At 71.3% G+C, this 55844-nt stretch carries 51 protein-coding genes (2 of these 51 cut by a window edge); 27 read left to right on the plus strand and 24 right to left on the minus strand.

From position 1 onward, the window contains the following. The 16 genes from nuoG to dnaE form a co-directional block, all read left to right on the plus strand. Nucleotides 1-1052: the 3' portion of an NADH-quinone oxidoreductase subunit NuoG gene (gene nuoG, locus ASG51_RS13020; RefSeq protein ID WP_056381239.1), read on the plus strand. The gene continues 1030 nt to the left of window position 1, outside the view; 1052 of the gene's 2082 nt are visible here — the last part of the coding sequence; its start codon lies beyond the left edge, outside the window; the stop codon is at nucleotides 1050-1052. 12 nt (nucleotides 1053-1064) lie between these two features. Then, nucleotides 1065-2087, plus strand: a complete 1023-nt coding sequence (nuoH, locus tag ASG51_RS13025; RefSeq protein WP_056275240.1) for an NADH-quinone oxidoreductase subunit NuoH — start codon at nucleotides 1065-1067, stop codon at nucleotides 2085-2087. Between the two features lie 24 nt (nucleotides 2088-2111). Next, complete coding sequence (nuoI, locus tag ASG51_RS13030; protein WP_056275243.1) at nucleotides 2112-2600, plus strand: NADH-quinone oxidoreductase subunit NuoI; 489 nt, start codon at nucleotides 2112-2114, stop codon at nucleotides 2598-2600. A 217-nt stretch (nucleotides 2601-2817) separates the two neighbouring features. After that, nucleotides 2818-3438, plus strand: coding sequence for an NADH-quinone oxidoreductase subunit J (locus ASG51_RS13035; protein WP_056214617.1), 621 nt, complete (start codon nucleotides 2818-2820; stop codon nucleotides 3436-3438). Nucleotides 3439-3481: 43 nt separating this feature from the next. Then, nucleotides 3482-3787 carry an NADH-quinone oxidoreductase subunit NuoK gene (gene nuoK / locus ASG51_RS13040; RefSeq protein ID WP_055947368.1) on the plus strand — a complete coding sequence of 102 codons (306 nt, stop codon included), beginning with the start codon at nucleotides 3482-3484 and terminating at the stop codon, nucleotides 3785-3787. A 148-nt stretch (nucleotides 3788-3935) separates the two neighbouring features. After that, nucleotides 3936-6029: an NADH-quinone oxidoreductase subunit L gene (nuoL, locus tag ASG51_RS13045; RefSeq protein WP_056275247.1), complete on the plus strand. Its 2094-nt coding sequence runs from the start codon at nucleotides 3936-3938 to the stop codon at nucleotides 6027-6029. Between the two features lie 31 nt (nucleotides 6030-6060). Then, a complete protein-coding gene (locus ASG51_RS13050; protein ID WP_056381241.1) occupies nucleotides 6061-7584 on the plus strand; it encodes an NADH-quinone oxidoreductase subunit M in 1524 nt (507 codons plus the stop codon). Nucleotides 7585-7596: 12 nt separating this feature from the next. Continuing rightward, nucleotides 7597-9039 carry an NADH-quinone oxidoreductase subunit NuoN gene (nuoN, locus tag ASG51_RS13055; protein ID WP_056214627.1) on the plus strand — a complete coding sequence of 481 codons (1443 nt, stop codon included), beginning with the start codon at nucleotides 7597-7599 and terminating at the stop codon, nucleotides 9037-9039. A gap of 4 nt (nucleotides 9040-9043) precedes the next feature. Next, nucleotides 9044-9823 (plus strand): biotin--[acetyl-CoA-carboxylase] ligase, encoded by a 780-nt coding sequence (locus tag ASG51_RS13060; RefSeq protein ID WP_056381243.1) that lies wholly within the window; start codon nucleotides 9044-9046, stop codon nucleotides 9821-9823. Between the two features lie 14 nt (nucleotides 9824-9837). Beyond that, nucleotides 9838-11511 carry a ribonuclease J gene (locus ASG51_RS13065; protein ID WP_056214634.1) on the plus strand — a complete coding sequence of 558 codons (1674 nt, stop codon included), beginning with the start codon at nucleotides 9838-9840 and terminating at the stop codon, nucleotides 11509-11511. Between the two features lie 273 nt (nucleotides 11512-11784). Next, nucleotides 11785-12189: a methylmalonyl-CoA epimerase gene (mce, locus tag ASG51_RS13070; protein ID WP_056214637.1), complete on the plus strand. Its 405-nt coding sequence runs from the start codon at nucleotides 11785-11787 to the stop codon at nucleotides 12187-12189. Continuing rightward, nucleotides 12186-12530 carry a DUF1467 family protein gene (locus ASG51_RS13075; protein ID WP_056214639.1) on the plus strand — a complete coding sequence of 115 codons (345 nt, stop codon included), beginning with the start codon at nucleotides 12186-12188 and terminating at the stop codon, nucleotides 12528-12530. The genes mce and ASG51_RS13075 overlap by 4 nt, the downstream gene beginning before the upstream one ends. Nucleotides 12531-13278: 748 nt before the next feature. After that, a complete protein-coding gene (gene proS, locus ASG51_RS13080; RefSeq protein WP_056381245.1) occupies nucleotides 13279-14604 on the plus strand; it encodes a proline--tRNA ligase in 1326 nt (441 codons plus the stop codon). A gap of 8 nt (nucleotides 14605-14612) precedes the next feature. Next, nucleotides 14613-15917, plus strand: coding sequence for a lipoprotein-releasing ABC transporter permease subunit (locus tag ASG51_RS13085; RefSeq protein ID WP_056214648.1), 1305 nt, complete (start codon nucleotides 14613-14615; stop codon nucleotides 15915-15917). A 13-nt stretch (nucleotides 15918-15930) separates the two neighbouring features. After that, nucleotides 15931-16644 (plus strand): ABC transporter ATP-binding protein, encoded by a 714-nt coding sequence (locus tag ASG51_RS13090; protein WP_056352471.1) that lies wholly within the window; start codon nucleotides 15931-15933, stop codon nucleotides 16642-16644. Nucleotides 16645-17054: 410 nt separating this feature from the next. Continuing rightward, nucleotides 17055-20564: a DNA polymerase III subunit alpha gene (gene dnaE, locus ASG51_RS13095; protein WP_056381247.1), complete on the plus strand. Its 3510-nt coding sequence runs from the start codon at nucleotides 17055-17057 to the stop codon at nucleotides 20562-20564. A 402-nt stretch (nucleotides 20565-20966) separates the two neighbouring features. Here the strand turns inward: dnaE and ASG51_RS13100 are convergent, their stop codons facing one another. The 3 genes from ASG51_RS13100 to ASG51_RS13110 all read right to left on the minus strand — a co-directional run bounded on the left by ASG51_RS13100 (nucleotide 20967) and on the right by ASG51_RS13110 (nucleotide 24475). Then, a complete protein-coding gene (locus ASG51_RS13100; protein ID WP_056381249.1) occupies nucleotides 20967-22964 on the minus strand; it encodes a HAMP domain-containing methyl-accepting chemotaxis protein in 1998 nt (665 codons plus the stop codon). A gap of 270 nt (nucleotides 22965-23234) precedes the next feature. Continuing rightward, nucleotides 23235-23954 carry a gamma-glutamylcyclotransferase gene (locus ASG51_RS13105; RefSeq protein WP_056381251.1) on the minus strand — a complete coding sequence of 240 codons (720 nt, stop codon included), beginning with the start codon at nucleotides 23952-23954 and terminating at the stop codon, nucleotides 23235-23237. A gap of 104 nt (nucleotides 23955-24058) precedes the next feature. Beyond that, entirely contained in the window at nucleotides 24059-24475 is a 417-nt protein-coding gene (locus ASG51_RS13110; protein ID WP_056352479.1) for a hypothetical protein, read from the minus strand. A 129-nt stretch (nucleotides 24476-24604) separates the two neighbouring features. Between ASG51_RS13110 and recO the strand changes: the two genes are divergently transcribed. Continuing rightward, nucleotides 24605-25345: a DNA repair protein RecO gene (recO, locus tag ASG51_RS13115; protein ID WP_056381253.1), complete on the plus strand. Its 741-nt coding sequence runs from the start codon at nucleotides 24605-24607 to the stop codon at nucleotides 25343-25345. Between the two features lie 53 nt (nucleotides 25346-25398). Beyond that, complete coding sequence (gene parC / locus ASG51_RS13120) at nucleotides 25399-27648, plus strand: DNA topoisomerase IV subunit A (RefSeq protein ID WP_056381254.1); 2250 nt, start codon at nucleotides 25399-25401, stop codon at nucleotides 27646-27648. 36 nt (nucleotides 27649-27684) lie between these two features. Here parC and ASG51_RS13125 read toward each other — a convergent pair whose 3' ends face one another. The 3 genes from ASG51_RS13125 to ASG51_RS13135 all read right to left on the minus strand — a co-directional run bounded on the left by ASG51_RS13125 (nucleotide 27685) and on the right by ASG51_RS13135 (nucleotide 30127). After that, nucleotides 27685-27972, minus strand: coding sequence for a helix-turn-helix domain-containing protein (locus ASG51_RS13125; protein ID WP_056381257.1), 288 nt, complete (start codon nucleotides 27970-27972; stop codon nucleotides 27685-27687). Between the two features lie 428 nt (nucleotides 27973-28400). Further along, nucleotides 28401-28673, minus strand: coding sequence for a translation initiation factor IF-1 (infA, locus tag ASG51_RS13130; protein WP_056178999.1), 273 nt, complete (start codon nucleotides 28671-28673; stop codon nucleotides 28401-28403). Between the two features lie 302 nt (nucleotides 28674-28975). After that, on the minus strand, nucleotides 28976-30127 hold the full coding sequence (locus tag ASG51_RS13135) for a branched-chain amino acid ABC transporter substrate-binding protein (protein WP_056381259.1): 1152 nt from the start codon (nucleotides 30125-30127) through the stop codon (nucleotides 28976-28978). 196 nt (nucleotides 30128-30323) lie between these two features. Between ASG51_RS13135 and ASG51_RS13140 the strand changes: the two genes are divergently transcribed. From ASG51_RS13140 to ASG51_RS24205, 4 genes are read left to right on the plus strand one after another with little or no spacing between them, the layout of a single operon-like run. Beyond that, complete coding sequence (locus ASG51_RS13140) at nucleotides 30324-30647, plus strand: XdhC family protein (protein WP_056214682.1); 324 nt, start codon at nucleotides 30324-30326, stop codon at nucleotides 30645-30647. Nucleotides 30648-30656: 9 nt separating this feature from the next. Then, nucleotides 30657-31358, plus strand: coding sequence for an XdhC family protein (locus ASG51_RS13145; protein ID WP_056214685.1), 702 nt, complete (start codon nucleotides 30657-30659; stop codon nucleotides 31356-31358). Further along, nucleotides 31355-32380: a molybdopterin-binding protein gene (locus tag ASG51_RS24200; RefSeq protein ID WP_056381260.1), complete on the plus strand. Its 1026-nt coding sequence runs from the start codon at nucleotides 31355-31357 to the stop codon at nucleotides 32378-32380. The genes ASG51_RS13145 and ASG51_RS24200 overlap by 4 nt, the downstream gene beginning before the upstream one ends. Nucleotides 32381-32385: 5 nt before the next feature. After that, nucleotides 32386-32970 (plus strand): nucleotidyltransferase family protein, encoded by a 585-nt coding sequence (locus tag ASG51_RS24205; protein WP_056275287.1) that lies wholly within the window; start codon nucleotides 32386-32388, stop codon nucleotides 32968-32970. A 111-nt stretch (nucleotides 32971-33081) separates the two neighbouring features. On the opposite strand, the gene ASG51_RS23485 is transcribed toward ASG51_RS24205, so the two are convergent. Together ASG51_RS23485 and ASG51_RS13160 are read right to left on the minus strand one after the other, a co-directional pair. Further along, complete coding sequence (locus ASG51_RS23485) at nucleotides 33082-33252, minus strand: DUF2256 domain-containing protein (RefSeq protein WP_181017229.1); 171 nt, start codon at nucleotides 33250-33252, stop codon at nucleotides 33082-33084. Nucleotides 33253-33302: 50 nt separating this feature from the next. Continuing rightward, the gene (locus tag ASG51_RS13160; protein ID WP_056381262.1) at nucleotides 33303-34169 is read right to left on the minus strand and encodes a formyltransferase family protein; all 867 of its coding nucleotides are present in this window, start codon (nucleotides 34167-34169) and stop codon (nucleotides 33303-33305) included. A 234-nt stretch (nucleotides 34170-34403) separates the two neighbouring features. On the opposite strand from ASG51_RS13160, the gene ASG51_RS13165 reads away from it, so the two are divergent. Further along, nucleotides 34404-36044, plus strand: a complete 1641-nt coding sequence (locus ASG51_RS13165) for a cryptochrome/photolyase family protein (protein ID WP_082514016.1) — start codon at nucleotides 34404-34406, stop codon at nucleotides 36042-36044. Here the strand turns inward: ASG51_RS13165 and bcsS are convergent. After that, nucleotides 36016-36735: a cellulose biosynthesis protein BcsS gene (gene bcsS, locus ASG51_RS13170; protein WP_244480145.1), complete on the minus strand. Its 720-nt coding sequence runs from the start codon at nucleotides 36733-36735 to the stop codon at nucleotides 36016-36018. The two genes, ASG51_RS13165 and bcsS, sit on opposite strands and share 29 nt — an antisense overlap. A gap of 334 nt (nucleotides 36736-37069) precedes the next feature. Here bcsS and ASG51_RS13175 point away from each other — a divergent pair, with 334 nt between their 5' ends. After that, nucleotides 37070-37672 (plus strand): exopolysaccharide biosynthesis protein, encoded by a 603-nt coding sequence (locus ASG51_RS13175; RefSeq protein ID WP_274534725.1) that lies wholly within the window; start codon nucleotides 37070-37072, stop codon nucleotides 37670-37672. Nucleotides 37673-37721: 49 nt separating this feature from the next. On the opposite strand, the gene ASG51_RS13180 is transcribed toward ASG51_RS13175, so the two are convergent. From ASG51_RS13180 to ASG51_RS25365, 3 genes are read right to left on the minus strand one after another with little or no spacing between them, the layout of a single operon-like run. Next, nucleotides 37722-38546, minus strand: a complete 825-nt coding sequence (locus tag ASG51_RS13180; protein WP_156389722.1) for a metal ABC transporter permease — start codon at nucleotides 38544-38546, stop codon at nucleotides 37722-37724. Nucleotides 38547-38584: 38 nt separating this feature from the next. Beyond that, a complete protein-coding gene (locus ASG51_RS13185; protein WP_056275291.1) occupies nucleotides 38585-39469 on the minus strand; it encodes an ABC transporter ATP-binding protein in 885 nt (294 codons plus the stop codon). A gap of 9 nt (nucleotides 39470-39478) precedes the next feature. Next, nucleotides 39479-39610, minus strand: a complete 132-nt coding sequence (locus tag ASG51_RS25365; protein WP_274534726.1) for a hypothetical protein — start codon at nucleotides 39608-39610, stop codon at nucleotides 39479-39481. Nucleotides 39611-39742: 132 nt separating this feature from the next. On the opposite strand from ASG51_RS25365, the gene ASG51_RS13190 reads away from it, so the two are divergent. Further along, nucleotides 39743-40231, plus strand: coding sequence for a Fur family transcriptional regulator (locus ASG51_RS13190; RefSeq protein WP_056214709.1), 489 nt, complete (start codon nucleotides 39743-39745; stop codon nucleotides 40229-40231). Between the two features lie 40 nt (nucleotides 40232-40271). Here the strand turns inward: ASG51_RS13190 and ASG51_RS13195 are convergent, their stop codons facing one another. Next, a complete protein-coding gene (locus ASG51_RS13195; protein WP_056381264.1) occupies nucleotides 40272-41774 on the minus strand; it encodes an exopolysaccharide biosynthesis polyprenyl glycosylphosphotransferase in 1503 nt (500 codons plus the stop codon). A 482-nt stretch (nucleotides 41775-42256) separates the two neighbouring features. Further along, a complete protein-coding gene (locus ASG51_RS13200) occupies nucleotides 42257-42592 on the minus strand; it encodes an antibiotic biosynthesis monooxygenase (RefSeq protein WP_056214716.1) in 336 nt (111 codons plus the stop codon). 481 nt (nucleotides 42593-43073) lie between these two features. On the opposite strand from ASG51_RS13200, the gene ASG51_RS13205 reads away from it, so the two are divergent. Next, on the plus strand, nucleotides 43074-43475 hold the full coding sequence (locus ASG51_RS13205; protein WP_056214719.1) for a helix-turn-helix transcriptional regulator: 402 nt from the start codon (nucleotides 43074-43076) through the stop codon (nucleotides 43473-43475). Nucleotides 43476-43490: 15 nt separating this feature from the next. On the opposite strand, the gene ASG51_RS13210 is transcribed toward ASG51_RS13205, so the two are convergent. From ASG51_RS13210 to ASG51_RS13225, 4 genes are read right to left on the minus strand one after another with little or no spacing between them, the layout of a single operon-like run. Then, entirely contained in the window at nucleotides 43491-44801 is a 1311-nt protein-coding gene (locus ASG51_RS13210; RefSeq protein WP_056381266.1) for a cobyrinate a,c-diamide synthase, read from the minus strand. Then, a complete protein-coding gene (gene cobM, locus ASG51_RS13215) occupies nucleotides 44798-45595 on the minus strand; it encodes a precorrin-4 C(11)-methyltransferase (protein ID WP_056381267.1) in 798 nt (265 codons plus the stop codon). Before cobM ends, ASG51_RS13210 begins: the two co-directional genes overlap by 4 nt. Continuing rightward, complete coding sequence (locus ASG51_RS13220; protein WP_056381578.1) at nucleotides 45592-46032, minus strand: cobalamin biosynthesis protein; 441 nt, start codon at nucleotides 46030-46032, stop codon at nucleotides 45592-45594. The genes cobM and ASG51_RS13220 overlap by 4 nt, the downstream gene beginning before the upstream one ends. Continuing rightward, nucleotides 46029-47267 carry a bifunctional cobalt-precorrin-7 (C(5))-methyltransferase/cobalt-precorrin-6B (C(15))-methyltransferase gene (locus ASG51_RS13225; protein ID WP_056381269.1) on the minus strand — a complete coding sequence of 413 codons (1239 nt, stop codon included), beginning with the start codon at nucleotides 47265-47267 and terminating at the stop codon, nucleotides 46029-46031. Before ASG51_RS13225 ends, ASG51_RS13220 begins: the two co-directional genes overlap by 4 nt. A gap of 28 nt (nucleotides 47268-47295) precedes the next feature. On the opposite strand from ASG51_RS13225, the gene ASG51_RS13230 reads away from it, so the two are divergent. Beyond that, the gene (locus ASG51_RS13230) at nucleotides 47296-48027 is read left to right on the plus strand and encodes a cobalt-precorrin-6A reductase (RefSeq protein ID WP_156389706.1); all 732 of its coding nucleotides are present in this window, start codon (nucleotides 47296-47298) and stop codon (nucleotides 48025-48027) included. 20 nt (nucleotides 48028-48047) lie between these two features. Here ASG51_RS13230 and cobJ read toward each other — a convergent pair whose 3' ends face one another. The 6 genes in view from cobJ to cobW are tightly spaced (at most 9 nt apart) and all read right to left on the minus strand, a layout consistent with a single transcriptional unit that may run on beyond the window. After that, complete coding sequence (cobJ, locus tag ASG51_RS13235) at nucleotides 48048-48824, minus strand: precorrin-3B C(17)-methyltransferase (protein WP_056352516.1); 777 nt, start codon at nucleotides 48822-48824, stop codon at nucleotides 48048-48050. Continuing rightward, a complete protein-coding gene (locus tag ASG51_RS13240) occupies nucleotides 48821-49612 on the minus strand; it encodes a precorrin-2 C(20)-methyltransferase (RefSeq protein WP_056275308.1) in 792 nt (263 codons plus the stop codon). The genes cobJ and ASG51_RS13240 overlap by 4 nt, the downstream gene beginning before the upstream one ends. Then, complete coding sequence (locus ASG51_RS13245; protein ID WP_055947476.1) at nucleotides 49612-50244, minus strand: precorrin-8X methylmutase; 633 nt, start codon at nucleotides 50242-50244, stop codon at nucleotides 49612-49614. Before ASG51_RS13245 ends, ASG51_RS13240 begins: the two co-directional genes overlap by 1 nt. After that, nucleotides 50241-51581 carry a hypothetical protein gene (locus ASG51_RS13250; RefSeq protein WP_056381273.1) on the minus strand — a complete coding sequence of 447 codons (1341 nt, stop codon included), beginning with the start codon at nucleotides 51579-51581 and terminating at the stop codon, nucleotides 50241-50243. Before ASG51_RS13250 ends, ASG51_RS13245 begins: the two co-directional genes overlap by 4 nt. After that, nucleotides 51578-54931: a cobaltochelatase subunit CobN gene (cobN, locus tag ASG51_RS13255; RefSeq protein WP_056381275.1), complete on the minus strand. Its 3354-nt coding sequence runs from the start codon at nucleotides 54929-54931 to the stop codon at nucleotides 51578-51580. The genes ASG51_RS13250 and cobN overlap by 4 nt, the downstream gene beginning before the upstream one ends. Nucleotides 54932-54940: 9 nt before the next feature. After that, nucleotides 54941-55844, minus strand: the 3' portion of a protein-coding gene (gene cobW / locus ASG51_RS13260; RefSeq protein ID WP_056214751.1) for a cobalamin biosynthesis protein CobW. The gene runs 131 nt beyond the window's last position; 904 of the gene's 1035 nt are visible here — the last part of the coding sequence; its start codon lies beyond the right edge, outside the window — the gene reads right to left on this strand; its stop codon occupies nucleotides 54941-54943.

Here is a 55844-nt window from a genome sequence, read left to right on the forward strand (position 1 = left end):
ACTGCCGCCAGACCGGCGAGGCGATCGACCCGGCCTGGGGCCGGGCCGCCTACACCCTCGGCACCGGCATCGCCGGGATCGAGGAGGCGGATGCGATTCTCCTCATCGGCACCAACCCGCGCCTGGAGGCCTCGCTCCTCAACGTGCGCATCCGCAAGCGCTGGCGCATGGGTCCCCTGGCGGTGGGCCTCATCGGCGAGCCCGTCGACCTGACCTATCCGCACACCTACCTGGGCGCCGGGCCGGAGACCCTGGCCGACCTCGCCTCCGGCCAGCACAGCTTCGCCGAGGCGCTGAAGGCGGCGAGCCGGCCGCTCGTCATCATAGGCACCGGCGCGCTGGCGCGGCCGGACGGCGCCGCGATCCTGGCCGCGGCGGCGAAGCTCGCGCGCGACATCGGCGCCGTGACGCCCGAGTGGAGCGGCTTCGGCGTGCTCCAGACCGCGGCGGCCCGGGTCGGTGCCCTCGATCTCGGCTTCGTGCCGGGGGAGGGCGGTCTGGACTTCGCGGGGATCGCGAAGGGCGGAAATCTCGACGTGGTATACAACTTGGGTGCCGACGAGGTCGCGCTGGATCCGGGTGCGTTCGTGATCTACCAGGGCACCCACGGCGACCAGGGCGCCACGCGGGCCGACGTCATCCTGCCGGGGGCGGCCTATACAGAGAAGAGTGCGACCTACGTCAACCTCGAGGGCCGGGTCCAGACTACCAACCGCGCCGGCTTCCCGCCGGGGGATGCCCGCGAGGATTGGGCGATCCTGCGCGCCCTGTCCGACGTGCTGGGCAAGCGCCTGGCCTTCGATTCGCTGGGGGCCCTGCGCCGGGCGCTCTATGCCGAGCATCCGCATTTCGCGGCCCTCGACGCCATCGCCCCGAGCGATGCGGTGGCCACCGTGGAGACCCTGTCGGGTCTCGGCGGCGAGCCGACCCGCACCGCTTTCAGCGCGGCGGTGCCGGACTTCTACCTCAGCAACGCGATCGCCCGCGCCTCGCGGGTGCTCGCCGAGTGTTCGAGCCTCGCCCGGGTGCGCGGCCTCGAAGCGGCCGAATAAGGATCTCCTGCGATGACCTTCTGGGAAGTCCTCGGCACCGTCCTGCTGCTGGCGCTCAAGAGCTTCGTGCTGCTGGCGCTGCTGCTCGTCTTCATCGCCTACGCGCTGCTGGCCGACCGCAAGATCTGGGCGGCGGTGCAGCTCCGGCGCGGCCCGAACGTGGTCGGGCCCTGGGGCCTGTTCCAGTCCTTCGCCGATCTCCTGAAATTCGTCCTGAAGGAACCGGTCATCCCGGCCGGCGCCAACAAGGCGCTGTTCCTGCTGGCGCCCCTGGTCTTCGCCACCCTGGCGCTGGCCGCCTGGGCGGTGATTCCCCTGGCCGAGGGCTGGGCCATCGCCGACCTCAACGTCGGCATCACCTACATCTTCGCGATCTCGTCGCTGGGCGTCTACGGCGTGCTGATGGGCGGCTGGGCCTCGAACTCGAAATACGCCTTCCTGGGTGCCCTCCGGTCTGCCGCGCAGATGATCTCCTACGAGGTCTCCCTCGGCTTCGTCATCATCTGCGTCCTGCTCTGCGCGGGCTCCCTCAACCTCTCGCGCATCGTCATGGCGCAGGACACCAGCCTCGGCATCCTGGGCTGGTACTGGCTCTGGCTGTTCCCGATGTTCGTGGTGTTCTTCATCTCGGCGCTGGCCGAGACGAACCGCCCGCCCTTCGACCTGCCGGAGGCCGAATCTGAACTCGTGGCCGGCTACATGGTCGAGTATTCGTCGACGCCGTACCTGCTGTTCATGCTGGGCGAGTACGTGGCCATCATGACCATGTGCGCGCTCGGCACGGTGCTGTTCCTCGGCGGCTGGCTCTCCCCGATCCCGTTCGCGCCCTTCACCTGGGTGCCGGGCCTGATCTGGTTCGCCCTCAAGGCCAGCTTCCTCTTCTTCATGATCGCCATGGTGAAGGCCATGGTGCCGCGCTACCGCTATGACCAGCTCATGCGCCTCGGCTGGAAGGTGTTCCTGCCGCTCTCGCTGGTCTCGGTCATCGTCGTCGCCTTTGTCCTCAAGCTCACCGGCCTCGCGCCGGGCGCCTGACAACCCCTCACGGAGATCCGAGCCATGAAGCTCGATCAGGTCGCTCAGGGTCTGCTGCTGAAGGAGTTCGCGTCCGGGTTCGTCCTGGCGATGAAGTACTTCTTCAAGCCGAAGGCCACGATCAACTACCCCTTCGAGATGGGCCATCGCGGCCCGCGCTTCCGGGGGGAGCACGCCCTGCGCCGCTACCCCAACGGCGAGGAGCGCTGCATCGCCTGCAAGCTGTGCGAGGCGATCTGCCCCGCCCAGGCCATCACCATCGAGGCGGGCCCGCGCCGCAACGACGGCACCCGCCGCACGACCCGCTACGACCTCGACATGGTCAAGTGCATCTATTGCGGTATGTGCCAGGAGGCCTGCCCGGTGGACGCGATCGTAGAAGGGCCGAATCTCGAGTTCTCGGTCGAGACCCGCGAGGAGCTCCTCTACGACAAGGAGAAGCTCCTCCTGAACGGCGACCGCTGGGAGCGCGAGATCGCCCGCAACCTCGCGGTGGACGCGCCCTACCGCTGAGCGCGCGCTCCCGCCGGGCGGATCCTCTTGCCGGGCGCATCCTTCGCGCGGCCCGCGGACGAGACATCAGGGGCGATTCCGTTCCCACGGAGTCGGCCGGACCCCGCCGAGGCGGTTGTGCGCCGCAGGGGTGGGTTCTATAGACGGGCGGCCGGTGGGCCGTGGCACAATTTCGGCAGAAGGGGCCGTCCTCGGGACGGCTGATCTCTAGAATCGCATGAGCGCAGCCGCTGCCTTCTTCTACCTGTTCGCAGGTGTGACCATCGCCTCGGGCTTCATGGTGATCGCCTCGCGCAATCCCGTGGCCTCCGTGCTCTTCCTCATCCTGGCCTTCGTGAACGCTGCCGGGCTGTTCGTGATGATGGGCGCCGAGTTCCTGGCGATGATCCTGGTGGTCGTCTACGTCGGCGCGGTGGCGGTGCTGTTCCTGTTCGTCGTGATGATGCTCGACGTGGATTTCGCCCAGCTGCGCCAGGGCTTCCAGCAATACCTGCCCATCGGCGCGCTCATCGGCGCGGTCTTCCTGATCGAGCTGCTGCTCGTGGTGGGCTCCTGGACCATCGATCCGGGCCTCGTGCAGGCGCCCCTCGGCCCGGTCGCCAGCGCCGAGGCGGTGACCAACACCCAAGCGCTGGGCCGGGTGCTCTACACGGACTACGTCTTCTTCTTTCAGCTCGCCGGCCTGATCCTGCTCGTCGCGATGATCGGCGCCATCGTGCTGACCCTGCGCGACCGACCGGGCGTCAAGCGCCAGAACATCGCCGTCCAGAACGCGCGCACGCAGACCATGGCGGTGGAAACCCGCAAGGTGCCCTCGCGCCAGGGCGTGGAAGTCTAATGGCCGGCGGACCTCGAACGGCAGAGACCGGGAGCCACATCCGATGATCGGCCTGAGCCATTACCTGACGGTCGCCGCGATCCTGTTCACGCTGGGGGTGCTCGGCATCTTCGTGAACCGCAAGAACGTCATCGTCATCCTGATGTCCGTTGAGCTGATCCTGCTGGCGGTGAACATCAATCTCGTCGCCTTCTCCACCCACCTCAACGACATCACCGGCCAGGTCTTCGCCCTGTTCGTGCTGACGGTCGCGGCGGCGGAGGCGGCCATCGGCCTCGCCATCCTCGTCGTGTTCTTCCGAAACCGCGGTTCGATCGCGGTGGAGGACGTCAACATGATGAAGGGCTGACGCGGGACCGCGACGCCACCCGATTCGACGCCCGGCAGCGCGGTGCGCGCGCCGCCGGGGCGGTGACACGAACCCCACAGGGCGCCGCTCGGGCTCCCCGCGCAGCGCGCGGGGACCGGGCGCACCCAGGAGGCCGGACAAGCCAGCGATGTATCACGCGATCGTCTTCCTCCCGCTCGTCGGCGCGCTGCTCGCCGGCCTGTTCGGCCGCCAGCTCGGCCCGAAGCTCAGCGAGGGCATCACCACCGGCCTCCTCGCCTTCTCGGCGCTTCTGTCCTGGGGCGCCTTCCTGGAGGTGCCGGGCACCGAGCACGCCACCCGCGTGCAGGTGGCCACCTGGTTCACCGCCGGCGACCTCGTGGTCGACTGGGCCTTCCGCATCGACACCCTGACGGTGATCATGCTGGTGGTGGTGACCTCGGTCTCGACCCTCGTGCACCTCTATTCCATCGGCTACATGGAGGAGGATCCGCACCGGCCGCGCTTCTTCGCCTACCTGTCGCTCTTCACCTTCGCCATGCTGATGCTGGTGACGGCCGACAACCTCGTGCAGATGTTCTTCGGCTGGGAGGGCGTCGGCCTCGCCTCCTACCTGCTGATCGGGTTCTGGTACGAGAAGCCTTCCGCCAACGCCGCGGCCATGAAGGCCTTCATCGTCAACCGCGTCGGCGATTTCGGGTTCTCGCTGGGCATCTTCCTCGTCTTCGTGCTGACGGGCTCGATCGCCTTCGACGGCATCTTCGCCCGCGCGCCCGAGATCAAGGACGCGACCTTCCACTTCCTGGGCTACGACTGGAACGCCCTGACCCTCGCCTGCCTGCTGCTGTTCATGGGCGCCATGGGCAAGTCGGCCCAGTTCCTGCTGCACACCTGGCTGCCGGACGCGATGGAGGGGCCGACCCCCGTCTCCGCGCTGATCCACGCCGCCACCATGGTGACGGCCGGTGTCTTCATGGTGGCGCGCCTGTCGCCGCTGTTCGAGCTCGCCCCCAACGCCCTCGTCGTGGTCACGGTCATCGGCGGCATCACGGCGTTCTTCGCGGCCACGATCGGCCTCGTGCAGAACGACATCAAGCGCGTGATCGCCTACTCGACCTGCTCGCAGCTGGGCTACATGTTCGTGGCGCTCGGCGTCGGCGCCTACTCAGCGGCCGTCTTCCACCTCTTCACCCACGCCTTCTTCAAGGCGCTGCTGTTCCTCGGGGCCGGCTCGGTCATCCACGCGATGCACCACGAGCAGGACATGCGGAACATGGGGAACCTGCGCCGCTACATCCCCTTCACCTCGGCGATGATGACCATCGGCACCCTGGCGCTGATCGGCTTCCCCTTCACGGCGGGCTATTATTCGAAGGACGCCATCATCGAGGCGGCCTACGCCTCGACGCGGCCCGGGCACACCCTGGCCTTCATCTGCACCGTCGTCGCCGCCCTGATGACCTCGTTCTATTCCTGGCGCCTGTTCTTCATGACCTTCGAGGGACCGGCCCGCTGGGCCGGCCACGGGGCGCACCACGACGACGCCCACGCGGTGGCGCATGCCGCCGCCTCGACCCAGGCCGACGGCGCCCCGGGCCACCACGAGGGCGTCGCCCACGACGATCACGGCCACGACGTCGAGCCGGCCTCGCACAGCGCCATCGAGCACCACGACCATGCGCACACCCCGCATGAGAGCCCGCTGGTGATGACGATCCCCCTCGGCATCCTGGCCTTCGGCGCGCTCTTCGCCGGCCTGATCTTCAAGAACCGGTTCATCGGCGAGGGCATGGACTCGTTCTGGGGCCACGCCCTCGGCCACGGCCCCGACAACCACATCATGCACGACATCCACGCGGTGCCGGCGCTGGTGGCCTATTCGCCCTTCATCATGATGCTGATCGGCTTCGTGCTGGCCTACTGGATGTATATCCGCCGGCCGGAACTGCCGGGCCAGCTCGCCGCCCAGCAGCCGAGCCTGTACCGGTTCCTCCTCAACAAGTGGTACTTCGACGAGCTCTACGACCGGATCTTCGTCCGCCCGGCCAAGGACTTCGGCAAGTTCCTCTGGAAGGAGGCCGACGGCCGCGTCATCGACGGCATGGGCCCGGACGGCATCGCCACCCGCGTCCTCGACGTGACCCGCGGCGTGGTCCGCTTCCAGACCGGCTACGTCTACCACTACGCCTTCGTCATGCTCGTCGGCGTCGCCGCCCTCATCAGCTGGTACATGCTGACCGGCTTGCCCAAGGTCGCCCATTGATGGCCGCCGTCACGTATCGGAGCGCCCGCTCATGTTAGGCCTCGGAATCCTGTCCGGCCTGCTCATCGTGCCGCTCTGCGGCGCGGCCTTCATCCTCACCCTGGGCGAGGAGACGGAAGCCGCGAAGCGCAACGCCCGCTGGGCCGCACTCATCACCACGCTCGCCACCTTCCTGCTCTCGCTGGTGGCCTGGGGCCGCTACGACGCGACCACGGCGAACTTCCAGCTCGTCGAGACCCATGCCTGGCTGAGCGAGGCCACCCGGTTCAAGCTCGGCGTCGACGGCTTCTCGATGCCGCTGATCCTCCTGACCACCTTCCTGATGCCGTTCTGCATCGGCGCCTCGTGGCTCTCGGTGAACGTCCGGGTGAAGGAGTACTTCGTCGCCTTCCTCGTCCTCGAGACGACGATGATCGGCGTGTTCTGCGCCCTCGACCTGGTGCTGTTCTACCTGTTCTTCGAGGCCGGCCTGATCCCGATGTTCCTCATCATCGGCATCTGGGGCGGCAAGCGGCGCATCTACGCCAGCTTCAAGTTCTTCCTCTACACCCTGCTCGGCTCGGTGCTGATGCTGCTCGCCATCATGGCGATGTACTGGCACGCCGGCACCACCGACATCCCGACCCTGCTGCACACCCGCTTCCCCGTGGAACTGCAGACCTGGCTCTGGCTGGCTTTCTTCGCCTCCTTCGCGGTGAAGATGCCGATGTGGCCGGTCCATACCTGGCTGCCCGACGCGCACGTGGAGGCGCCCACCGCCGGCTCGGTGATCCTGGCGGGCATCCTCCTGAAGATGGGCGGCTACGGCTTCATCCGGATCTCGCTGCCGATGTTCCCGGACGCGAGCCACGCCTTCGCCCCGATGGTGTTCGCGCTCTCGGTGATCGCCATCATCTTCACCTCGCTGATCGCCCTGATGCAGTCCGACATCAAGAAGCTCATTGCCTACTCCTCGGTGGCGCATATGGGCTTCGTGACGCTGGGCCTCTTTACGATGAACGAGCAGGGCATCCAGGGCGCGCTGTTCCTGATGATCTCGCACGGCATCGTGTCGGGCGCGCTCTTCCTCTGCGTCGGCGTGGTCTACGACCGGATGCACACCCGCGAGATCGCGGCCTATGGCGGCCTCGTGAAGCGGATGCCCCTCTACGCGGCGGCCATGATGGTCTTCACCATGGCCAATGTCGGCCTGCCCGGCACCTCCGGCTTCGTGGGCGAGTTCCTCGCCATGATGGGCGCCTTCCGGGCCAACCCGACGGTGGCGTTCTTCTCGGTCTTCGGCATCATCCTGTCGGCCGGCTACGCCCTCTGGCTCTATGCCCGCGTGATCTACGGCAAGCTCGAGAAGCCCAACCTGCAGGGCATCCTCGACCTGGACCTGCGCGAGAAGATCATCATCGCGCCGCTCGTCGCCCTGACGATCTATTACGGCGTCCACCCGGCCCCCGTGCTCGACACCTTCGCGCCCTCCACGGACGCGTTGATGCAGAGCATGCGGACCGCGCTCTCGAACACGCAGACCGCCGCGGCCACCCTGCCGCCCGCGTCGCGCTGAAGGCTTGACCCGATGAACGCCGCTCAGATCGTCCTGCCCGCGCTCGGGCCCGCCCTGCCGGAGCTGATCCTCAGCGTCGGCGTGCTGGTGCTGATCCTCTACGGTGCGTTCCGGGGCGAGCGCTCCGCCGAGGGCGTCAACGTCGGGGCCCTGATCCTGCTGGTGGTGGCGCTGTTCGCGGTCATGTCCCAGTCGGGCGCCAAGGTCACGACCCTGAACGGCTCCTTCATCGTCGACAACTTCTCCAAGGTGATGAAGGCCCTGATCCTGCTGGGCTCTGCGGCCACGATCCTGCTCTCGCGCGACTATTTCCAGCGAGAGCGCATCGACCGGTTCGAGTTCCCGATCCTGCTGATCCTCTGCACCATCGGCATGATGGTCATGGCCTCGGCCAACGACCTGATCGCGCTCTATCTCGGCCTTGAGCTGCAGTCGCTCGCCGCCTACGTCATCGCGGCCTTCCATCGCGACAACCTGAAGTCGACGGAAGCCGGGCTGAAGTACTTCGTCCTCGGCGCGCTCTCCTCGGGCATGCTGCTCTACGGCGCCTCCCTGGTCTACGGCTTCACCGGCACCGTCTCGTTCCCCGGCATCGTCGCGGCGCTGGACGGCACCGCGGGCTTCGGCATCGTGCTCGGCATCGTCTTCGTGGCGGCCGGCGTCGCCTTCAAGCTCGCGGCGGTGCCGTTCCACATGTGGACGCCCGACGTCTACGAGGGCTCGCCGACCCCCGTGACCGCCTTCTTCGCCTCGGCGCCCAAGATGGCCGCCATGGCGATGACGGTGCGCCTCTTCATCGGCGCCTTCCCGGACGTGACCGCGATCTGGCAGCAGATCATCGTCTTCGTGGCGATCGCCTCGATGGCGCTGGGCTCCTTCGCCGCCATCGGCCAGCGCTCCCTAAAGCGCCTGATGGCCTATTCCTCCATCGGCAATGTCGGCTACGCCCTGGTGGGCCTCGCCGCCGGCTCGCAGGAGGGCATCAGCGGCGTGGTCGTCTACATGATCATCTACCTGGCGATGACGCTGGGGGCCTTCGCGGTGCTGCTGTCGCTGCGCCGCGGCGGCCGGATGTTCGAATCCGTCGACGACCTCGCCGGGCTGTCGCGCACTCATCCGGTCATGGCCTTCTGCCTCGCCGCGATGATGTTCTCGCTGGCCGGCATCCCGCCGCTGGCGGGGTTCTTCGCCAAGTACTACGTCTTCCTCGCGGCCATCAAATCGGGCCTCGTCGCCCTGGCGATCATCGGCGTGGTCACCAGCGTGGTGGGCGCGTTCTACTACCTGCGCCTCGTCAAGGTGATGTATTTCGACGAGCCGGTCGCCGCCTACGAGCCGATGCCGCCGGGGGCCCGCATCGTCCTCGCCCTGGCGAGCCTGGTCGTGGTGTTGCTCGGGATCGTGCCGGGTCCCATCGTGGGCGCCGCGGGTGCGGCCGCCAAGTCGCTGTTCTAGGTCCTTGAGCGGCTACGTCCTCGGCACCCGGGCGCGGGCGGAGGGGCACCGCCTCCACGTCCACGAAAGCCTCGGCTCCACCAACACCGAGGCGCTGGCGCGCTTCCGCGACGGCGAGGCCGGGCCGCTCTGGGTGGTGGCGCGGCGGCAGGAGGCCGGACGGGGCCGGCGCGGCAACAGCTGGCTGTCCGAGCCCGGAAACCTGACCGCGAGCCTGCTCTGGCCCGTGGACGACGTGGAGCCCGGCTTGGTGCCGACCCTCGGCTTCGTCGCCGGCCTCGCCGTGGTCTCCGCCCTCGCGGCGGCCGGCGTCACCGGGTGCCGCCTGAAGTGGCCGAACGACGTCCTGGCCTCGGGCGCCAAGCTGGCGGGGCTCCTGTTGGAGGCCGAGAGCCGGCCCGGCGGGCGCCGTGCGGTGGTGATGGGCTTCGGTGTCAATGTCGCTGCGACGCCGCAGGGCTTGCCTTATCGCGCCACGTGCCTCAGGCAGATGCGGTACGACACGCGCGCCGAGGATCTGTTCGTCCACCTGACGGACGGAATCATCGACGCCGCGCGGCTTTGGGCGTGTGGCCACGGATTCGCGAGGATCCGCGAGCGCTGGATCGCGGACGCGGCCGGAATCGGCGCGCCGGTTTCGGTGCGCATGGGCGACACGTCCGTACAAGGAATTTTCGAGACGATCGACGAGGCAGGGCGGCTCGTGGTCCGATCGGAGGATGGGACGCGACGGACCGTGACGGCGGGCGAGGTGCATCTGGGAACGGCCGCGACGGCGGCTTGAGGTTTGGACGGACAATGACGACAGGGCAAGACGAACTCGTCTTCGTGCCGCTCGGCGGCGTGGGCGAGATCGGCATGAACGCGGCGCTCTACGGCTTCGGCCCCCCGAAGCGGCGCAAATGGATCATGGTCGATTGCGGCATGGGCTTCGCCGGCGAGGAGGGATTCCCCGGCATCGACCTGATGTTCCCGGATCTCAGCTTCATCGAGGAGCGCAAGGACGACCTCCTCGCCATCTTCATCACCCACGCGCACGAGGACCATATCGGCGCGATCGGTGAGCTGTGGCCCAAGCTCAAGGCGCCCGTCTACGCGACGCGCTTCGCCAAGAACCTTCTGGAGGCCCGCCGCCTCAGCGAGCCGGGCGCGCCCAAGGTGATCCTCAAGGAGATCCAGGCCGGCCGCCGGGTGCAGGTCGGTCCGTTCGAGATCGAGTACGTGCCGGTCTCGCACTCGATCCCCGAGTCGAACGCGGTCGCCATCCGGACGCCGCACGGCCTCCTGCTCCACACCGGCGACTGGAAGCTCGATCCGACCCCGATCCTCGGCGACGTGACCTCGGAGACCGCCTTCCGGGCGCTCGGCGACGAGGGCATCCTGGCGATGATCAGCGATTCGACCAACGTCGTGCGCGAGGGGCGTTCCCCGAGCGAGGCGGAGGTCGCCGCCACCCTGCGCGAGCTCATCGCCGACGCCCCCCACCGGGTCGCGGTGACGACCTTCGCCTCCAACGTCGCGCGCATGCGGGCCGTGGCCGAGGCCGCCCAGGCCTGCGGCCGCGAGGTCGTCGCGGTCGGCCGCGCCATGGACCGGGTCATCGCGGTCGCCCGCGAGTGCGGCTTCCTCGACGGGCTGCCCGAGTTCCGGTCGTCGGACAGCTACGGCTACCTGCCGCGCGACAAGGTCGTGGCCCTGCTCACCGGCTCGCAGGGCGAGGAGCGGGCCGCGCTCGCCCGCGTCTCGCGCGACGACCATCCGGACATCACCCTCGCCGCCGGCGACCGCGTCATCTTCTCCTCGCGGGCGATCCCCGGCAACGAGCGGGCGGTGGGCGCGATCATCAACGACCTCGTCAATGCCGGCATCGAGGTGGTCACCGACCGCACCAAGCTCGTCCACGTCTCGGGCCACCCCCGGCGCGACGAGATGGCGGAGATGTATGCCTGGACCCGGCCGCAGACCGCGATCCCGGTCCACGGCGAGGCCCTGCACCTCGACGAGCACGCCCGCTTCGCCCGGGACCAGGGCGTTCCGAACATCGTCAAGGCCCGCAACGGCAGCGTCGTGCGCCTCGCGCCCGGCACGCCGGAGATCGTCGACCACGTCAAGGCCGGGCGCCTGTTCAAGGACGGCAACGTCCTGATCGACGCCAAGGACCGGGCCATCCCCGAGCGCCGCAAGCTCTCGCAGGCCGGCCTCGTCTCGGTGGCCATCGCCATCGACGTCCAGGGCGAGATCCTGGGGGAGCCCGCGATCGACATCATCGGCCTGCCCAATCGCGGCCGGACCGGCCAAGCGATGCTCGACGTCGTCGTGGAGTGCGTGTCGCGCACGCTCTCGGGGCTGTCGAAGCCCAAGCGCAAGGACGCCGAGGGCGTCGAGAAGGCCGTCGACCGCGCGATCCGCTCCGCGGTGAACGAGGTCTGGGGCAAGAAGCCCGCCTGCCACGTGCAGGTGGTCGAGGTCTAATGGGCGAACCCTCCCCCCTCTGCGGGGGAGGGGTGTCGCCGATGCGGGTGGGTTGCGCGGGACGTCGGCGCGCAGCACACCGTCATCTCGGGGCCGCGCAGCGGAGCCCGGGATCCAGAACCATAGGTTTCGTCGCGTCCGGCACCGTCGGCAGCTCTGGATTCCCGGGCTCGCCTGCGGCGCCCTGGAATGACGCCGCGGTGCCATCGATATCGCCCGCTTCGACGGGGGAGGGGTGGCGGTCGGGATTGAGGGAAGGAAGGGGAGGACACCATGATCGGACGCCTGAACCATGTCGCCATCGCGGTCCGCGATCTCGACGCTGCCTGCGCCATCTACCGGGACACCCTCGGGGCCACCGTGACGGAGCCGCTGCCGCAGCCCGAGCACGGCGTCACCGTGGTGTTCGTCAACCTGCCCAACAGCAAGGTCGAGCTGATGGCGCCGCTGGGCGCGGGCTCGCCCATCGAGAGCTTCGTCGAGCGCAACCCCAACGGCGGCGTCCATCACGTCTGCTACGAGGTCGACGACATCATCGCCGCCCGCGACAAGCTCAAGGCCCAGGGCGCGCGCGTCCTCGGCACCGGCGAGCCGAAGATCGGCGCCCACGGCAAGCCCGTTCTCTTCCTCCACCCGAAGGACTTCCTCGGCACCCTCGTCGAGCTGGAACAGGTCTGAGCCGGATGGGCGCCGTCCTCCAAGCCCTGGCAGCCTCCACCCTGCGCACCGTCGGCGTGATGGTGGTGGTGCTCGCCGGGGTGGTCGCCCTCGCGGTGGGCCTGTTCAAGCTCTCGGTGTTCGGCGCGCTCGCCCTCTACTTCGTGGTCTGGTGGACCCTGCTCTTCGTCATCCTGCCCCTCCGCAACCAGGTGGAGACCGACCCGGAGCGGATCGTGCCCGGCCAGGATCCCGGGGCGCCCGCCGTCCCGCGCCTGCGCGAGAAGGCGATCTTGACCTCGCTTCTGGCGAGCGTCGTCTTCCTGGTGGCGATCCAGGTCTTCGAGCTGGCCGGCCTCTGAGGGGGTTCGGCGTGGTCCGGTCGAACCGGACGTGAGTCCGCGCACGGACGTAAGGTCACGCCGCCGTCGTCTTCCAGACCGGGCGCGTCGCTGCCCCCGCGAAGAACGGACGTCGCGCACGCGGGACATCGAACCACGGCCGCAGTGACAGCACCGCGTCATTCCGGGGCGGCGCAGGCGAGCCCGGAATCCAGAACCGCCGACGGTGCAAGGTCTTGCGCCACCTGTGTTTCTAGATCCCGCGTTCCGCTGCGCGGCCCCGGGATGACGGCGCGTCGGCGTGAGACGTCGGTCGGACCGCGACGCAGTGGCGACAGCCTCGCGCAAGCGTCGAGACATAAAAAAAGCAAGGCCTAAGCCTTGCTTTTATGAAGATGGTCGTTTGCTCAGCCTCGATTGTCTCACGCATTGCTGACGGCGTGGCGGCTGAAATTCCTCCCGAGACTCGGACCGTGTGGCGCCACTGCTTGGGCGGCGCATCCATCACGGACGCGCTTATAGGAACAACAATTCTCATTGTCACCTGCTTCGTGAGACATTCCTGCGCTTTTCTACCGGAATGGGAGGCGGCGCTTGCGGGCGGAGCCTGGCGTGCGGGCAACGTTCGGCCGGACCACCCTGCCTCCTGACGGCGAAACGCCACGCGGCGGACCCGTGTCACCCCTCCGCGCTTGTGTTTTCCCGATGCAATGTGTTGTGTGCCCCGGCGTACCGCCGACCCGCTGGCACGCTGTTTCCAGGGCCTTTCATGCGTCTCTCCCGCTACTTCCTGCCGACCTTGCGCGAGACGCCCAAGGAGGCCGAGATCGTCTCCCACCGCCTCATGCTGCGCGCCGGGCTCGTGCGCCAGGAGGCCGCCGGCATCTATGCCTGGCTGCCGCTGGGCCTGCGCGTCCTGAACAGGGTCTGCGCGGTGATCCGCGAGGAGCAGGACCGGGCGGGCGCCATCGAGATCCTGATGCCGGCGATCCAGTCGGCCGAGCTCTGGCGGGAATCCGGCCGCTACGAGGCCTACGGCAAGGAGATGCTCCGCATCTCCGACCGCCACGACCGCGAGATGCTGTTCGGCCCCACCGCCGAAGAGGTCGTCACTGAGATCTTCCGCGGCAGCGTGCGCTCCTACAAGGACCTTCCGAAGAACCTCTACCAGATCTCCTGGAAGTTCCGCGACGAGGTCCGGCCGCGCTTCGGCACCATGCGCTCGCGCGAGTTCCTCATGAAGGACGCCTATTCCTTCGACATCGACCAGGCCGCCGCCCGCCACGCCTACAACCGGATGTTCGTGGCCTACCTGCGCACCTTCGCGGGCCTCGGCCTGAAGGCGATCCCGATGCGGGCCGACACGGGTCCGATCGGCGGCGACCTCAGCCACGAGTTCATCATCCTGGCCCAGACCGGCGAGAGCGAGGTCTACTGCGACAGCCAGTACCTCGATTTCGAGGTCCCGCCGGTGACCACCGACTTCGAGGACGTCGCCGCGCTCCAGGGCACCGTCGACCGCTGGACCTCGCTCTACGCCGCCACCTCCGAGATGCACGAGCCGGCGGCCTTCGCCGAGGTGCAGGCCGACAAGCAGATGGCTGCGCGCGGCATCGAGGTCGGGCACATCTTCTACTTCGGCACCAAGTATTCCGAGCCCATGGGCGCCAAGGTCACCGGTCCCGACGGCGTCGAGCGCCCGGTCCACATGGGCTCCTACGGGATCGGCCCGAGCCGCCTCGTGGCGGCGATCATCGAGGCTTCCCACGACGAGGCCGGGATCATCTGGCCCGACGCGGTGGCGCCCTTCGACGTGGCGCTGATCAACCTCAAGACGGGCGATGCCGCCACCGACGCCGCCTGCGGCGAGATCCAGGCCACCCTCGAGGCGGCCGGCTTCAGCGTGCTCTACGACGACCGCGACGAGCGCCCGGGCGCCAAGTTCGCCACGGCCGACCTCATCGGCCTGCCCTGGCAGGTCATCGTCGGCCCCCGCGGCCTCGCGGAGGGCAAGGTGGAGCTGAAGCGTCGGGCCGGCGGCGAGCGCGAAAGCATCGCCCCGATCGATCTGCTCGCCCGCCTGAAGCGGCTCTGAGGCACCCCATGGCGGCGACCCTCACGGACAGGCTTGCGGGCCTTCGCGCCCGGTTCCGGCGCGGGAGCACGCCCCCCTTCGCCGGGTTCGAGTGGATCATCGCCGGGCGCTACCTGCGGGCCCGGCGCCGGGGCGGCGGCGTCTCCGTGGTGGCGTTCTTCTCGCTCCTCGGCATCGCCCTGGGCGTCGCCACGCTGATCATCGTGCTCTCGGTGATGAACGGCTTCCGCACCGAGCTCCTGTCGAAGATCGTTGGCATCAACGGCCACGTCTTCGTCGCCCCGATCGACAAGCTCTTCACCGACTATGCCGACCTGTCCGAGCGCCTGTCGAAGGTCGCCGGGGTGCGGGCGGCGATCCCCCTGGTGGAGGGGCAGGCCTTCGCCTCCTCGCCCTATGGCGGCGCCGGCAGCGGCGTGCTGGTCCGCGGCATCCGGGGCGAGGACCTCGACAAGATCGGCGCCATCGCGAGCAACATCAAGGGCGGCAGCCTGGAGGGCTTCGACGACGGGTCGGGCGTCGCCATCGGCCGGCGCCTGGCCGAATCCCTCGGCGTCCAGGCCGGCGACCAGATCAACCTGCTGACGCCGAAGGGCGCCTCGACGCCGTTCGGCACGGCGCCGCGCACCAAGGGCTACACCATCAAGGCGATCTTCGAGATCGGCATGACCGAGTTCGACTCGACCTTCGTGTTCATGCCCCTGACGGAGTCCCAGGCCTTCTTCAACCGGGACGCCGATGTCAGCCTGATCGAGATCTACCTCGACAATGCCGAGGCGGTGGGCACGATGCGGCCCGACCTCGAGATGGCGGCCGAGCGCCCGGTGCTCCTCACCGACTGGCGCCAGCGCAACCGGACCTTCTTCGGCGCCCTGGAGGTGGAGCGGAACGTGATGTTCCTGATCCTCAGCCTTATCGTCGTGGTCGCGACCCTGAACATCATTTCGGGACTGATCCTGCTCGTGCGCGACAAGTCCAGCGACATCGCCATCCTGCGCACCATGGGGGCGACCCCCGGCACCATCATGCGGGTGTTCCTCATCAACGGCGCGCTGATCGGCGTGGTGGGGACCCTGAGCGGGCTGGCCCTCGGCATCCTGATCACGATGAACATCAAGGGGATCCAGCGGGTGCTGTTCCCCTCCGCCTGGGACCCCACGGTGCGCTTCCTGGCCGAGATCCCGGCCGAGATGAACGCCAACGAGATCACCGTGGTGGTCGTCACCTCCATCGCCCTGTCGCTGATCGCGACGCTGTATCCCTCGTGGCGCGCCGCCCGGCTCGATCCGGTGCAGGCCCTGCGCTACGGTTGAGGCCCGAGCATCCATGACCACGACAGCCGAGGCGCCCGGCGCGCAGCCGGTCCCGGCCCTGTTCTTCGCCAAGGTGGAGCGGCGCTACGCCCAAGGGGCCGGCGCCCTCGAGATCCTGCGCCAGGCGGATTTCGCGATCTGGCCGGGCGAGCTCGTCGCCCTGGTGGCGCCCTCGGGGGCCGGCAAGAGCACGCTGCTGCACCTCGCCGGCCTGCTGGAGCGCCCCGACGGCGGCGAGATCTACATCGGCGGCCGTCCGACCGCCGCGATGGTGGATTCCGAGCGCACCCGCCTGCGGCGCGAGGAGATGGGCTTCGTCTACCAGTTCCACCACCTCCTGCCGGAATTCTCGGCCCTGGAGAACGTGGTGATGCCGCAGCTGATCCGCGGGCTCTCGCAGCGCGAGGCGCGGGCGCGGGCGGACGAACTCCTGAGCTTCCTCGGCCTCAAGGAGCGCCTCCAGCACCGGCCGGCCGAACTCTCGGGCGGCGAGCAGCAGCGCGTCGCCATCGCCCGCGCGGTCGCCAACGGCCCGCGCCTGCTCCTGGCCGACGAGCCCACCGGCAACCTCGATCCGCACACCGCCGCCCACGTCTTCGGCATCCTGGTGGCGCTGGTGCGCGCCTCCGGCCTCGCCGCGCTGATCGCCACCCACAACATGGATCTCGCCGCCCGCATGGACCGGCGCGTGACGATCCGGGACGGGCTGATCGAGCAGCTGCCCTGAGGGCCGGGCACGGATATCAATGGCGGCGGATCGCTGGACCGCGGAGGTCCGACGCCTTCGCGTGAGCACGCGGAGCCGATCCGCGACCGCTGGCCAAGGCGACGGGATTTACCGGGCCGTAACCACGATGCGGTGCGCCGACGAGTTTCGCTTTACATAGAACAAAACAAGAACAAAACTCGGGGCGTCAACGAAAGGCGAGGCCCATGTTCAAGCGGATGATCCTGACGGGTGCGGTCGAGTTCATGGCCTTCGGGCTCCTGGCGATGTCCATCGCCGCCTGGGCTGTCGCACTGGCGCCCTTGCGTTAGCGTTGCGACGGGGTCACAGGGGTCGTGCGGTCCACAGGGAAACGCGTCCGGGCCCCGAATTCTCATGGATTGGAAACCACGACTCGGGCTGGTGGTCTCATGGCGCGCATCCTGAAAGACCCGGCTTACGTCCACCTCCACGTTCACTCGTCGTTCTCCCTACTGGAAGGGGCCCTGAAGGTCGGGGACATCGTGAAGGCGGCGCTCGCCGACCGGCAGCCGGCCCTGGCGCTCACCGACACCAACAACCTGTTCGGGGCGCTGGAATTCTCCGAGAAGGCCGCCGGCGCCGGCCTCCAGCCGATCCCGGGCCTCCAGCTCACCGTCGCCTTCGAGGCGCCCGATCCGATGGCGCGCGTCGGGCAGGGCCAGGCCGGCTGCGCCAACATCGTCGTGCTGGCGAAGGACGAGACCGGCTACGGCAACCTGCTGCGTCTGGCGAGCCGCGCCTATTTCGACGGGGCGCTGGGCGACGCCCCCCGGGTCGGCGTCGAGGCCCTGGCCGAGTCGAGCGCCGGCCTGATCGCCCTGACGGGCGGTTCCACCGGGCCCCTCGACAGCGCCCTGCGGCAGGGCCGGGCCGAACTCGCCGCCGGCCGCCTGGCGCAGCTGCGCGCGGCCTTCGGCGAGGACGGCCTCTACGTCGAGATCCTGCGCCACGGGCTGCCCGACGAGCGCATGGTCGAGCGGGAATTGCTGCGGCTCGCCGACACGAACGGCCTTTCGGTGGTGGCCGCCAACGAGCCGTTCTTCGCCCGGGAGGGCGACTACGACGCCCACGACGCGCTGCTGGCCATCGCGGACGGCCGTCTAGTCTCGGACGACCGCCGCCGCAAGCTGACCCCGCGCCACGGCTTCAAGACCCGCGCCGAGATGGCCGCGCTCTTCGCCGACCTGCCGGACGCCCTGAACGCCACCGTCGAGATCGCCATGCGCTGCGCCTACCGCGTGCGCACCCGCAAGCCGATCCTGCCGAATTTCGGCGTGGTCGCCGCCTTCGACGCCGCCGCCCCCGAGGGCACCCCCGAAGTCCCGGCGGCGCCCCCCCTCGACGAGCCGGCGGAGCTGCGCCGGCAGGCGGAGGCCGGCCTCGAACGGCGCCTCGCCCAGCACGGCACCGCGCCCGGCATGTCCGAGCAGGTCTATCGCGACCGCCTCGCCTTCGAGCTCGACGTCATCGTCGGCATGAAGTTTCCCGGCTACTTCCTGATCGTGTCGGACTTCATCAAGTGGGCCAAGGACCACGACATCCCGGTGGGGCCGGGCCGCGGCTCCGGCGCCGGCTCCCTGGTGGCCTGGTCGCTCCTCATCACCGACCTCGACCCGCTGCGCTTCGGCCTGCTGTTCGAGCGCTTCCTCAACCCCGAGCGCGTCTCGATGCCGGATTTCGACATCGACTTCTGCGTCGAGGGCCGCGAGCGGGTGATCAGTTACGTGCAGCAGCGCTACGGCGAGCGGCAGGTGGCGCAGATCATCACCTTCGGCACCCTGCTGGCCCGCGGCGTGCTGCGCGACGTCGGCCGCGTGCTGGAGATGCCCTACGGGCAGGTCGACAAGCTGACCAAGCTCGTGCCGCAGAACCCGGCCAATCCCGTCACCCTGGTCCAGGCCATCGAGGGCGAGCCGAAGCTCCAGCAGGCGATCGAGGAGGAGCCGATCGTCGCCCGGCTCATGGAAATCTCGAAGAAGCTCGAGGGCCTGCACCGGCACGCCTCGACCCACGCCGCCGGCGTGGTCATCGGCGACCGTCCCCTCGAACAGCTGGTGCCGCTCTACCGCGACCCGAAGACCGGCATGCGGGTGACCCAGTTCAACATGAAGTGGGTCGAGGCCGCGGGCCTGGTGAAGTTCGACTTCCTCGGCCTGAAGACCCTGACGCTGCTGCGCTGCTGCACGGACTTCCTGGCCCGGCGCGGCATCATCGTGGATCTCGCCTCGCTGCCCCTCGACGACCCGGCGACCTACGCGCCGATGAAGCGCGGCGAGACGGTGGGCGTGTTCCAGGTGGAATCGGCCGGCATGCGCAAGGCCCTGGTCGAGATGCAGGCCGACCGCTTCGAGGACATCATCGCCCTGGTGGCGCTCTACCGCCCGGGCCCCATGGCCAACATCCCGGTCTATTGCGAGCGCAAGCTCGGCCGCGATGCCGGCAACGAGGCGAGCTGGTACCCGCACGAGAAGCTGGAGCCGATCCTCAAGGAGACCTTCGGCATCATCGTCTACCAGGAACAGGTGATGGAGGTGGCCAAGGTCCTGGCCGGCTACTCGCTCGGCGAGGCCGACATGCTCCGCCGCGCCATGGGCAAGAAGATCAAGGCCGAGATGGACGCCCAGCGCGACCGCTTCGTGAAGGGCTGCGTCGAGCGCGACCTCACCAAGGCCAAGGCCAACGAGATCTTCGACCTGCTCGCCAAGTTCGCCGATTACGGCTTCAACAAGTCGCACGCCGCCGCCTACGCCCTGCTGACCTACCAGACCGCCTACCTCAAGGCGAACCACCCGGTGGAGTTCCTGGCCGCCGCGATGCAGCTCGACATCGACGTCACCGACAAGCTGGCGGAGTTCCGCCAGGACGCCCAGCGCCTGAAGATCACCGTCGAGCCGCCCTCGATCAACACCTCGGGCGTCGGCTTCGAGGTGCGCGAGGGGCGCATCCACTACGCGCTCGCGGCGATCAAGGGCGTGGGCCGGGGGGCGGTCGAGGCCCTGATCGAGGCCCGGGGGGACCGGCCCTTCAAGGATCTCGCCTGCCTCGCCCGCCGCCTCAACCCGCGCATGCTCAACAAGCGCACCCTGGAGAACCTCGTGGCGGCCGGCGCCATGGACACCATCGAGCCGGATCGCGCCCGGGCCTGCGCCGCCATCGAACCGATGATGAAGCTGGCGCAAGGGGCGGCCGAGGCGGCCAGCACCGGCATCGAGGACATGTTCGGCGGCATCACCGCCGCCGACGTCACCCTGCGGGTGCCGCCCTACGACCCCTGGCCGATGGCCGACAAGCTGAAGAAGGAATACGAGGCGATCGGCTTCTTCCTGTCGGGCCATCCCCTCGACGAGTACGGCGACCTCCTCGGCAAGCTCCGGGTTCAGACCTGGGCCGAGTTCTGCCGCGCCGTCCGGGCCGGCACCACCAGCGTGGGCCGCGTGGCGGCCTCGGTGCTCGACCGCTCGGAGCGCCGGACCAAGACCGGCAACAAGCTCGGCATCGTCATCCTGTCCGACCAGACCGGGCATTTCGAGGCGATCATCTTCTCGGAGGGCCTCGGCCAGTACCGCGAGATCCTCGAGCCGGGCCGGCCGCTGGTGCTCCAGCTCCAGGCCAACCTCGAGGGCGAGGACGTGCGCGCCCGCATCATGACCGCCGAGCCCCTCGACGTGGCGGTGGCCCGCCACCAGAAGGGCATGCGCGTCTACCTGCAGGACGAGCGCCCGATCCCATCCGTACAGCAGCGCCTGCAGGTGCGCGGGGAGGGCGAGGTCTCCCTGATCCTCCTCCTCGACGGCGCCCGCGAGGTCGAGGTCAAGCTGCCGGGCCGGTACCAGGCGACGCCCCAGATCGCCGGAGCGCTCCGGGCGGTGCCGGGTGTGGTGCAGGTCGAGGTGAACTGAGGCGCCGGCCCGGCCCTCGGGCACCGGGCCTCGCATCGGCCGGGCCGGGAGCCCGACCGACGCTTCCGCTCATCCGGTCTTGGACGGTCTTCGGTAGATTCCTTCGGCGCCTCTCGCGCAGGTCCCCCTCCTGGAGGGAGAGGAACAGGTTAAGGCGCGTGACCACGTCGGAGGGGCGAACCCCTCACCCCAACCCTCTCCCGGATGAAAGCGAGGGCCTGTTTCGACCCACCCCACCTGAGGGATCGCGCGGACGCCCTCTCGCATCGGACCCGATCGATCCCTCGGCATGCCGGGCTTCGGGAGGCCGGATCCGGGCTCCGATCAGGGGGTGCGCGGGCCTGTCCTGCGCGCCCCCGACTTAGCCCGATCAAGGCCCCGGTGTGAGTAAGCGGAGCCGTCTCACGCCGCGCGGATGGCGGCGAGGAAGCCCTCGACCTCCTGGCGCACGGTCACCGACTGGACCGAGAGTTCGCCCGCCGCCATCAGCACCTGCTGGGCCGCGGAGCCGGTGTCGCCGGAGGCGGCGAGGACCTGGGCGACGTTCGTCGAGACGTCCTTCGTCCCGCGGGCCGCTTCGGCCGCGTTGCGGGAGATCTCGCCGGTGGCCGCCGTCTGCTCCACCACCGTCGCGGCGATGCTCTCGGTGATCGCGTTCACCGACACGATGGTCTGGCCGATCTGACGGATGGCCGCGACGGCCTGGGCGGTGGCCTGCTGGATCGCCGCGATCTGCCCGCCGATCTGGTCGGTGGCCCGGGCGGTCTGGCCGGCGAGTTCCTTGACCTCGGCGGCCACCACCGCGAAACCCCGGCCCGCCTCGCCGGCGCGGGCCGCCTCGATGGTGGCGTTGAGCGCCAGCAGGTTGGTCTGGCTGGCGATGCCGGAGATCATCGTCACGGCCTCGCCGATCCGGTCGGCGGCCTGGATCAGGCTGCCCATGCTGGCGTCCGTCGCTTCCGCCTCCCGGGCCGCGGCGCCCGCGGCGGCGTTCGATTGCTGAACCTGGCGCTCGATCTCGTGCAGGGAGGCGACCATCTCCTCGGCGGCCGCCGCCACGGTCTGCACGTTGGTCGCGGTTTCCTGGGCGGCCGCGCTGGAGGCGAGGGCCTGCCCGCTGGTGCTCTCCGCCACCTGGGTCATCGACCGGGCCGTGGCGTCGAGCTCGGTCGCCGCGGAGGTGACGATGCCGATGCTGCCCGAGATGGTCCGCTCGAAGCTCTGGACGAGTTCGTCGACCCGGTCCGCCCGGCGCTGGCGCGCCGACTGCGCGGCGACCTGCTGCGCCTCCAGGTCGATGCGCGCGATGGCGTTCTGGCGGAACACGTCGACGGCCTTGGCCATCGCGCCCATCTCGTCCCCTGCCGCCTGCGCGGGCACCGTGACGGCCGTCTCGCCGGCGGCCAGCCGGCTCATCGCATCCGTCATGCCGGAGATCGGCCGGATGATGCTGCGGGCGATCAGGACGGCGAGGGCGCCGCCGAGCGCCAGCGCCAGGCCGACGAAGGCCAGCTGAAGGGTCCGGGCACGGGTCACGCTCGCGTCCGTGTCGGCGAGAATTGCGTTCACCGCCGTCTCGATCTTCGCCCGGACCCCCAGGCCCGCCTGGATCAGGGCCGTCGCATGGGGTTTCAGCGTGTCGTCATGGGCCGCCCGCGTCGCCTCGATGGCGGATGCCGCCGCCTTGAAGGCGTCGATGTAGGCCGCGACCGTGTCCTGCAACCGCGTGATCGGACCCGCGAACGCGCCGCCCGCGTCGAGCGCCCTCAGCGTCGCGATGGCGGCCTCGGCCTTCTGGCTGTTCGCGGCGAAGGTCGCGGGCCCCTGAGGATCGCGGGTGGCCAGGAAGCGCCAGTTCGCGACCCGCATCAGCAGCACCGCGCTGTCGACCGTCGCGACCTGAGCGATCTGCGTGGAGGAGCCGCTCTGACGGATGTCGGCGATCAGGAGGCCGCTCACGCGCGTGAGCTCGTCGCCGGTCCGGAACAGCTTGGTCTGGCCGTCCGACAGCGCCCGGCCGGCCTGTGCGAGGCGCTGGATGTCGTCCTTCAGGACGCCGGACTGGTCGCGCATGTTGGCGTAGATGGCGCGCCGCTCCTCCGACACCGCGATGTCGACCTGGCGCTGGAGGACGGTGGCGATGGCCTGGCGCGTCTGCTCGACCTGGTCGATCTGATCGGGCGTCTGGCTCGCCTGCAGATCCAGAGCCTGCCCGGACAGGCGTTCCGCGAGGCCGTTCATCGCGTAGACGTTGCGTGCTCCCTCCTCGAGGCGGGCGACCCGTGCGTATTCGGCCACGATGGAGCCGAGCTGATACTGCGCGGTCAGGCCGATCCCGCCTGTGATCAGGATCAGGCTGCCGAATCCGGCGTAGAGGCGAGCGCGGATACCGTATGTCATCGAGAGGCCTGATCTGTGATGTGGGATGTCCTCTTCTATAAGACAACGAACAATAAGAATGTATTAAATGACATTATCGGTCTGTATTGCCAGATCTGAGCGAACTATATTGGTTCATCTATCGGATCGCGATGAGCGTTTTTTGTCCAGTCTTGGCGTGCGCCACCGATCGCGAGCGGAACCGGGCGACGGGGGCGACCGACAGGACCGCCCGCGCGCGCCGCCCCCTTGTGCCGGCGGCCCCAGGGCGTCGAGGTCCGGGACCGCGCGTCAGGCCCCGGCCGCCGACGGGCTGTCGGTGCCGGCCCGAACCCGCGCCCGCAGGCGCTCCGCCACCAGCGCCTGCAGGGTCAGGAGGTGCGGGCAGCGGATGCCCGCCTCGAGGCAGGCGGCCACCGTGCGAAACAGGTACTCGGCGCTCGGCCCGAGATGGCCGGCCCCGGCGGCGATCCGGTCCGCGATCGCGTCGTCCGGAATCGGCCCGGTGTAGCGGTCGCTCTCGGGGTTCACCAGGAAGGTCAGCGCCTGGATCGTGCCGGCGGCCGTCTCCACCGGCACCCAGCGCCCGATATAGCCGTTGCCGCGCATCTCGCGGCGCCAGACCGGCAGCAGGGTCTCGGCGGCCTCCGCGCCGCTCAGCCGGAAGGCGACTCCCTCGCAGGAGCCGCCCGCATCGAGGGCCAGGACGAGGCCGGGATTGTCCACGCTGCCGCGGAACCGGCGCTGGAGGAGGCAGAAGCGCCGGTGATAGCCGTGCACGGTGCCGACCCGGCGCTCGGAATAGGCGAATTCCGGCTGCCAGATCAGCGAGCCGTAGCCGAACACCCACAAGCCCTCCGCGGGCATCGGCCGGGCGGCGAGGGCGGCGGCGAGGCCCGGGGCCAGTTCGGCATCGCTCAGCAGCGCGAGGGCCGTCGCGTCGTCCGCCACCGGCGTCGGATGGGCACGGGCGATGAGGGCGAGGGTCAGGGCGAGGGGCTGGTCGGGCATGGGGCCAGCGAACCACCGGGCAGGCCGGGGCGCAAGACCGGCTGCGCCGAAGCGCAAGACCGGCCGCGCCGAAGCGCAAGACCGGCCGCGCCGGGGGGCGTGCCTCAGCCCCGGCCGGCCGCCAAAGCCTCCAGTTCCGGCAGCGGCTCGGTCCGGTGCCCCTCGCAGATCTCCGGATCCTCGTCGACGCGGGTGAGGACGCCGCCGGCCTCCTGCACGACGATCTTCGGCCGCTCGGCGCGGCCGAAGGTGCGTCCCGTCATCCGGCTCGAGAGGCAGTAGAGCGTGCGGCCGGCGTCTTGGAACGGCTGCGAGACCCGGCTGTGCGCGAACCGCACCGGGATCAGCGAGACCGCGCCGAACGCGGCCTGCCCGAGGGCGAAGGCGGCGAGCCGTTCCCGCAGGGGCGCGGTCGCGGCGGGCGTCGGGATGGATGCCCGCGGCCCGCAGGCCGCGAGGGGCAGCAGGGCGGCGAGGACAAGGGCGGGGCGGCGGCGGGCCGCGCGCGCGGGCAGGGACATCGGGGCAGGCTCGACTCAGTGTGATGGCGAGCCTATCGAATTTCCCGCCTTGGGGGAAACCGTGTTCACTCGCAACCGGAATGGACGCAGCGCGCTTGCATCGCCTCGACGGCGCCGTAAGACACGGGCATGCAATGGACCGACGAGGCCCTGGTGCTCGGCCTGCGCCGCCAGGGCGAGACCAGCGTCATCCTCGAACTCATGACCCGGACCCACGGCCGCCACCTCGGGCTCGTGCATGGCGGGCGCTCGCGACGGATGCAGCCGGTGCTGCAGGCCGGCAACCGGGTGCAGGCCACCTGGCGGGCGCGCCTCGACGAGAGCCTGGGCGCCTTCGCGGTGGAGCCCGTCGAATCCGTCGCCGCCCGGCTGATGGGGTCGGGGCTCGCCCTCTACGGCATGAGCCATCTCGCGGGCCTGCTCCGCCTGCTGCCCGAGCGCGACCCCCATCCCGAACTGTTCGAGGCGGCCGGCCTCCTGGTGGCGCACCTGCACGACCCGGACATCGCCCCGCCGCTGATGGTCCGCTTCGAACTCGCCATCCTGGCCGAGCTCGGCTTCGGGCTCGACCTGGCGGCCTGCGCCGCCACGGGGGGCAACGACGCGCTGATCTACGTCTCGCCCCGCAGCGGGCGGGCGGTGAGCGCCTCGGCCGGCGAGCCCTATCGCGACCGGCTCCTGGCGCTGCCGGACTTCCTGCGGGCCCGGGAGCCGGGTGCGTCCCTGCCGATGACGCCGGACGCCCGGGACGTTACCGCGGGGTTTACCTTGACGGGGTATTTCCTCGACCAGCACATCTGGGGACCGCGCGCGATCCCCGTGCCCGAGGAGCGCGCGCGCTTCGTTGCATTGGGCACGGGAAGCGCCTAAATTCCGTTCGTGTTTTGTTCTGAATTGGGTCGTCTGAGGCCCGGGAGTTCGTGATGGGCCAGCCCTTCGAGCCGCCATCGAGTCCCGATGGCATCGAGAGCGTCGAGCTGAAGACCGCGCTCGAGGATCGCTACCTCGCCTACGCGCTGTCGACGATCATGCACCGGGCGCTGCCCGATGCCCGCGACGGGCTCAAACCCGTCCACCGCCGCATCCTGTTCGCCATGCGGCTCCTGAAGCTCGATCCGACCTCGGCCTTCAAGAAATGCGCCCGCATCGTGGGCGACGTCATCGGCAAGTACCATCCGCACGGCGACACGGCGGCCTACGACGCCCTGGTGCGCATGGCGCAGGACTTCGCGCAGCGCTATCCGCTGGTCGACGGGCAGGGCAATTTCGGGAACATCGACGGCGATAACGCCGCCGCCCAGCGCTACACCGAGGCCCGGATGACGGAGGTGGCGCGCCTCCTCCTCGAAGGTCTCGACGACGATTCGGTGGATTTCCGCCCGAACTACGACGGGCAGGAGGAGGAGCCGGTGGTGCTCCCCGCCGCCTTCCCGAACCTGCTGGCCAACGGCTCCCAGGGCATCGCGGTGGGCATGGCGACCTCGATCCCGCCCCACAACGCGGCCGAACTCTGCGACGCGGCGCTCTACCTGATCGGCCATCCCGAGGCGACCTCCGCCCAGCTCCTCACCTTCGTGAAGGGGCCGGATTTCCCCACCGGCGGTATCCTGATCGACAGCGCCGAATCGATCACCGAGGCCTACCGCACCGGGCGCGGCGGCTTCCGCGTGCGGGCGCGCTGGGCCAAGGAGGATCTGGGGCGGGGCACCTGGACCATCGTGGTCACGGAGATCCCCTACGGCGTGCAGAAGGCCCGCCTGATCGAGAAGCTCGCCGAGCTCCTGCAGGAGCGCAAGCTGCCCCTGCTCGCCGACGTGCGCGACGAATCGGCCGAGGACGTCCGCATCGTGCTGGAGCCGCGCGCCCGCAACGTCGATCCCGTCATCCTGATGGAATCGCTGTTCCGGCTCACCGAGCTCGAATCCCGCATCTCGCTCAACATGAACGTGCTGGTGGGCGGGCTGGTGCCTCGCGTCATCGGCCTCGCCGAGGCCCTGCGCGAGTGGCTCGACCACCGCCGCGTCGTGCTCCAGCGCCGGTCGCGCCACCGCCTCGGCCAGATCGACCGCCGCCTGGAGATCCTGGGCGGCCTGCTCATCGTCTATCTCGACCTCGACGAGGTGATCCGCATCATCCGCGAGGAGGACGAGCCGAAGCCCGCCCTGATGAAGCGCTTCGAACTCACCGAGGTGCAGGCCAACGCCATCCTCGACACGCGCCTGCGCTCCCTGCGCAAGCTCGAGGAGATGGAGATGAAGCGCGAGCTCGATGCCCTGACCCTGGAGAAGGAGGGGATCGAGGGGCTGCTCGGCTCCGACAAGCTGCAATGGGCCGACATCACCAAGCAGATCCGCGCGGTGAAGAAGACCTTCGGTCCCGAGACCAAGATCGGCGCCCGGCGCACCACCCTGGAGAACCCGCCCGACACCGCCGGTATCGATTTCGCCGCCGCCCTGGTGGAACGCGAGCCGATCACCGTCATCGTCTCCAACAAGGGCTGGATCCGGGCCCTCAAGGGCCACGTCGCCGACCTCTCGGGCGTCGCCTTCAAGGGCGACGACGGCATGAAGCTCGCCTTTCCCAGCGAGACCACGGCCAAGATCCTGGTGCTGGCCTCGAACGGCAAGGTCTTCACCCTGGAGGCGGCCAAGCTTCCGGGCGGGCGCGGCTTCGGCGACCCGATCCGCCTGATGGTGGATTTCGACGACGGCACCGAGATCGTCGCGGCCATCCCCTACCAGCCGGGCGCCAAGGTCCTGGTCGCGGCCACCGACGGGCGCGGCTTCCTGGCGCCGGCCGATGCGCTCGTGGCCAACACCCGCAAGGGCAAGGGCATCATGGGCCTCGACGCGCCGGCGACGGCCGCCGTGCTGGTGCCGGCCACCGGCGACCACGTGGCGGTGTGCAGTGCCGACCGGCTGATGCTGGTCTTCCCCTTGAGCGAATTGCCCGAGATGGTGCGCGGCAAGGGCGTGCGCCTGCAGCGCTGCCGCCAGACCACGCTCACCGACGCCCACGTCTTCCCCCTGGCCGAAGGGCTGCCCTGGCGCGAGGCGGGCGGCGAGGCGCGCCTCGCCAATGCGGGGATTCTGGAGAAATGGCTGGGCCACCGCTCGGATGCCGGCGCCCTGATGACCCGGAGCTTCCCGAAGTTCGAGCGGTTCGGGAAGTAGAAGGCGCGGTCGGCCCCAGGCGCCTGGACGCGAATTTCAGGGCGTCTGGCCGAGCGTTTCCTCGACGAGGCGCGGGTTTCGCTGGAGGAGCGCCAGGAGCATGCGGGCCGATCCTTCGGGCTGGCGACGGCGCTGTTCCCAGTTCCGCAGGGTGCCGACGGCGACACCGATCCGACGGGCGAAGGCATCCTGTGAGAGATCCGTTGCCTTTCGGATCGCGGCGACGTCGATGTCCTGCGGGACGTGGATGCCGAACCCGGCTCCGATGTCCCCGCGCGCATGGGCGGCCGCCTGTTTCAGGCTCAGCGTCAACTCGGCGAACATCGCGTCGTCCCTCGCTCATCGCCCCCAGAGAACGAGATCACGCGGGCGCCGCCGCGCTTGCCGCGCCCGGTCAAGGGAACGCGAACCTTCCGAAGGCCGCTAGGTCCCGGAATCACCTCGCGCGCCTGCGGATGGGCCGCGAGGAAATCCACCACCGCACTCCGCGCGACGTCGGTCATGGCGCGTTCGGCAGAGCGCAGATAGACCTCGTCTCGATGACCGTAGGGAGCACGCTGGCCATGCCCAAGACCGCGCCGTTGGCGCATGTCCGTCAATGGCAGGAGACAGGTCGAGGAGCTCGGTGGAGATGCGTCAAGGACCGGCAGACAGTCGTCAACCGGGCCAAACACAGACGGCAAGGCCCGGGAAACCGAGTCTTGCCGCACAGGAATCCCTACAAGGCGAGAAGCCGGGTCGCGCCGCTTGAGTCAGCGGCGGCGGAACTGACCCCGCATGGGCGGGCGCGGACCGGAGGAGCGCTCGTCCTTGTGCCGGAACACGAGGCGGCCCTTCTCCAAGTCGTAGGGCGACATCTCGACGGTGACGCGGTCGCCGGCCAGAGTCTTGATGCGGTTCTTCTTCATCTTGCCGGCCGTGTAGGCCACGATCTCGTGCCCTTGGTCGAGCTGCACGCGGTAGCGCGCGTCCGGCAGGATCTCGATCACGAGACCGTCGAACTGCATCAACTCTTCTTTCGCCATCCACACTCTCCAGCCGGACGGCCTGAAAAGGGGCGACCCGGGACACAAAACGAAGCCGTTCGGCAAAACGCGGCGGGCGGCGGGTCCGATCCCATCGGATGCGCAACACCGGCGAGCGTTGCCCCGACATAATGTCCGGATCGGCCGGAAGCAAGCTTTTCCCGATGCAGGCCGGTGATGAACCCGGCACAAGTCGCGCGCGGATCCGGCGTGATTCGGGAAGATCAAGATTTGACCCGCGATTTCGCTCCGTCGCGCGTCCGGCCGGCCGGCGCGCTCCGGCGGCGGCGGGCAGGCTCGACTCACGGGGTGACGTCGTTGCCCGCAAAGTCGATCCGCCCATCCGGCATCCGCTTCCAGGCCTGCAGGACCGTGGCCGGGCGGCGGGGATCGGGCTTCAGGTCGCCCCGGGCATCGTAGGCGAGGTCGCCGAGAACCGTCCGCAGGGCCCGGCCCTCATGCAGGTAGGCCGCCACCGCCCGGCCCTCCGCCGATCCGGCGCCGAGGACGCCCTGGCGCAGGACCTCGACGGCCGCATAGGCCTGGGCGGCCACCGCGTTCGCGTCCGGGCTGCGGGGACCCTTCGTCGCCTTCGCATCGGGTGTCTTCGGCTCGGGCAGCCGCGGCGGGTCGGCGGTGAGGGTCATCACCGTGCCCTCGGCCGCCGGGCCGGCCGCCTGGGGAAAGGCCGGATCGAGGAGGCCGTCGCTGCCCACCAGGGGCGCGGTTACGCCGGCGTCGCGCAGGCCGCGCAGGAGCACGGCCGCCTCCGGCGCGAGGCCCCCGAAATACACCACCTCGACCCGCGCCCGCTTCAGGCGCGCCACCAGTCCGGAGACGTCGCGCTCGCCGCGGGTCAGGGTCTCGAAGGCCGCCTCCGGCTGGTCCGCGGCCTTGAGCACGCGGCTCACGCCCTCCGCGAGGCCGCGCCCGAACGGGCTCTTGTCGTGCACGAGGCCGATGCGCTGGCCGCCGTGACGGCCGAGGAGGTAGGCGCCGGCGAGCCGCCCCTGCTCGGCCTCGTTCGGCACGGTGCGGAACACGTTCCAGAGGCCCTTGGCCGTCAGCGCGGCAGAGCCGGTGCCCGGCGTCACGGCGACGATGCCGGCCTCCTCGTAGACCGGCATCGCCAGCCCCGCGACACCGGCATTGAAGGGGCCGACCACCAGGCCGACCCGCTCGGCGGCGAACCGCCGGGCGACGGCGAGACCCTGCTTGCCCTCGCCGCCATCGTCGGCGACCACCAGGACCAGGCGCTGCCCGTCGACACCGCCGGCCCGGTTGAGATCGGCCACCGCCTGCTCGGCGCCGAGGCGCAGGCCCTGTCCGAAGGCGGCATCCGGGCCGGTCAGCGGCGCCGACAGCCCGATGCGGACCTGGGCTTCCGCGGAGCCGGAGGCCGAACCCATCAGCAGGCCGGCGAAGGCGAAGGCGGTGGCGCGGAGGCTGGGCATCGGGGCAGGGCTCCATCGGGGCGGGTGACGCGGCCCCACGATAGGGGCGCCCGGTCGGTGCGGGAAGACACGCCCCGGTGGCCGCGCCGCCCCGGTGCGCATTGCCACGGCGGCGCGGGACCTTACCTCGGTTTACCGGGTTTTCATTCCAGTTCCACGCAGCGGGCCGGATCCCGCGCCGGAGTTCGCCAGGACCATGCTTTCCACCGACAACGACATTCTCGGCGCGGCCGAAGCCTGGCGTCGCGAGGGGCGCGCGGTGGCGCTCGCTACCGTCATCGAGACCTGGGGCTCGGCGCCGCGGCCGGTGGGAAGTCACCTCGTGGTCGACGGCGAGGGCAACTTCCTCGGCTCGGTCTCGGGCGGCTGCGTCGAGGGCGCGGTGATCACCGAGGGCTTGGAGGCGATTGCCGACGGGCAGGCGCGCATCATCGAATTCGGCGTGGCCGACGAGACCGCCTGGCGGGTCGGACTGTCCTGCGGCGGGCGCATTCGCGTCTTCGTCGAGTCCGTGGCCTGAGGCGCCGGCATGCAGCTCGAGACCCTCGCCATCCTCAACGCCGAGCGCGCCGCGCGCCGCGCCGCCATCCTCGTGACCGACCTCGACGGCGGGGCCCAGCGGGTGGTGCGCGAGGCCGAGATCGCCGGCGATCCCCTGGGCGACCTCCTCGCCCGCCACCTCGCCTCCGGCAAGAGCGGCCTCGCCGAGGCGGGCGGCCGCTCGGTCTTCCTCACCGTGCAGGCGCCCCCGGTGCGCCTGGTGGTGATCGGCGCCGTGCACATCAGCCAGGCGCTGTGCCCGATGGCGCGCGCCCTCGATCTCGCCGTCACCGTCATCGATCCGCGCACCGCCTTCGCGACGCCGGAACGCTTCCCCGGCATCGACCTCGTGGCCGAATGGCCGGACGACGCCCTGGCCGGTCCGGTCCCGCCCCTGGACCGCTACTGCGCCGTGGCGGCCCTGACCCACGATCCGAAGATCGACGATCCGGCCTTGGCCGCAGCCCTCCGGGCGGGGTGCTTCTATGTGGGAGCCCTCGGCTCGCGCAAAACCCACGCGGCCCGCGTCGGCCGGCTGACCCAGGCGGGGTTCGCGGAGGCCGAGATCGGCCGGATCGCGGCGCCGATCGGCCTTTCCATCCAGGCCGTCAGCCCGGCCGAGATCGCGGTCTCGATCCTGGCGCAGATCATCGCCGCGCAGCGCACCCCCCGCACCGGAGCCGCCGCGTGAAGTTCGGGGCCGTCCCGACGCGCGAGGCTGCCGGGCTGATCGCCGCCCATACGGTGCGCTCCCACGACGTGACCCTGCGCAAGGGCCGGGTCATCCCGGCCGAGGACGCCGCGCGCCTCGCGGCCGCCGGGCTGTCCGAACTCGTGGCCGTCACCCTCGAGCCGGGCGACGTGGCCGAGGATCCGGCGGCCGAACGCCTCGCCGCGCATCTCGCCGGTCCGCACCTGCGCCGCGAATTGCCCTTCACCGGCCGCTGCAACCTCCATGCGGCGACCGCCGGGCTCCTGCACATCGACCGGGCCGCCGTCGACGCCGTCAACGGTGTGGACGAGGCGATCACGGTGGCGACGCTCGCGCCCTACAAGCCCGTGGTGGCCGGCGAGATGGTCGCCACGGTCAAGATCATCCCCTATGCGGTTCCGGGCGCGGCCCTCGACCGGGCCTGCCGTGCCGCGCCCGCGGGGGCGCTCGCGGTGGCGCCCTACCGGTTGACCCGGGTCGCCGTCGTCTCGACCCTGCTGCCCGGCCTGAAGCCCGCAACCATCGACAAGACCCTCGCCAACCTGCGCCACCGCCTCGCCCCGACGGGCGCCGCCCTCGTCACCGACGCCCGGGTGTCCCATCGCCGCGAGGCCGTGGCCGAGGCGATCCGGGCCGCGGTCACGGAGGATCGCGCCGAGCTGGTGGTGGTGTTCGGCGCCTCGGCCATCGCCGACCGGCGCGACGTGATCCCCGCCGGGATCGAGGCGGCGGGCGGCCACGTCGCGCATCTCGGCATGCCGGTGGACCCGGGCAACCTCCTCCTGGTCGGACGGGTCGCCGCGGTGCCGGTCATCGGCGCGCCGGGCTGTGCGCGCTCGCCCAAGGAGAACGGCTTCGACTGGGTGCTGCACCGGCTGCTCGCCGGCCTCGAAGTGACCCGGGCCGACATCGTCGCCCTCGGTGTCGGCGGGCTCCTCATGGAGATCGGGTCGCGGCCCCAGCCCCGCTCCGGCGGCGACCCGGCCGAAGACGATGCCTGAGAACGATGCCTGAACTCGGTCTCATCCTCCTGGCGGCCGGGCGCGGGACGCGCTTCGGCGCGGAGCCGAAGCTGCTGCAGCCGCTGGCCGGGCGGCCGCTCGTCCGCCACGCCGCGGAGGCCGCGATCGCCTCCGGGCTCGGCCCGGTGGTTGCGGTGCTCGGCGCCCATGCCGGCCGGGTCGGCGCCGCCCTCGACGGGCTCGACCTCGCCCGGGTCGTGAACCCGGCCTACGCGGACGGTCTCGCCACCTCGCTCCAGGCCGGACTCGCGGCCCTGCCGGCGGCGGGGAGCGCGATCGTGCTCCTCGGGGACATGCCGCGGGTGACCGCCCGCCACCTCCAGGATTTGGCCGACGCCTTCCGCCGGGCGGAGCCGGCCCCCGCGGCGGTGGTGCCGATCCATGCGGGCGTGCGTGGCAACCCGGTCCTCCTGAACCTAGGTCTCCTGGCTCCCGCCCTCGCCGGTCTCTCGGGTGACCAGGGCGCCGGGCGCCTGCTCGCCGGACGCGCCGACGTGCTCGAATGCGCGATGGATGCGGGTGTGCGCCTGGACGTCGACACGCCGGACGGTCTCGCCGCCCTCCGCTGAGGGGGCTCCTACAAATCCGTTTGATCCCTTCGGGATGGCGGATTTGGGCCTCGCTCCAGCGCCGCGCAGGCTTGCCGAGACGGGCACCGCTCCGATCGGGCGGAGCCCGTATCAGTCCTGAGCCGCCCGTGCCGGCGCGCGCTTGGCCTCGGCCCGGCAGCGGTCCGAGCAGTAGCGGACCTCGTCCCAGACCCGCTCCCACTTCTTGCGCCACGCGAAGGGCTTGCCGCACTGGACGCAGATCTTGGTGGGAAGATCGGCCTTCTTGCGCATCCGCGCCATGGGGTCTGCTCGATCGCTTTCGTGGAGGGGTCGCTCCGATATAGGGCAGCCTACCGCCCCAGCTGTCCGGCCTCGCTGACCGGGACCGGGCTCCAGCGAGTGAGCTGGATGTAGCCGTCGCGGGCGGCGATGACGACGTGGCGGCGGTAGCGCTGCACCACCGTCCCCGGCGCATGCCGATGCGCCTCGCGCCAGCCCTCGGCCGCCGCCACGTAGACCCGGGACTCGCCGACCCGGGCGATCGTCTCGATCGTGCCGAAGGCACGGACCCGGCGCAGGATCGTCTCGACCTCGGCGCGGAAGTCGAGGGTGCGATCCGCATCCGTCACCCGAGGCCAGTAGGAGCCGGTGCCCTGGGGAGCGGGCGTCCGCCAGAGGGCGGGCAGGTCCCGGGCGATCGGGCCGGCGGCGATGCGGCGCGCCGCCATCTGGCACTTGGCCAGCAGGGTCTCATGCGATTCCAGGGCCGCGAGCGGAAAGCGCTCCTGGGCCAGGATGTCGCCGGTGTCGAAGCCGTCCTCGGCCAGCACGTGGGCGGTGACGCCCCAGTCCGGCTGCCCGTCGGAGATCGCCTTGAAGAGCGGGTAGGGTCCGCGGCCCAGGGGAAGCGGGGAGGGGTGGAAATTGAGCGCGTAGGCGCACCGCCCGCGCCAGCCCCGGATCAGCCAGGGATAGCCCGCCACCACCAGGGCCCAGTCCCGGCCCTGCGCCTCCGCGAGCCCGGCGAGGTCCTCCGGCCGCATCCGCGAGATCTGGATCGGCACGCGGTGGCGGCGGGCCTGCGTCACCACCGCCTCGTTGTGGTCGTAGATCCCGTCGCAGGGCCGGGTGAACAGCTTGATTGGCGTCCAGCCCGCCCCGATCAGGGCCTCGAACACGCCGCCGAGGAAATCGATTCCGGCAAAGGCGAACTTCATGCGGCTCCCGACGGTCCTGCGACGTCACGGATCGGTCGATCCCGCGCGGGGACGGCTCCCCGTCCCCGGCATCCGCCATACCTACCGCATCGGGAGCGAATTGGGAGCGGGCATGAATATGGGAGCGCGCATGAGGCGGGAGATCGTCATCGGCGACGCGGGCGGACGAGCGCCCGGCCGGCGCCCGCCGCGGGACGCCCTTCGGGCTCTTCGGCAGGCCGAGGGCTGATCGCCATCCGCACGCTCCGCTTCCTCCTCGGCGACCAGCTCACCCGCCGCATCGCCACCCTCACCGATCTCGATCCGGACCACGACGTCGTCCTGATGGTCGAGGTGCGGGCCGAGGCCACCTACGTGCGCCACCACAAGCAGAAGATCGCCTTCCTGTTCTCGGCGATGCGCCACTTCGCGGCGGACCTGGAGGCGGATGGCATCACCGTCGACTATGTCCGCCTCGATGCCCCGGGCAACACCGGCAGCTTCACCGGCGAGCTGGAACGCGCCGTTGCGCGCCACGCGGTCGACCGCGTCGTCGTCACCGAACCCGGGGAGTGGCGGGTCTGGACCATGATGGAGGGCTGGCGCGCTGATCTCGGCCCGCCCGTGGAGATTCGCGACGACAACCGCTTCCTCTGCCCCCGCGCCGACTTCGCCGCCTGGGCCGGCGACCGCCGGAGCCTGCGCATGGAGACGTTCTACCGCGGCATGCGCCGCCGCACCGGCCTGCTGATGGAGGGGACCGAGCCGACCGGCGGCCGCTGGAACTTCGACCCCGAGAACCGCAAGGGGCTGCCGAAGGGCCACGGCGTGCCCGAGCGCGTCGGCTTCCCGCCCGATGCCGTGACCCGGGAGGTCATCGCCCTGGTCGAGCGCGACTTCGCGGATCACTTCGGCGAGACCGACGCCTTCGCCTGGCCGGTCACCCGGGCCGAGGCCATCACCGCCTTCAAGCACTTCCTCGCCGTCGGCCTGCCGGCCTTCGGCGACTATCAGGACGCGATGCGCGCGGACGCGCCGTTCCTGTACCACGCGCTGATCGCGCCGGCGCTGAATGCCGGGCTGCTGACGCCGGAGGAGGTCTGCCGGGCGGCGGAGCGCGCCTATCGCGCCGGGGAGGCCCCGCTTCACTGCGTCGAGGGGTTCATCCGCCAGATCCTCGGCTGGCGCGAATACGTGCGCGGCCTGTACTGGGCCCGGATGCCGGACTACGCGGCGTCGAACGCCCTCGAGGCCACCCGCGATCTGCCGTGGTTCTACTGGTCCGGCGAGACCGCGATGAACTGCCTGGCGCAGTGCATCGGCGCCACCCGCACCCACGCCTACGCCCATCACATCCAGCGCCTGATGGTGACGGGCAACTTCGCCCTGCTCGCCGGCCTGGCCCCCGAGCAGGTGGAGGAATGGTACCTCGTCGTCTACGCCGATGCCTACGAATGGGTCGAGCTGCCCAACGTCCACGGCATGGTGCTCTGGGCCGATGGCGGCGTGATGGGCTCGAAGCCCTACGCGGCCTCGGGCGCCTACATCAACCGCATGTCGGATTACTGCCGGGGCTGCGCCTACGACGTGGCCAAGAAGACCGGTCCATCGGCCTGCCCGTTCAACTATCTCTACTGGAACTTCCTCATCCGGCACGCGGAGCGCCTGGCGGACAATCCGCGCCTCGCCATGCCCTACCGCACCCTGGCGCGGATGGACCCGACGAAGCGCGCCGCGATCCTCGACGACGCGGCGCGCTTCCTCGACGGGCTCGACGCGGCGCCGCCGGCCGCCCCGGCCGACCAGGGCACCCTCGCCCTGGCGCCGCCCCGGTCGAATCTGGCCCGCCATCCGGCCCGCGACACGGTTACCAGGGCGTCCAGACGGAAAGGCTGAGATAGGGGCCGGGGTCCTGATCGCCGGCGAGTTGCAGCCCGGCCGAGAGGCGCAGGCTGAAGCCGCCGAGGGCGAAATCCGTCGCGTGCAGGCCGACGTTCCACTTCCGGTAGCCGGTCCCGTCCCCGGAGAAGGCGATCTCGGGTCCGAGATAGGCGCCCCAGTGCCGATAGCCCCAGGCGAGGCGACCCCAGGTGCTCATGCGGGTGGTGCCGGTCACCAGCGTGGCGGCGAACAGGGTCGCGTCGGTGGGGTGGGCCCACACCTCGCCGTGGAGGCGCAGGCCGAAGCGGGGCGGCAGGGCCTGCACGCAGCCGCAGCCCGACACCACCTCCATCGATCCCTCCGGCCCCGCATAGGCCGCCACGACACCCCAGTCGCGAAACCACTGGTAGCCGAGCACGACGGCGCCGATCGCGGTGTCGCGCGTGGCGGCGCCCTCGCGGCGGCGCTGGCCGCCGAGGCTCCCCAGGGCGACGAATCCCTCCCGGTCGACCCGGTCCGGCGCCAGCTTCGCCCCGGTGGTCACGAAGACGGAGGGGCTCGCCTCCAGGCTTCCGAACAGGACGAGCGAGGCCGGCGAGGAGGACAGGGCCGGCGTGCCGAGGAGACCGGCGGCGCAGGCGGCCGGCACGACGAACCGCTTGGGCTTTCGCTTCGCCTCGGACAGGGCTGTGGTCGTCGCGCGCACGGGCGTCCCAGGTTCGACCCCGAGGACGCCCTGGCGGTCATGGCACCGGGCCCCGGAATCAATCTAGAATCTATATAACATAAAAATTATAACTCTCTGATTGTATTTTGATCCATCGCACAGAACACATCTGGTCAAGATACCTCATCGCAACTAACCGAGATTCTTCGCAACCTAAGATTGATTATTTGAGTGCGAGTCGATTTCCAGGACCGGGTGGATCCGTTCGAGGACCGCATTTCGGGGCCTTCCCGGCGCGCGGATGCGCCGCTTGGCCTCGGCGCCCATCTCGGCTACAGCCCGGCTCAGGACCGTCGCCAATGGCCGAGCTTTCTTGTCACCAGCTGCCAGAACTTCCGAGGTTCTCACCGTGCTCGCCGAGCAGGAAGGGGAACGGCTGACCGTCGGCGAGATCGTCGCCGTCCTGAAGGATCGCGCCTTCGCGCTCCTCATCGTCATCCTCGGATTGCCCAATTGCCTGCCGATGCCGCCGCCGATCCCCCTGGTCTGCGGTCTTCTGCTGCTGCTGGTTGCGATTCAGATCACAGCCGGCATGGCCTCGCCCTGGCTGCCCCGCGCGCTGCTGCGCCGGTCCGTCGCCCGCAGCGACGTCGAGCGGGCCGCCAGCCGGGCCGTGCCGCTGCTGCGCCGCCTTGAGCACTGGTCGCGCCCGCGCATGAGCCTGTTCGAGACCGCCCTCGGCATGCGCGGCGTCGGCCTCATCCTGCTCACCCTGTCGCTGGCCCTGATCGTGGCCGCGCCGATCGTGGGACAGATCCCCCTCGGCCTCGCCATCTGCCTCGTCGGCCTCGGCCTCGTCGAGCGCGACGGCGTCGTGGTTCTGGGGGGGCTCGCCATCGGCGCCGTGGGCGTCCTCCTCAATGCCGGCTTCGTCTATGCGATCATCTCCGGCCTCATGAGCCTGTTCGCTCTCTGACGGACGGACCGCGCCGAGGATCGCCGCGCTCCGAGGGTCGCTGCGCCCGTCAGGCTTCGAGATGGCGCGCCCGCACCAGCCGGCGGACCAGGCCGCCCCGGCGCCCGATCAGCATCGAGACCAGGTAGAAGCCGCCCGCCGCGAGTACGATCGCGGGCCCGGTCGGGAGATCGGCCTGGTAGGACACGCTGAGCCCGACCACGCTCGACAGCATCGCGATCAGGACCGAGACCGGGATCATGCCCGACAGGTCCGCCGCCCAAAACCGCGCCGCAATGGCCGGCAGCAGCATCAGCCCCACCGCCAGCAGTGTGCCGAGGGCCTGGAAGCCTCCGACGAGGTTCATCACCACGAGGCCGAGAAAGGCGTAGTGCACCGGGCCGCCGGCCCGGCTGACCGTGCGCAGGAACAGCGGATCGACGCATTCCATCACCAGGGGCCGATAGATCGCCGCCAGCCCGAACAGCGTCACGGTGGCGATGCCGCCAAGGAGCCAGAGGGCCGGGTCGTCGAGGGCGAGGACGCTGCCGAACAGGATGTGCAGCAGGTCGATCTGCGAGCCGCGCAGGGAGACCAGCAGGACGCCGCCGGCCAGCGAGATCAGGTAGAAGGCCGCGAGGCTCGCATCCTCCTTGATCACAGTGGATCGGGTCACGAAGCCGGCCAGCAGCGCCACCGCGAGGCCGGCGGCCAAGCCGCCCAGGGTCATGGCCGGCAGGGACAGCCCCGCCACCAGGAAGCCCGCCGCCGCCCCGGGCAGGATCGCGTGGCTCATGGCGTCGCTCATCAGGCTCATGCGCCGCAGCATCAGGAACACGCCGACGGGCGGGGCCGAGAGCGACAGGGCGAGACAGCCGACCAGGGCCCGGCGCATGAAGCCGAATTCGACGAAGGGACCGAAGAGGAGGTCGATCACGCGGCGTGCCCCCGGTCGCGTACCGCCCCATGGTCGTGGGCATGCGGATGCGCATGGCGCCCATCGGGGCCGTGGTCATGGTCGGGACTGTGGTCGTGGTCGGGACTGTGGTCGTGGTCGTGGGGCGGGCCCGGCTCCTCGTGCCGGCCGCAAACCGCGGCATCCTCGTCCCAGGCCTCCGACAGGCTCTGGGCGCGGGCGAGGTTCTGGGGCGTGAGCACCCGCTCGGTCGGTCCCCAGGCGACGCGCTCCCGCGCGAGCAGGAGCGTGTGCGGGAAGTGGCTCCGCACCTGTCCGAGATCGTGGAGGGCGGCCACAATGGTGCGGCCCTGCCCGTGCCAGGCGCGGACCAGGGCCAGCAGGTCGGCCGTGGTGCGTCCGTCGACCCCCGTGAACGGCTCGTCGAGGAGGAGGACGCGGGCCTCCTGCACGATCAGGCGCGCGAACAGGGCCCGCTGGAACTGGCCGCCCGACAGGGTGCCGATCAGGCGCGCCTCGAATCCGGCGAGGCCGACGGCGGCGAGGGCGTCCAGCAGCGTCGCCCGATGCCGGCGCGCGCTCCGCCAGGGGCCGAGGCGCCGCCACAGGCCCATGGCCACGAGATCGAGGACGCTGAGGGGGAAGCTGCGGTCGATCTCCGCCGCCTGCGGCAGGTAGGCGATGGCCTCCTCGAGGCCCGGACGGGCGATCCGGCCCTCGAGACACGGAATCTCGCCGACGATGCCCTTCAGGAGGGTCGACTTGCCGGCCCCGTTCGGCCCGACCAGGGCGAGGAGGGCCCCGGGCGGAATGACCCCGTCGAGGTGGTGGACCGCCGGGTGGCGGTCGTAGCCCAGGGTCAGCCCGTGGAGCGTGATGGCGCCGGGCAGATCACAGCTCATGGTCACGACTCATCGGGAGGCCCACAGGATGGCGGCCCAGAGCAGGAGGGTCAGGACCAGCGCCACCGCGAAGCGCAAGGACGCGCCGGCCTGGAACAGCGAGCGGCGGAGGGCGGCAGGGGGGCGCGGGGCTTGGATCACGGCGGGGCTTGGGTCACGGCGGGGCTCGGGTCACCGATGGATCATTTGCCCGAACGGGAGCGCCGGCTTATGTTGGCGGTGATACACTGTAACACTCGGGCAGTTCAACGGGCCGGGTTCACGGGGCAGATCATGCACGACCATGCGGCGACGCATGACCACGGTTGCGGCGGGGCGGAGGAAGCGATCGCCCGGGCGGAGCGCCTGTGTCGCGAGCGCGACCTGCAATTCACCCGCCTGCGTCGCGACGTGCTGGCGGCCGTGGCGGGGCAGACGCGGCCGATGGGCGCCTACGACATCGCCGAGACCCTGAGCGAGCCGGGGCGGCGCGTGGCGGCGGTCTCGGTCTACCGTGCCCTGGATTTCCTCACCGAGCACGGACTCGTGCACCGGATCGCCAGCCGTAACGCCTTCGTGTCCTGCGGCCACGCCCACACCGAGGGCGCCGGCCTCGTCTTCCTGATCTGCCGGAACTGCGGCACCATCGACGAGACCACCTCGCCGGAAGTGGAGGATCAGCTCGGCCGGACCCTGGCCAAGGCCGGCTTCAAGCCGACGAGCCGCATCCTCGAGGTCGAGGGCGAGTGCGGTGCCTGCCTCGGCCGGACCACTGCGGAGTGAGCGGGCACGCCCGCGGCCTCGCGCCGGGCCGCTCGTCGGCTCAGCACGCGTTCTCGTAGGCGCGGGGCGAGAACACGGTCATGAACAGGATCCGCAGGTCGAACCAGATCGACCAGTTGTCGATGTAGTGCAGGTCGTGCTGGACCCGCCGCTGCATGTCGAGGTCGGTGAGGGTTTCGCCCCGGAGGCCGTTCACCTGCGCCCAGCCGGTGATGCCCGGCATCACGTTGTGGCGTCGCGCGTAGAGGGCGATGCGGTTCTCGAAGCTGCGGTCATGCGCCAGGGCGTGGGGGCGCGGCCCCACGAGGGACATCTCGCCGAGCACCACGTTGATGAGCTGAGGCAGCTCGTCGATGTTCGAGCGCCGCAGGACGCGGCCGATCGGCGTGATGCGACTGTCGTTGCGGGTCGCCTGCTTGAAGACCTCCTCCGGAGCGGCCTTCATGCTGCGGAACTTGAAGACGCCGAAGGGCTGCTGGTTGAAGCCGTACCGCCTCTGCCGGAAGAACACCGGACCCGGGCTGTCGAGCTTGATCAGCGCCGCCACCACGAGGAAGAGCGGGCTCAGCAGCACCAGGGCGATCAGGGCCAGGGTCAGGTCCAGGCTGCGCTTCAGGAACAACTCGCCGGCCTGGAGCGGGCGACGCCCGATATTGATGCCCGAGAGGCGGCCGACCCGGGCGAGGGCGAGGTCCGGAAAGCGATCCATCACCGAGCCGGGGCGCAGGTGGAGGGCCGCCGGCACCCGCAGGAAAGCGTCGATGCAGCGCTCGATGTCCGAGGCGTCCGACCAGGGCAGGAGGATGAACACATCGTCCGGGCGCAGGAAGCGCACCACGGAGACCGCGAGATCGAGATCCTCCGATCTCTGGGCGTGCCGGGCCGCCGCGTCGCCGGTCGGGTCGACCTGGCGCAGATAACTCGTGCCGATCACGCGCAGGCCGAGGGCCTCGGGGTCGTTGTGGGCATAGAAGCGCGCGATATCCTCCTCGTAGCCGACCAGATGGACCCGGTTGGTGTTGCCCGATGTCGATGTCGCCGCGCTGCGGACGAGGCGCAGCATCGTCGCGCGGGCGAACAGCATCGCCGGGAGGCCGCCGGCGAACATCCCCAGGGACACCAGGCGCGAATACTCATGGGTCGTCTTCGTGGCGAAGCCGATCAGCAGCACGACGGCCCAGGCCCCGATCCAGACCGTCGTCGCCCGCCGCAGGTGCGGCCGGCGGGCGAGCAGCGTCTCGATATGGTAGTCCTCGCGGACGAGGTTCGTCAGCAGCACGAACAGGGCGACCAGGGCGGCGAGCTCAAAGCTGCCGCTGTGTCCCGCCACCGGCCCGGTGCCGTCGAAGGCCGTCCGGTAGGCGACGTCGATCCCCGCGGCGACGCTGACGATGACGAGGATATCGGCAATGGCGGTCGCGGCCGAGAGCCCGATCCGAAACGCGGTGCGGCTGCGTCGGGGGAGAAGCGCCGCCCAGACATCGTGACGCGCCCGCGACACTGGAAGCTTCTCGAGAGCGGCGGGGATTCGGTCATGAAACATCTGGAGCGCTCTGTCCCGTCCTGATGCGAAGACTGTCCGAAACTGAACCGAAATCACGGATCAGTTAGGGATGCCGAGACGATCGGTGCAAGACACGGGCCCGGAGTCCGTTGCTCTCGTCCGACGGCGCGGCGCGGGGTCTCGACCGCGACGGGGTCGCGCGTTCGACAGGTTGCTTCGCGAAGGACCTCTTCCGGTGGACCCTTGAGGCGTCGTCCCGCGACCTGCGGATCCGTCCGGTCGCGCATACCGCCCCACAACGTCGGTCCCGCGCAGAGGGTTGCGCACGACTATCGTTCGACCCGGAGCGCCCGGGCGCTGGGGATCGATCCCGGCCTCCGCCCGACGCCCCTGGTTCAGGCGCGGCCGGCGCGGCGGGCCGGCCGCGCCTCGCCGGGTTGTCCCGTCACGTCTCGACCCGGGACACGTCACGCCGGGTCGATCCGACCGGCCTCGCGGCTGCCGCGAGAGGTCCCCACGCATCAGGCGGCGGCGTCCGAATCGGGCCGTGCGACGGTCTGGATCGTCTCGAACCCCTCGAACTGAGGATGGCCCAGGTAGAGGGGCTTGGTCGACGGCACGCGGCCGTGGGCCTTCCGGAATTGCTCCGATCGGGTCCAGGCCTCGAAATCCGCCTTCGACGACCAGATGGTGTGGGAGGCGTACAGCACGTGGTCCTCGCCTTCAGGACCGCGGAGGAGATGGAACTCGACGAAGCCCGGCATCTCGCCGAGATGACTGTCGCGGCCGAGCCAAACCTGCTCGAAGTCTTCCGTCGCGTCCTTGACGACTTTGAAGCGATTCATTGCGATATACATGATCCACCTGGGTTTTTCGGCGTCTCGGACGATCCCGTGCGACACCTCTAACCTGGGGCATAGGGGCACGAAAAGCCATCCGGTGCGGCGGATGCGCCGCGCTCCGGCCCGGCGCGGACCGCCCGATGAAAGCCCGGCCGCGCCCGGTTCGTCAGGCATTCGGAGCCGTGGGTGCGTTCGCGGTGCAGCGAAACTCGCGAGGGACGATCGCAACGTCGCGCTTGCAATCCGTGCCAGCTTTGTGGTCAAGCTCTCAGAACGGTCACCTCCGATGCTCATGCGGAGTAAACATCTAGTGGCGTTCGACTGCAGACAAGGATAGTCTCTACCACCACGTTCAATCGTTGATCGACTGCCTTGGTTTCGTGGCGAATGAACTTAAGGAATCCTGCACGCCTTCGTACGAAAGCGCTCCAACCTCATCGTCCCCGGGGCTGGTCCGGGCGGGGGCTGAAAATTTCTATAGGGACTGAATCGAGAGATGATGCCTAAGCAGACTACCGACGTCGATCGCCTCGTCGGATTGAGGATCACCGCTTTGCGCAAGGCGCGCGGCCTGAGCCAGACGGCGCTCGGGACCGCCGTGGGCGTGACCTTCCAGCAGGTCCAGAAGTACGAGAAGGGGCAGAACCGCGTCGGTGCCGGGCGCCTGCGCGAGATCGCCCGTCTTCTCGAAGTTCCGGTCTCGGCCTTCTTCGAGGAAGACGAGGTTGGCGGCACCCAGTCCGATGTCTTCGGCTTCCTCAGCGCGCAGGGCGCGATCGAGTTGCTGCGGGCCTACGCGCTGATCGAGGACGATCAACTGCGCCGCGACGTGCTCGCCATCGTGCGGACGGCCGCAAAGATGGGCAAGCAGGCACCCGAGCCCGCCGCCGCCGGTTAGGGGCTCGCCGAGCCCCTAACCGATCCAGTGGAAGAAGCTGCCCGTCACGGCGCCGCGCCGGTGTCCGGCGTGGCCGAGGGGTACGCCCTCCGCATCGGTCACCGCCGCGAGCCCCGTCTCGGGGGTCGGCGGCGCACTCGTCTCGCTGGCATAGTGGAACTCGTGCCCGACGAGGCGTGCGCCCGCGCCCCCGAGGGGGCCCTCGGCCAGCAGCGTCGCGACGCGGTAGCCGAGGTGCAGGCGGCGGGTCTTGTAGGAGGTCGCCACCGGCAGCAGGCCCGCCATGGCGTGCGTGACCCCCTGCGCATCCTCCAGGCTCTCGCCCAGGACCATGTAGCCGCCGCACTCCCCGTGCACCGGCTTTCCCCGGGCGAACACCCGCAATCCGTCGAGGAAGCGCCTGGCCTGCGCCAGGGCGCCGGCATGGAGCTCGGGATAGCCGCCGGGCAGCCAGCCGGCATCGCAATCGGCCGGGGGCGGCTCGTCGGCCAGGGGCGAGAAGGGCACGAGTTCGGCGCCCGCCGCCCGCCAGCCCGCCGCCATGTGCGGGTACAGGAACGAGAAGGCCGCATCCGACGCGATGGCGATGCGCTGGCCCGGCGGCCGGGGCAGGATGCCGGCGCCCGGGGCGGGGGCCGCGCCGGCCGTGGCGGCCAGGATCGCGTCGAGGTCGAGGCCGGCCTCGGCGAGGTCGGCGAGCCGGTCGAGCCGGGCCTCAAGGTCGTTGGTCTCGCGGGCCTGGACGAGGCCGAGATGGCGCTCGGGCAGGACGAGGCTCGCATCCCGCATCAGCGCCCCGAGCACCGGCATGCCGATGCGGCTCAGGCCTGCCTCCACGAGGCGGCGATGGCGGGCACTCGCGACCTTGTTGAGGATCACCCCGGCGATGCGGATGCGCGGATCGTAGGATCGGCACCCGAGGGCGAGGGCGGCGGCCGATTGCGCGGCGCCGGAGACGTCGAGGACGAGGATCACCGGCCAGCCGTAGCGCGCGGCGATGTCGGCATTGGCGCCCGTGCGCCCCTCCGGTGCCACGATGCCGTCGAACAGCCCCATCGAGCCCTCGGCGATCACGAGGTCGGCGCCCAGAGCCGAGAGGGCCGCCACGGCGTCGAGCATCGGCTCCGGCATGGCGAAGCTGTCGAGGTTGAAGCTCGGATGGCCGGTGGCCGCCTGGTGGAAGGCGGGGTCGATGTAGTCCGGCCCGCACTTGGCGCCGCGCACGGCCAGGCCCCGTCGGGCCAGCGCCCGCATCAGCGCCAGGGTCACGGTGGTCTTGCCCGAGCTCGAACGGGGCGCGGCGACGAGGAGACCGGGCACGCTCACGGTCGGTCTCCGTTTGCCCGCGCGGTTCGCACGGTCTCGCCCGTCGGCCGGAAGCGCCGGTCGTAATCGGTGGCGTAGAGGGCGCTCTCCCGGAACTCCGCCGGGTCGAGGGCGGGCCCCACCAGGATCAGCGCCGTGCGCTCCAGCCCGGCCTCGGCCACCTGGCCCGCCATCGTCGCCAGGGTTCCGGTGAGCACCCGCTCGTCGGGCCAGGTGGCGCGGAACACCACCGCGACGGGGCAATCGGCGCCGTAGAACGGCGTCAGCTCGGAGACCACCGCGTCGACGACGTGGATCGAGAGGTGCAGGGCGAGGGTGGCGCCGGTGCCCGCGAAGGCCGCCAGGGTTTCGCGCGCCGGCATGGCGCTGGCGCGCCCGGAGGTGCGGGTGAGGACGACGGACTGGGCGAGGCCCGGAACGGTGAGCTCGCGCCGCAGGAGCGCGGCGGCGGCGGCGAAGGACGGCACGCCCGGCGTCACCGTGAAGGGGATGCCGGCCTGGGTGAGGCGGCGGGTCTGTTCGGCGAGGGCGCTCCAGATCGAGAGGTCCCCCGAATGCAGGCGCGCCACGTCCTGGCCCGCCGCGTGGGCGGCCGCGCATTCGGCCACGATGGTGTCGAGGTCGAGGGGCGCCGTATCGACGATGCGGGCGCCCGGCGGGCACCAGCCCAGGATCTCGGGCGCCACGAGGGACCCGGCATGCAGGCAGACGGGGCAGCGCGCGATGAGGTCGCGGCCGCGCACGGTGATGAGGTCGGCGGCGCCCGGGCCGGCGCCGATGAAGTGTACGGTCATGGATCCTGCGTGACGGATTGTGCGCGAAGCGCAAGGGCGCAGGTCGCCCCGGCACTGGCGATTCGCCGCAGCAGCAGCGTCGCACCCGGTCCGGCGGCGGCGAGGGCGGCGGCCTCCGCCACCGAGCCGACCCGGCGCGACGCCTCGATCCGGTGCGAGCGGGTGGGCACTTCGGCGTCCACGGCGATCAGGGCCTCGGGCGGGACGGCCTCCAGGGGACAGCCGAGCGTCTCGGCGACGGCGCGGATCGCCGGCTCCCCGGCCCGGTCGCCGGCGGTGGCGAGGCGGACGACGCGGGCGCGCGGCAGGCCGGCGGCGTCGCAGGCCTGCGCGACCAGGGCAAGGATCTCGGCAGGCGCGGTCGCATGGCGAAACCCGATTCCGGCGACGAGGTCGCCCGGTCCGGGTTCCACCGGCGCCGTGCCATCCCCCCTCATGCCTTCACCCAGGCCCATTGCGTCACCGGCATCGCCCCGCGCCAGCCGTGCAGGTGCCCGACCGGATCCGCATGGGCGACCGTCAGGCGCTTGAGGCTCCCGCCCTGCTGCCCGAAGGCCGCGAGCAGCACGGCTTCGCCCTCCAGGGTCACCACGTTGGCGACGAGGCGTCCGCCCGGGGGCAGGGCGGCGACGGCCGCGTCGAGGACGCCCGGCGCGGTGACGCCGCCGCCGATGAAGACGGTGTCGGGGGCCGGCAGGCCGGCCAGGGCCGCCGGGGCGGGACCCTCCACCACGCGCAGGTCGGGCACCCCGAGGCGGGCCGCGTTGCGGGCGATGCGGGCGGCCCGGGCCGGGTTGCCCTCGACGGCGATGGCCCGCAGGCTCGGGTGGCGCAGCATCCACTCGATGGAGATGGAGCCGGCCCCGGCGCCGATGTCCCACAGGGTCTGGCCGGCGCGGGGGCGCAGGGCTGCCAGCGTCACCGCTCGGATGTCGGCCTTGGTCAGCTGGCCGTCATGTTCGAACCAGGCGTCGTCGAGGCCGGGGCTCACGGTAACCACCTGGGCCGCGGCCGCGCCGACGACCTCGATGCCGAGGGTGTTCAGGGGGTCGATCCCCACGAGGTCGAAGCCCGCGGCCGTCGCGCTGCGCCGGCGCTCGCGCGGCCCCCCCATGGCCTCCAGGACGGTGAGGCGGGATGCGCCGAGGCCGCGCTCGGCCAGGAGCGCGGCGACCGCCGCCGGCGTGGTCTCGTCCCAGGTCAGGACGAGGAGGCGGGCGCCGGGCTGGAGATGCGGGATCAGCCGGGGCAGTGCCCGGCCGTGCAGGGTGAGGCAGCCCGTCTCCGCCAGGGGCCAGCCGAGGCGGGCGCAGGCGAGGCTGAAGGCCGAGGGTTGGGAGAAGACCCGCATCTCCGCGGCCGGGACGATGCGGGCGATCTCGGCCCCGATGCCGTAGTGGAACGGATCGCCGGTCGCCAGGATGCAGGTGGGCGTGCCGCGCCGGGCGAGGAGTCCCGGATAGGCGTCCGCCATGGGGCTCGGCCAGACCCGCGTCTCGGCGGCGAGCGGCGCGGCCAGCGCCAGGTGCCGGCGTCCGCCATAGACGAGGCGCGCGCCGTCGAGGGCGGCGGCGGCGGCGGGGCTCAGGCCCGCGCGTCCGTCCTCGCCGATACCCACGATGGTGAGCCAGGGGGCGGCCGGCGGGCTGGTGGACACGGCGTTACCGGTCATGGAGAACGGCCCCGAGGGTGGGGGGAGCATGCGGATACTGATCCTGGGAGGCACCGGCGAGGCGAGCGCCCTGGTGCGCGGGCTCCTGGCCATGGGCCGGCGCGATGCCGTCACCCTGTCGCTCGCCGGCCGCACCAGCCGGCCGAAGCCGGAACCCGTGCCGACGCGGATCGGCGGGTTCGGTGGCGTGGAGGGGCTCGCCGCGTGGCTGGCCCAGGACCGCACCGACCTCGTGGTTGATGCGACGCATCCCTTCGCGGCCCGGATGAGCGCCAACGCCGCCGAGGCCTGCACCCGGACCGGCACGCGCCTGCTGGCGATCCGCCGTCCGGCCTGGAGGCCGGTGGCCGGCGACCGCTGGACGACGGTGCCCGACATGGCGGCGGCCGCCCGGGCGCTCGGCCGCGCGCCGCGCCGGGTCTTCCTCACCATCGGCCGGCAGGAGGTCGGGGCCTTCGCCGGCGCGCCGCAGCACGACTACGTCGTGCGCGCCATCGAGGACATCGCCCTGGCGGTCCCGCGGCTGACTTCGGTCCAGGCGCGCGGCCCCTTCGACGCGGCCGCCGAGGCGGCGTTCCTGGCCGAGGGCGCGATCGAGGTCCTGGTCAGCAAGAATTCCGGGGGCGGCGCCACCTACGGCAAGATCGCCGCGGCGCGGGCGCTGGGGCTGCCGGTCGTGATGGTCGACCGCCCGGAGAAGCCGGACGTGCCGAGCGTACCGGACGTCGCGGGGGCCCTCGCGGGGATCGCCGCCCTCTGAGGCCCGCGCCGACCCGCGCATCACGCCGCCGGCACGCTGCGCGGCGTGTAGACGAACGGCGTGGCGTCGCCGCGCGGGATCAGGCGGGTGGCCGAGGCGCCGATGATCACCATGGTGGCCATGTCGGCCGTGGTCGTCCGCGCTTCATCGAGGGTGAGCACCCGGATCGCCTCGTCGGGCCGCGAGACGGCGCGGGCGAAGATCACCGGCGTGTCGCCGCGCCGGATCTCGGCGGCCAGATCGAGGGCCTTGCCGAGCTGCCAGGGCCGGGCGGAGGAGATCGGGTTGTAGAGGGAGATCACGAAATCCGCCCGCAGCACCGCCTCCAGCCGGGCGGTGATGACCTCCCAGGGCTTGAGGTTGTCCGAGAGGGACATCGCGCAGAAATCGCCGCCCAGGGGCGCGCCGAGGCGGGCGGCGGCGGCCAACATCGCGGTGATGCCGGGCTCCACCGTGATAGGGAGCCGGGCCCAGGCCGGATCGCCGGCCTCCACCGCCTCGAACACCGCCGCCGCCATGGCGAACACGCCGGGATCGCCGCCGGAGACCACCGCGACGCGCCGGCCGGAGGCGGCGAGTTCGAGGGCGTGGCGGGCCCGGTCGACCTCCACCCGGTTGTCGCTGGCGTGGCGGACGAGACCCGGCCGCTCGGGCACGCGGGCGACGTAGGGAATGTAGCCGATGAGATCCTGCGCCTGGGCCAGGGCCTCCTGGGCGGCCGCCGTCAGCAGGCGCGGATCGCCGGGGCCGAGGCCGACGATCGCGACGGACCCGGAAGCCGAGGTCGGGCCGCTCACGGCCGGCGTCCCTCGCCGGGTAGGAGCACCATCGAGAAGTAGGGCGCCTCGTCGTCGGGCTTGTCCTTGAGGGCGATCACCCGCTCGCCCGCCATGGTGCCGCGCTCCACATAGACCGCGCGCTCCAGCACGCCGGCCTCGGCGAGCGCCGCCCGCACCTTCGGCAGGTGGCGGCCGAGCTTCATCAGCACGGCGGCGTCGGTGGCGCGCAGGCGCTCCACCAGGGCGGCGTGCGGCAGGGTGGCGGGCAGCACGGTCAGCACGTCGTCGCCCCAGGTGATCGGGGTGCCGGCGCGGGTCCAGCAGCCGGACATCCCGGTGACGCCGGGCACGACCTCCACGGGGAAGCGGTCCTTCAGGCGCCGCCACAGGTGCATGAACGAGCCGTAGAAGAACGGATCGCCCTCCGACAGGATGGCGACGTCCCGGCCCGCACCGAGATGGTCGGCAAGGCGCCCGGCCGCGTCGTCGTAGAAGGCGGCGAGGGCCGCGACGTAGTCCGGGTGCTCCGGGTGGAGCTCGGTGGTGTAGGGGTAGACCAGGGGGCATTCGCGCCCCGGCTCGGCGGTGAGCACGGCGTCCGCGATGGTGCGGGCGTTGCCGCGCCGGCCCTTCTTGCAGAAATGCACCAGCACCGGGGCCCGCTCCAGCACCCGCATGGCGCGCACGGTGAGGTAGTCCGGCTCGCCCGGGCCCATGCCGACGCCGAACAGGGTGCCGGTGCTCACCGCGCGCGGGATCTCGGTCCGCTCCGCCGCATCGGGGGGAAGGCGCTCGCCGGAATCCATCACTCGATCTCTTGCGCGAGCGCGTTGATGGCCGCGGCCGTCATGGCGCTGCCGCCGCGCCGGCCATGGACCACGATGAAGGGCACCCGACCGTCGCGGGCGAGGGCTTCCTTCGACTCTGCGGCGCCGACGAACCCGACCGGGATGCCGATGACGGCGGCGGGGGGCGGCACGCCCTCGTCGAGAAGCTCGAGGAGGCGGAACAGCGAGGTCGGGGCGTTGCCCACCGCCACGACGCTGCCGGGCAGGTGCTCGCGCCAGAGCTCCATGGCGGCGGCCGAGCGGGTGGTGTTCATGGCGGCGGCGAGGTCCGGCACGCGCGGATCGCTCAAGGTGCAGATCACCCGGTTGTCGGCGGGCAGCCGCGCCCGCGTGACGCCGTCGGCGACCATGCGGACGTCGCACAGGATCGGCGCGCCGGCCTTCAGGGCCGCCTCGCCGGCTTGCGCGAAGTCGGGGGAGGCCTCCACGTCGCGCGGCAGGTCGGTCATGCCGCAGGCGTGGATCATCCGCACCACGACCCGTTCGGCGGTGCCCTGGAAGCGCGCGAGATCGGCCTCGGCCCGGATCATCGCGAAGGAGCGGGCATATATGGCCCCTCCGTCACGCAGGTAGTCGAGGCGGGAACTCATGACGGTCGCGGTCCTGGCGGGTGTTCTGGGAAGATCCGGGCGAGGGAATGTGCCGAATCCGCCCTCCTTACGCGCTCCAGCGCGGCCTCGAAAGGGAGGCGCGTCGCCGGCAAGGCATCCGGCCGCCCGGACAGCACCACGTCGTACCACCCGTCCCGCCCGACGAGGGTGAGGTCGGCGGCGCCCGGATGGGCGCAGCCCTTGGGGCAGCCCGAGACATGGGCGCGCAGGCCGCGCGCCGCGAAGGGCCGGAACGCCTCGGCCAGGCGGGCCGCGTCGTGCAGGGTCGGGGTCGAGCCCGACGCGCAGGCCGGCGCGCCTGGGCAGGCCGCCACCGCCCCGCGCGGATCGTCGGCCCGCGTCAGGAAGCCGGCCCCGGCCAGGGTTTCCCGCGCGGCTTCGGCAACGGCGGCGGCGGCGCAGACGAGGAGGAGGCCGCGGGTCGGCGAGAGGCGCAGGTCCGCGCCGCCGACGGCGTCCGCCGTGTCGGCGAGCGCGTCGAGGGCGTCGGCGGTGCAGCGGCCGAAGGGGGCGTCGACGAGGAGGGCGACGCGCCCCTCCGCCCTCGGGGGCGAGAATCGCCGGGACTCGCTGTCCGGGAGAGATAGGGGTGGCAGGGCCAGCAAGCCCGGGCTCAGGGCGGCCGACTCGGCCGGCCCGGCGATGCGCTGCAGGCCGAAGCGAGCCAGGGTCTCCGCCCGGGCCGCTGCCGGAACATCGCGCATCCGCCGTTGCCCGCTCGCCGCCAGCAGGCGCAGGGCCGCCTCGATGATGGTCGGCGCCGCACCGTCGGGCAGGCGCCACCAGGCCGCGTCGCCGGCGAGGCGCAGGGCAAAACCCGCGCGCGTGACGACGGCGTGAAGGTCGGCCTCCGCCGAACCGAGGCTGATCCCGTGCGTGGCCGCTTCGACGGCCACCAGCGACTTCGGCGGCAGGCCCGGGATCACCCGCCCGATCGCCTCGATGGCCTGGGCCAGGGCCGGGACCGCCTCGGGTTCGAGCCCGGCCAGCGGCGTGGTCAGGGTCAGGCGTTGCGGGCCCCCGTCGTGGCGGACATCCCCGAGACCGACGGCCGCCAGCGCCTCGGCGAGGTCGCAGCGGGTCGCCTCGGTCACGCCGCGGATCTGCAGGTTGGCCCGGGCTGTGACGTCGACATGGCCGTTGCCGAAGCGGCGCGCGCCCGCCGCCACCGCCCGGGCCTGGGCCGGGGTGAGGCGCCCGAGGGGCGGGTGGACGCGGGCAAGGAGGCCGTCGCCGGTGGGCATCGGCCGGGCGAGGCTGGGGCACCAGCCGCGCCGGCTCGGCGCCTCCGGGGCGACGCGGCGGGGCGCGGTCATTCCGCCGCCTCGCGCAGCAGCTCGTCGGCCGCCATCTCGTCGGCCGCCATGGCGTTGCGCCGGGTGGTCCAGAGGCCGCGCCGGCGGGCCTCGTCGAAGCGCTCGAGGATGGCGCGGGCCGCCTCCGGATTGGCCGCCCGCAGGGTCTCGAAGGTCTCGAGGTCGGCGATCATCGCCCCGTAGAGCCGGTCGAGGTCGGCGTCGCACACCGCGTCCGTGGTGGCGGCGAGGACGAAGACCGCGTCGACCCCCTGTGCCAGTTCCTGGGCGCCGCGATAGCCGTGCCGGAGCTGCGCCGCGATCCAGCGCGGATGGGCGAGGCGGCCCCGGATCAGACGGGCGGCGTCCTCGCGGGCGGTGCGCGCCTTCGGGGTCTCGGGCGTGGCGACGTCGAGGCTGTAGAGGGCGGGGCTCGCCCCCGTCAGGGCGGCGGCGGCCGAGAAGCCGCCCATCGCCTCCACGGCGGCGTCGCCGTCGAGAAGGTCGCGCTCGGCGACGTCGAAGGCGTGCACGTAGGCGTCGGCGCCGGCCACCCGGGCGGCGAAGCCCGCATCCTCGCTGTCCGCCGCGCCCCCATAGGCGTGCGACGTGGCGGCGAGATAGGCCCGCCCGAGATCGTCGCGGCTGTCCCAAGCCCCGTCGAGGGCGAGGCCGCCGGCCCCCGCGCCGTAGCGCCCGGGCGCCGCGCCGTAGACTCGGGCCGGCGCCTCGCCCCGGCGGCGGGCGGCGGCCAGCGGATTCTCGTCATCCTCTTCCTCCCGCGCTGCCACTGCCTCGGCGGCCCGGGCGAGGAGCGACAGGGTCTCGGGAAAGGTATCGCGAAAGGCGCCCGAGACCCGCACCGTCACGTCGATGCGCGGCCGGTCGAGGAGCGCCAGCGGCAGCACCTCGAAACCGGTGACCCGGGTGGAGGCGTGGTCCCAGACCGGGCGCACGCCCATCAGGGCCAGGGCGTGGGCGATGTCTTCGCCACCGGTGCGCAGGGTGGGCGAAGCCCAGAGATCCATGACGATCCGGGCCGGGTACTCGCCCTCGTCCTGCAGGTAGCGCAGGACCACGGCGTCGGCGGCCCTGGCCCCCAGGGTGGTGGCGGCCCGGGTCGGCAGGCTGCGCGGGTCGAGGGTGGCGAGGTTGCGGCCCGTGGGCATCACGTCGGTGCGCCCGCGCGACGGCGAGCCGGCGGGACCGGGCGCCACGAAGCGGCCGTCGAGGCCACGCAGCAGGCCGAGGCGCTCGCCCTCCGCGCAGGCGGCCACCGCCTCCGAGGCCTCGGCCCCGGCCCGGCCGAACACGTGCAGCCCGTCGCGCGCGGTCACCTCGCCGAGGTCGCAGAGATGCGCGTCGAGGGCCGCGAGCGCGTCCGGCATCGGCGTGTCGGCGTCGATCCCGGCACCGGCGAGCAGCCCGGCCGACATCGCCTCGTCCAGGATGGTGCGCGCCAGGATCGCGGCGCGGCGCGGGTCGAGGACGCTGGCGGCGGAGTATTCCTCCACGAGCGCGCGCAGGCGCGCCGCGTCGGGGTCGAGCCCCGTCACGCCGGTCTGCGGCGTCAGGTGTCCGAGGGCGACGCCCCCGAGGCGCCGCTTCAGGGGCGCGGCCTCGCCCGGATCGTCGACGATGAAGGGATAGACCACCGGGAGCGCCCCGACGGCGCGGGCCGGCCAGCAATCCGGCGAAAGGGCGACGGCCTTGCCCGGCAGCCACTCGGCGGTGCCGTGGGTGCCGAGGTGAACGAGGGCGTCGAACCGGCTGCGCAGCCCGAGGTGGAAGGCCAGATAGGCGTGGGTCGGCACCGCGTCTGGGTCGTGATAGGCGGCCTTGCGGTCCGTCGACCGCCCGCGATCGGGCTGCAGGAAGACCGCGAGGCGCCCGCCCGCAGGGGCCACGCTCGCGAAGCGGAACGCGCCGTCCCGGCAGACCGGGTCGGCCTCGGGCGGACCCCATTCGGCGTCGAGGGCCGCGCGCGCGGTCTCGGGCAGCGTGCCGAACCAGTCCCGGTAGGCATCGAGGTCGACCGCGAAGTCCTTCGGCCCCTGCGTCAGACCCCGCATCAGTGCCTCGGCGTCCGGCAATGCGCCGATGCCGTAGCCGGCCTGCGCCAAGTCCGCGACGATCGCCCGCGCGCTCTCCGGCGTGTCGAGGCCGACGGCAAAGCCCGCGCGGCCGCCGCGGGCGGGATAGTCCGAAAGCACCAGGGCGAGGCGGCGCTCGGCCCGGGGGAGCCGGGCAAGGCGGATCCAGGCGGCGGCACGCTCGGCCAGGGCCGCGATGCCCTCCGGGTGCGGCACGGCACGGCGCTCGGCGAAGCCCTCGGTTTCCGGACCCTCCTCCTTGAACGAGATCGGAAACCCGGAGAGCCGGCCGTCGAATTCCGGCAGGGCGACCTGCATTGCGAGGTCGGCCGCACCCATGCCCCGGGCGGAGGCGGCCCAGGCGTCCCGCGCCGCGCCGATGCTGAAGGCCTGTAGGACCGGGCAATCGGCGGCATCGAGGACGAACCCGGCATCCTCCCGCGCCGAGAAGGCGGTGGCGGCGATGACGATGGCGGGCCGATGCGCCGCGATGGCCGCCCGGAGGGGCGCGATCGCGGCGGGGTCCTTCAGGCTCGACACCGCCACGGCCAGCACCGCAAGGCCGCGCGCCTGGAGCGCGGCGCCCAACGCGGCGATCGGCGCGGTGTCGCCCGAGAGCACGCTGGACCGGTAGACCACGACCAGCGCCAGCGGCGCCTCGGCCGGGGCGGTCTGGAACGGTCGTCCGGCGGCGCGGGCCTGCCCGTCCGCGACGGGGCCGCAGCCCGGGCAGCAGACGAAGCCGCGGGGTAGGGGCAGGGGCGCCTCGACCGCCGCGGGATATCCGATCGCGGCGGCCATGCGCCCGACCAGGCGGCGCAGGTTCGCCGTGCCTCCGGCCCGGAAATAGGCGTCGAAGTCGGGGGCGAGCTCCGGCTTCGTCGAATAGGCGTCGAGGCGCGGGTCGGGCCGGTCGTCGCCCGGCAGCACCACGAGCGCCACCCCGGCGGCGCGGGCGGCCGCGCTGGCGCGCTCGATGCCGTAGCGCCAGTAATCGAGGCCGCCGAGACAGCGGATCACCACCATCCGCGCCTGGGCGATCACCGACTCGACGTAGAGGTCGACCGACATCGGGTGGCGAAGTTTCGCGAGCTTGGCGAGCCGCAGGGTCGGGCCTCCGGCCGAACCCGGCGGGAAGACCGCCGCGTGGGCGCCAGCCATGCCGAAGAGATCCGAATCGGTGAAGGACAGGAAGACGATGTCCCCCGGCGCCTGACCGAGATCGATCGCGGCTTCGCCCTCGTCGAGGGAGACCGTATCGATGCGGATCAGGTGCATGGCGGACGCTTATCCCGCCAAGGCGGCGGCGACGGCGGCCTGGTCGAACCCCTTGAGGCCGATCACCACGAGGCGGCCGTCGCGGGGCTCGCTGGACTTCCAGGGGCGGTCGTAATGGTGGGCGATGCGGGCACCGACGCCCTGGACCACGAGGCGCATCGGCTTGCCGGTAACCTCGGCGAAGCCCTTGATGCGCAGCACGCCCTCCGTCTCGGCGGCGCGGGCGACGCGGATGGCCAGGTCCTCGGCCGAGGCCGTGGCCGCCACCGGCAGCGCCACCGAATCGAAGTCGTCGTGGTCGTGGTCCTCGCCCTCGCCGTGGTGGGACGGACGCGCGTCGAGGTCGTCCTCGGCCGCCGCCTGGATCCCCAGGATCACGCGCGGGTCGAGGCGGCCGTGCTCGGCCTCCACCATCTTCACCGCGCGGGGCAGGTGTTCGGTGACCTCGGCCCGGACCTTGGCGCGCCCGGCCTCGTCGAGGAGGTCGGCCTTGTTCATCACCACGAGGTCGGCGCAGAGGAGCTGGTCCTCGAACACCTCCTCGAGGGGATTGTCGTGGTCGACGCTGGCGTCGTCCGCGCGCTGGGCGGCGAGCGCCGCCGGATCGTCGGCGAAGAAGCCGGCGGCCACGGCCGGGCCGTCGATGACCGCGACCACGCCGTCCACCGTCACCCGCGAGCGGATCGCCGGCCACTGGAAGGCCTGGACCAGGGGTTTGGGCAGGGCGAGGCCCGAGGTCTCGATCAGGATGTGCTCGGGCGGATCGGCCCGGTCGAGGAGCTTGTTCAGGGCCGGCACGAAATCGTCGGCCACGGTGCAGCAGATGCAGCCGTTGGCGAGCTCGACGATGTCCTCGTCGCCGCAGCCCTCGATGCCGCAGGCGGCCAGGAACGAGCCGTCGAAGCCGATGTCG

Origin of the sequence: Methylobacterium sp. Leaf465 (assembly GCF_001424705.1) — a bacterium.
Taxonomy (GTDB): Bacteria; Pseudomonadota; Alphaproteobacteria; order Rhizobiales; family Beijerinckiaceae; genus Methylobacterium.

Bases quoted from the DNA above. Each gene is read 5' to 3' on its own strand.
- ASG51_RS13135 (WP_056381259.1), bottom strand. From the start codon at position 30,127: ATGCCCAGCCTCCGCGCCACCGCCTTCGCCTTCGCCGGCCTGCTGATG.
- nuoL (WP_056275247.1), top strand. From the start codon at position 3,936: ATGTATCACGCGATCGTCTTCCTCCCGCTCGTCGGCGCGCTGCTCGCC.
- recO (WP_056381253.1), top strand. From the start codon at position 24,605: ATGCAATGGACCGACGAGGCCCTGGTGCTCGGCCTGCGCCGCCAGGGC.
- ASG51_RS13225 (WP_056381269.1), bottom strand. From the start codon at position 47,267: ATGACCGGTAACGCCGTGTCCACCAGCCCGCCGGCCGCCCCCTGGCTC.
- ASG51_RS13065 (WP_056214634.1), top strand. From the start codon at position 9,838: ATGACGACAGGGCAAGACGAACTCGTCTTCGTGCCGCTCGGCGGCGTG.
- parC (WP_056381254.1), top strand. From the start codon at position 25,399: ATGGGCCAGCCCTTCGAGCCGCCATCGAGTCCCGATGGCATCGAGAGC.
- ASG51_RS13245 (WP_055947476.1), bottom strand. From the start codon at position 50,244: ATGAGTTCCCGCCTCGACTACCTGCGTGACGGAGGGGCCATATATGCC.
- ASG51_RS13190 (WP_056214709.1), top strand. From the start codon at position 39,743: ATGCACGACCATGCGGCGACGCATGACCACGGTTGCGGCGGGGCGGAG.
- ASG51_RS24205 (WP_056275287.1), top strand. From the start codon at position 32,386: ATGCCTGAACTCGGTCTCATCCTCCTGGCGGCCGGGCGCGGGACGCGC.
- cobM (WP_056381267.1), bottom strand. From the start codon at position 45,595: ATGACCGTACACTTCATCGGCGCCGGCCCGGGCGCCGCCGACCTCATC.
- ASG51_RS13205 (WP_056214719.1), top strand. From the start codon at position 43,074: ATGATGCCTAAGCAGACTACCGACGTCGATCGCCTCGTCGGATTGAGG.
- nuoH (WP_056275240.1), top strand. From the start codon at position 1,065: ATGACCTTCTGGGAAGTCCTCGGCACCGTCCTGCTGCTGGCGCTCAAG.
- ASG51_RS13035 (WP_056214617.1), top strand. From the start codon at position 2,818: ATGAGCGCAGCCGCTGCCTTCTTCTACCTGTTCGCAGGTGTGACCATC.
- ASG51_RS13185 (WP_056275291.1), bottom strand. From the start codon at position 39,469: ATGAGCTGTGATCTGCCCGGCGCCATCACGCTCCACGGGCTGACCCTG.
- infA (WP_056178999.1), bottom strand. From the start codon at position 28,673: ATGGCGAAAGAAGAGTTGATGCAGTTCGACGGTCTCGTGATCGAGATC.
- nuoI (WP_056275243.1), top strand. From the start codon at position 2,112: ATGAAGCTCGATCAGGTCGCTCAGGGTCTGCTGCTGAAGGAGTTCGCG.
- ASG51_RS13100 (WP_056381249.1), bottom strand. From the start codon at position 22,964: ATGACATACGGTATCCGCGCTCGCCTCTACGCCGGATTCGGCAGCCTG.
- ASG51_RS13240 (WP_056275308.1), bottom strand. From the start codon at position 49,612: ATGGATTCCGGCGAGCGCCTTCCCCCCGATGCGGCGGAGCGGACCGAG.
- mce (WP_056214637.1), top strand. From the start codon at position 11,785: ATGATCGGACGCCTGAACCATGTCGCCATCGCGGTCCGCGATCTCGAC.
- ASG51_RS13050 (WP_056381241.1), top strand. From the start codon at position 6,061: ATGTTAGGCCTCGGAATCCTGTCCGGCCTGCTCATCGTGCCGCTCTGC.
- ASG51_RS13230 (WP_156389706.1), top strand. From the start codon at position 47,296: ATGCGGATACTGATCCTGGGAGGCACCGGCGAGGCGAGCGCCCTGGTG.
- dnaE (WP_056381247.1), top strand. From the start codon at position 17,055: ATGGCGCGCATCCTGAAAGACCCGGCTTACGTCCACCTCCACGTTCAC.
- ASG51_RS13110 (WP_056352479.1), bottom strand. From the start codon at position 24,475: ATGTCCCTGCCCGCGCGCGCGGCCCGCCGCCGCCCCGCCCTTGTCCTC.
- nuoK (WP_055947368.1), top strand. From the start codon at position 3,482: ATGATCGGCCTGAGCCATTACCTGACGGTCGCCGCGATCCTGTTCACG.
- ASG51_RS13220 (WP_056381578.1), bottom strand. From the start codon at position 46,032: ATGAGGGGGGATGGCACGGCGCCGGTGGAACCCGGACCGGGCGACCTC.
- ASG51_RS23485 (WP_181017229.1), bottom strand. From the start codon at position 33,252: ATGGCGCGGATGCGCAAGAAGGCCGATCTTCCCACCAAGATCTGCGTC.
- ASG51_RS13180 (WP_156389722.1), bottom strand. From the start codon at position 38,546: ATGCGCCGGGCCCTGGTCGGCTGTCTCGCCCTGTCGCTCTCGGCCCCG.
- ASG51_RS13195 (WP_056381264.1), bottom strand. From the start codon at position 41,774: ATGTTTCATGACCGAATCCCCGCCGCTCTCGAGAAGCTTCCAGTGTCG.
- nuoN (WP_056214627.1), top strand. From the start codon at position 7,597: ATGAACGCCGCTCAGATCGTCCTGCCCGCGCTCGGGCCCGCCCTGCCG.
- cobN (WP_056381275.1), bottom strand. From the start codon at position 54,931: ATGCACCTGATCCGCATCGATACGGTCTCCCTCGACGAGGGCGAAGCC.
- ASG51_RS13200 (WP_056214716.1), bottom strand. From the start codon at position 42,592: ATGTATATCGCAATGAATCGCTTCAAAGTCGTCAAGGACGCGACGGAA.
- ASG51_RS13160 (WP_056381262.1), bottom strand. From the start codon at position 34,169: ATGAAGTTCGCCTTTGCCGGAATCGATTTCCTCGGCGGCGTGTTCGAG.
- ASG51_RS13090 (WP_056352471.1), top strand. From the start codon at position 15,931: ATGACCACGACAGCCGAGGCGCCCGGCGCGCAGCCGGTCCCGGCCCTG.
- ASG51_RS13145 (WP_056214685.1), top strand. From the start codon at position 30,657: ATGCAGCTCGAGACCCTCGCCATCCTCAACGCCGAGCGCGCCGCGCGC.
- ASG51_RS13250 (WP_056381273.1), bottom strand. From the start codon at position 51,581: ATGACCGCGCCCCGCCGCGTCGCCCCGGAGGCGCCGAGCCGGCGCGGC.
- ASG51_RS13140 (WP_056214682.1), top strand. From the start codon at position 30,324: ATGCTTTCCACCGACAACGACATTCTCGGCGCGGCCGAAGCCTGGCGT.
- ASG51_RS13085 (WP_056214648.1), top strand. From the start codon at position 14,613: ATGGCGGCGACCCTCACGGACAGGCTTGCGGGCCTTCGCGCCCGGTTC.
- ASG51_RS13105 (WP_056381251.1), bottom strand. From the start codon at position 23,954: ATGCCCGACCAGCCCCTCGCCCTGACCCTCGCCCTCATCGCCCGTGCC.
- proS (WP_056381245.1), top strand. From the start codon at position 13,279: ATGCGTCTCTCCCGCTACTTCCTGCCGACCTTGCGCGAGACGCCCAAG.
- ASG51_RS13125 (WP_056381257.1), bottom strand. From the start codon at position 27,972: ATGTTCGCCGAGTTGACGCTGAGCCTGAAACAGGCGGCCGCCCATGCG.